Raw genomic sequence first — 55,988 nt, 5'->3', positions numbered from 1 at the left:
ACCCCCGAGACCTGGCGGGAAGTGCTTGCTGTGGTCGAGGCCGCAGCGCCTTCACGGCCCAGCCTTAGGGGGAGAATCCCATGCAGAGTCTTAAGCGCCCTGGTCGAACTGTGCCCAAGCGGCAGCAGCCGGTCGTCGAGCCCCAGCCGGAGGGCGTCGAACCCGACGCCCTCGACGACATCGACGACATCGACGGCGAAGAACTCGACGCGTACGACACCTTCGAGATGTACCGGGTGATCTGCCCGGACTGCGCGCAGCCCATCGCCCTGCTGGCGGACGAGGAGGCCCTGCCGGAGCACGCCCGGTGCGCCTCGCCGTGGAACCCGTTCGGACTCACGGTCTGTGCCGGTACGGGCCGCCGCGCCACCGAGGCCCGGCCCGCTGACGAGTCCTTCCGGCCCCAGGAGCAGGACACCGCGCTGCTGTTGACGCTCCCTCAGGGGCTGGACTGGCGGAAGCAGCCCTTCTCGCACGTCGGCGGCCCGGGCTCGCGCCCGATGCGGGTGCCGGTGATGCGCCGCGACGCCGCCTGAGCGGTCCCGCCCCCGGTCGGCGCCGACGGGGGCCGCCCCGCCCCCGTGAGCGGTACGCCCCTGAACACACGGCCGATTCCGTATGGCGGTGACCTGAGCGCCCGTCGCCGCGTTGGCGGGGTATGGCTCCCTCGTACACGGCGACCGGGCGTCAGCGCCTCATCTTCGTGCCGCCGCCCACAGAATCGGTGCCGCCCGCAGAATCGGTTCCGCCGGTGCCGCCGCAGCCGCAGGATCCGCCGATCTATCGCGATCTGGTCCGCACGTGGGCCGACCGCGGCCGTACCCTGCCGGGGCGCGACGACCCGGAGTGGGTCCGGCTGGCGGCGCCTCCGGCGGGCCTCGAATCGGTCAGCGGGTCTCCGGACCCGCCAGATGACGGGCAATGACCATCCGCTGGATCTGGTTGGTGCCCTCGACGATCTGCAGGACCTTGGCCTCGCGCATGTACCGCTCGGCGGGGAAGTCCGCCGTGTAGCCGTACCCGCCGAGCACCTGGACGGCGTCCGTGGTGACCTGCATGGCGGTGTCCGTGCAGAACAGCTTGGCCATGGCCGCCTGCCGGGCGAACGGCCGGCCCGCGTCGCGCAGCCGTGCCGCCGCCAGATACAGCGCGCGGCCGGCCTCGATCCGGGTCGCCATGTCGGCGAGCATGAAGCGCAGACCCTGGAAGTCGGCGATGGGCCGCCCGAACTGCTGCCGCCCCGCGGCGTAGCCGACCGCCTCGTCCAGCGCGGCCTGGGCGAGGCCGATCGCGCAGGCCGCGATGCCGAGCCGCCCGGAGTCGAGCGCGGACAGGGCGATGGCGAAGCCCTGGCCCTCCTCGCCGATCCGCCGCCCGTCGGAGACACGCACCCCGTCGAGGTGGATCTGCGCGGTCGGAGAGCCCTTGAGCCCCATCTTCCTCTCCGGCGCCGCGGCGCTCAGGCCCTCGGCGTCACCGGGCACCAGGAAGGCGGTGATGCCGCGCGGGCCGTCCTCGCCGGTGCGCGCCATAACCGTGTAGAAGTCGGCGACCCCGCCGTGCGTGATCCAGGACTTGGTACCCGTGATCACCCAGTGGTCGCCGTCGCGGACCGCCCGGGTGCGCAGGGAGGCGGCGTCCGAGCCGGAGGACGGCTCGGAGAGGGCGTACGCGCCGAGCAGCCCGCCGCCGAGCATGGCGGGCAGGTGCTCGACCTGCTGCTGCTTGGTGCCGAAGGCGGCGAGCCCGTAGGCGGCGAGGGTGTGCACGCTCAGGCCCAGGCCGACGGTGAGCCGGACGGCGGCGAGCTCTTCGAGCACCTGGAGGTAGACCTCGTAGGGCTGGTCGCCTCCGCCGTACTCGGAGTCGTACGGCAGGCCGAGCAGGCCGGACTCCGACAGCAGGGCGAAGACCTCGCGGGGAAAGCGCCCGGCGTCCTCCTCCTCGGCCGCCTTCGGGGCGATCTCACGCTGCGCGATGTCGCGGACGAGCGAGATCAGATCCCGGGCCTCGTCCGTGGGCAGTTGCCGGTCCACCGGCTGCGGGGCGCGGTCGGGCATGGCGACGCTCTCCTCCCTCTCGGGCACATCGGCGGACGTGCGCCTTGGGTGGGGGCGGCTCCGCCGGGTCGTTCTCGAAGGCCGGCCGGTGCGCGCACTCCCGGGTCACGGAAGCTGCTGACCAGCGGCTGTGCGCTGTGAGTATGCCCGATCGGCGGCACGGAGTCACCGGTTAACGACCGCTTACTTCAAGAAAGGGTCCGCGACCTCCGACCGACCGGCCCGGGCCGTTGACCCGACCGGGCCGGCCCACGCACCGCTCGCCCTCAGCCCTCCCGGCACGCGGGCGCGGGGGCCGGGTAGGACGGGTCCAGCTCCTCGACCGCCCGCAGCGCGCCGCCCAGCGTCCTCACCAGCAGGTCGCGCATGGTGTCCCGGGTCAGGTCGGGGCGGTCGATCCAGTCGAGGGTGGCGCCCTCGACGCCGCACACCCAGCTCAGCAGGCCCATCCGGGCCGCCGGTGCGACGGCGGCGCGCCCGTAGGCGCCCTCGGCGATGGTCGCCACGATCGCCTCGCGCACCCCGTCCCGGATGGCGTGCACCTGGGCGTCGAAGCCGACGCCGCCGCTGACGATGGTGCGGAAGGCGGCCTGGTTGTGCTCGGCGTAGCGCAGATAGCACTCGATGGTGCGGTGCACCCGGTCCACGGGCGGCAGTTCGCGGCCGCTCCCCGCGAAGGCGACCAGGTCCTCGACCGAGTCCTCGATGATCGCCAGGTAGTAGCCCCGCTTGGACCGGAAGTAGTAGTAGATCAGCCCCTTGGCGACATGGGCCTGCCGGGCGATGTCGTCCATCGAGAGGGCGTCGTAGGAGGTGTCGGCGAACAACCGCCGCCCGATGGCGATGAGTTCGGCACGACGGGCAACGGAGCGCTCGGTGCCGCGGGGCCGGGGCGGGGTGGTCTCCGCGGGAACGGAGTGGCGGGCCTCCGGGAGGACGGCGTCACGCTCTTGGCTCATATGCACTTCAGGCCCCGGGTCTCCGGCTGGCGGTGGGACCCGCAGTATGGCAGGTCGGCCCGGGCTCAGGTCACAGCAGGCCGAGCCGGGTCACGAGCATCGCGATCACCACGACCAGGATCCAGCCCAGGACGTGTTCGAGGGTCTCGGACCCGTCGCGCCGGGGGCCTCCGGTGCGGGCGCGGGCGGTGGTCGCCGACTGTGCGGTCATGGGCTCTCGCAGTGCTCGGACGTGCTCGGTGGTCCCCCCGCCCGATCCACCTTGCCACTCCCGGCCGCCGGTGCGGCGGAGAGCTTGGTCACAGCGATGGCCCCGGACCACCGGGGCCGGGGCCATCGCCCGCGGGCGCCTCCGTCAGCGCACGCCGACCGCCGCGAGCGCCATGCGCTGGTGGGCCGTGGGCCGGGCGGGGAAGTACAGGTAGCAGACGCCGCCGGTGCCGGAGACGACCTTGCCGGAGGCGTTGTACCGCTTGGTCCGCAGCCAGATGTTCTCGAACTCGCGGCGCCGGTACACGCGCCGGACCGCCGCGTCGTCCGGCGAGGCCGGGTCGTTGGCGATCACGTCGCCGTCGGCGGTGAAGCCGATGACCGTCATCAGATGGCCGGAGGTGCCGTAACCGGCGCCGGTCAGTTCGGTCTTGAGGAACGACTGGGACGTTATGGCCGGGATGCCGGCCGCGATCAGCGTCTCCAGATCGGTGAGCGAGGCGAGCCGGGTCACCACGCCCCGCAGATCGGGGAAGGTGGCCGCGTAGGCGGCGTTGAAGGGCCAGTTGCCGCAGCCGGCGTACTGGTAGTCGTAGGTGTAACGGGCCGCGTGGCAGACCTGCGGGTCGGCGTAGGCGGGGTCGACCCAGGCAAGTTGCGCGGCGGTGAGGCGCCCGCCCCAGTACTCGACGATCATCTGCGAGGAGGTGGGACTGCACCAGGCCTCGCCGCCGTTGTCGTACTCCGGGTACTGACCGCTGTGGATCTCCTGCGAGTAGCGCGGGACCGCCAGCTCCTTGGCCACACCCGGAGTGGAGGCGGGGACGGTGAAGCGGTCCGGCACGTCGGAGCCCATGGCGCCGACCCGCCACACGGTGGGTGTGAGCGCGGTGCCGGGCCTGCGGTGGAGGGTGAGGCGGAGCCGGTACGACGCCAGGCGCAGCCCGGAGGCCGGGTCGTCGACGGAGAAGGTGTCGGTCCAGATCGTGCTCCGGCCGTCGCGCTGGCCGTCGACGGAGGTCCGCCGGATGTCCTGGTCGCCGGCCGCCCAGCGGCCCATCACGTACCAGGGGGTGTCCGTGCCGTCGGAGTACGTGCCCTTCAGCTCCACCTGGAGCCAGGTTCCGGCGGGGGTGCTCGCGTTCCAGGAGGCGACCGCCTCGGTGGCGGGGACGGCGAGCGGGTGGACCGGCGAGGTCCAGGTGGCGTACTCCCAGGACGCCGTCCTGCCCTTGTGCGGGTCGGTGTAGTCGGTGGTGCCCGCGGCGGCGGCGATGCGCAGGCCGGGGCGGAGGCCCGCGACCGCCTCGGTGCCGTGGGCCTCTCCGCCGAGCCAGTCGGCGTACGTGGTCCAGGCGCGGTAGTCGACCGGGCGGGCCGGGGCGCGGCCGATGGGAGCGGCGGGGCCGGTCCCGACGGCCGGGCCGGCGCCGGCGGCCAGCGCCGGGGCCGCGCCGGCGGCCGTGGCGGTCGCCGCGGCGGCGGCCACCGCGGCGGTCAGGACGGATCTGCGGGACGGCTGTTCGGCTCTGCTCATGGGTGGAAGACCCCCAGGTGTCCGAGTCGGGGCGGGTCCGTGCACGACAGTGCGCCCACTATGGCCGCGGCGACCGCCCGCGGCCAGCACTTCGCCCCACGCCACGCCCACCAATATTGGTCTCCACCACTGGCGTGACCTGGGCGGGGGCGGCCCCGGCCGCGCGGCGCGCGCCGGACCGGGGCCGTCCGCTCAGACCAGGTCCATCGCGGCGACCTCGTCGGGACGGCCGTAGCTGACCGGGCCCCGGAAGCGGCGGCGGGCGGTGGCGAACCACCACACCGTGGCCACGAGCAGGACGACGGCCAGGGCGATCGGGGCGTAGTTGAAGGAGTCGACGGTGATCGGCGAGGCCTGCGGCAGCATGAACAGCACGCTGCTGAGCACGATCCAGGTCACGGCCACCAGGCCGACCGGCCGCCCCCAGCGGCCCAGATGCCAGGGCCCCGGCCGGAAGTCGTCGCCGAGCCGCAGCCGGAGCAGGATCGGCACGGCGTAGGCGAGGAACAGCCCTACGACGTTGACGCTGACGATGGCGGTGAAGGCGGTGTGCGACCACCAGCCGGGCAGCACCAGGGCCAGCGAGCAGGCCACCGCCAGCCAGACCGCCTTGACCGGGGTGCGGGTGCGCGGCGAGACCGAGTGCCACCAGCGGGAGCCCGGCATGGCGCCGTCCCGGGAGAAGGCGAAGATCTGCCGGGTGTTGCTGGTCAGGTTGGCCAGTCCGCAGAAGAGCATGGCCCCGATCACGATCAGCAGCAGCGCCTTGGCGGTGCCGAGTCCGAGGGCGTCGATGAGGATCTGGACGGGCGGTGCGGCGGAGGCCGCCACCCGGTCGTAGTCGCGGATGCTGACCACTAGGGCGAGCATCAGGACCAGTCCGGTGAGCGCCGACCAGCCGATGGCGCGGGTGATCCCCTTGGGCGCGTTCACGGTCGCCCGGACGGTTTCCTCCGACATGTGGAAGCTGCCGTCGAATCCGGTGAACGTCCAGCTGGTGACCAGCAGGCCGAGCATCCCGCCGTAAAGCCCGTTGGTGAAACCGGTGTTGTTCGCGAATTGGGTGACGAAGGAGGCCGGACGGTGGTGGTCGGGGACGGCGGCCAGGGCGGTCACGATCACGACGAGCCCGATCAGCAGCCACCACACGGAGATCCGGTTCAGGACGGCGACCAGCTGGACCGTGTAGGTGTTGGCGAGCCCCTGAAGCACGATGATCAGCGCGGTGAGGAGCACCGTCTGGTGCATGGTCGGCCGGTAGGAGGACCACTGGAGGGCGAGGAGGGCCTGGACGAAGGTGGCGGCGGCGTAGCCGGTGGCGGCGGTGCCGCCGATCTGGCCGACGAAGTTCAGCCAGCCGGTGAACCAGGACCAGGCGCCCTTGTGCCGTCGGGCGAGTTTCCCGGCGGAGAAATACAGCGCCCCGCTCGTCGGGTAGGCCGAGGCGACTTCGGCCATGGCCGCACCGACGAACAGCACCATGACCGAGACGCCGATCCAGCCGAAAACGAGAATGCGGGGGCCGCCCGCGTTCATCCCGAATCCGAAGGACGAGAAAATTCCGGAGATGATGTTGATGATGGTGAAGGATATGGCGAAATTGTCGAAGGCCTGAAAGCGCCGGGTGAGTTTTCTGGGATAACCCATCGCGTGCAGGGTCGCGTCGTCGTCGAGCGCGGCCGGGTCCCCGGCGCCGCCGGCTCCGGTGTGCGGGGCCGATATCCGTTCGGACACAGATCGACCTTCCTCTCGGTGGGGGGTGGGAGGTGGGGCTGGGACGAGGGTCAGGGGCCGCCGGGCACCGGCAGGCCGCAGGCCCGCCGCGCCCGGGAGAGCTGCTCGGCGGGGTCGCCGAAGGCGCACCACGGCATCCGTGAGGCGTAGGGGCCCATGGCGAGGAGGACCGCACGGGCCTCGGACGGGCGCCGGGCCATGACCAGCGCGTGGGCGAGATAGGCGAGGTCGAGCACCGGGGTGAACGGTCCGCCGGCGACCGTGGGCAGCCAGTTCCGGTGGAGCGCGAGGGCGGTGGAGCGCCACGGCGGCTCCTCCCAGACCCGGTCGGCGAGCCGTCGGGCGGGGTTGTGGCCCTCCACCAGCGCGACCAGCGGCAGCAGCCGCAGCGCGGAGTCGGCGGGCGCCCGCTGGCCCAGGAAGGCGGCGACGTCCCAGGCCGCGCCGACCGAGCCGCCGTGGCGGGCGAAGAAGCAGGCCAGGAAGCGGTGGTGGGCCTCGCGGTGCCAGGGGTCGAGGGAGAGGATGTGCGCGAACAGCCGCCAGGGGCCGGACGGGGCGGTGAGCAGGCCCTGGGGCGCCGGGTCGCGCAGCCGGTGCAGCCGGGCCATGGCGAGCCTCGCCACCCACGGGGTGGGGTCCGCGGGGTCGAGGCCGGAGGCACGGTCGCAGGCGGACAGGGCGATCCGCTCCAGGGCGCCGGCCCGCTCGTCGCGCGCGTCGGCGGCGCGCAGCGCCCGGAGCACGGCCACCCGCGCCCACAGCAGCGCGGCCTCGGGTTCGGGCTCCTCGGCCAGCCAGCGTTCCGCGAGGTCGGAGTCGGCCGCCTCCGACGCGAGGACCAGGGAGCGGTGGGCCCGCAGACCGAAGGCGCCGCGCGTCTCGGCCAGGGCCTCGCGCGCGCTGCCCCAGCGTCCGGCCCGGACGTCCACGCACACGGTCGCCAGAACCCGGTCGTCGGCCGCCGGATGCCACACGTACTGCCCCTCGAAAAGCCCAGCGGCCATCGTCCCCGTCCGTCCCCGTTCGCTGCCACGCGGGTGCGCAGGGGGCACTTTACTCACCCCGGAGCACAACCGGAACGCAGTTTTCGATCTACCCGGAGGCGGATTAGCGGGCCAATAACGGCGTGCGCGGGCCGCGGCCCCGATAGTTCAATGGGACACCAACTTTCGGCCCGCGGGCCGGGCCATGGAAACGCCCCGGCTAGAATGTTCCGCGGAAATATGCCATCGCCTGAGCCCCCGCCCGATCGGACCCCGGGAACCGTCATTCACGCCCTCGCCTCCCGCCTGCGGCTCCTGCCGCCCTCGTGCGGCCCCGTGCGCCTCGTCGGCGTCGACGGGCACGCCGGGTCCGGCAAGTCCACCTTCGCCGGCCGGCTGGCGGCGGCCCTGGACGGGGCCCCCGTGCTGCACCTGGACGACGTCGCCAGCCACGAGAAGCTGTTCTCGTGGGACCGGCGGCTGCTGGCCCACGTGGTCGAGCCGCTCGCCCGGGGCCGGACGGCGCACTACGCCCCCTACGACTGGCACGCCCGGGACTTCGGCCCCGCCCGGGCACTGCCGCCCGCGCCGGTGATCCTCGTCGAGGGCGTGGGCGCCGGCCGCCGGGCCCTGCGCCCGCACCTGGCCCAGTTGCTGTGGATGGAACTGCCGCGCGAGGAGTCCTGGACGCGGGGCCGGTCCCGGGACGGCGAGGAGCAGCGGGAGTTCTGGGCCGGGTGGGTCGAAGCGGAGCGGCGGCACTTCGCCGCGGACCCCTCCCGGCCGTACGCCGACCTTCTGGTACGGCAGGTGGAGCAGGGGTACGAGGTGCTGCCGGGGCAGTAAAAGACGGTTGAACCGCACCTGAGCGTCACTCACCGTCACGGGCCATCGGCAGTGTGCTGAAGCTGTGAAAACCCGTCCGGGCGAACTTCGCCGAGTGCCTCAACTCGGCTTGACCGGCGGGACGTACAGGTCTTACGTTCTCAATATGCGGTCTGTCGAGACCGCCCCCCAGACGCGAAGCCCCCGGTTGTTCCCCCGTGATCGGGGGCTTCGTTCTGCCCGTGTCCCGCTTTCCGGACGCCGCGTGACGCCATCCGGTCACCCTCGGTCACCGCACTGTCCGCGCCCCGCCCGCCCCCACCCCGTCGAACGGGCCGTGCGGCACCCTTCGGCGGGCACCGGTCCCGCAGGTACGATGCCCTGGGTGCGACCTTCGAACGGCTGCTTCGCGCACCGGCAACTCCGGTCCGCGGCACAGCCGTTCGACCAAGGCAGCCGCCGACGACGGTCGGGCGGTGAACCTACGGGGGCACGGTCTGTGGGGGACGTGATGGACTTCGGCACGCGGGGCCCCGAGGCGCCGGCCGACCTGGCCTGGCTGCGAGGCGTGGACGCCTACACCATGGGCGCGTATCCGCAGGCGGAGGAGGAGTTCCGCACCGCGGTGCGGATGGATCCTGGGATGGCCGACGGCTGGCTCGGGCTGCACGCGCTGCGCGTGGACACGACGACCGCGCTGCTCAGGATGTTCCGGCACCGGGACCGCTTCGGCGAGCAGCGCGCCCGGCACCGCCGCGCCCTCAACTCCTGGTACTGGCTGGGCTGGTGGGTGCAGCCCGTGCTGGAGAGCCCCCGGGACCTGCTGCTGGCGCACGCCTCGCACTGGCTGGACGGCCGGCACGTCCCCGAGCTGGACCGCGCGCTGGCCGGACTGCCGCCCGTGGACACCGACGCCCAGGTCCGCTTCCTGCACGCCTGCCGTGCCTATCTGGTCAAGGACTGGGAGCAGCTCGTCCGGCACACCGACTCCCTGCTCGACGACCCCATGCTCGGCATCGAGGCCGGCCTGTTCGGCGGCATGGCGCGGGTCCGGCTGGAGATGTACGGGCAGGCCGAGCCGCTGCTGTCGGCCGCGCTGATGCGGTGCCGCAGCGAGCAGCCGCAGCGCAAGGAGCTGCGGTACTGGCTGGCGCGGGCGCACGAGGGCACCGGGCGCAGCGCCGCCGCGCTCCCCCTGTACCGGGCGGTGCACCGGGTGGACCCGGCGTTCATGGACACCTCGGCCCGGCTCGCGGCGATCGCCGAGGGCGACGGGTACGACGACGCGGCCGGCCTGGCGGCGATCACGCTCACCGGTCTCGGGCAGGACGCCGTGGACGGTCCGGACGTCCTGGACCCGCTCTTCGGTGTCGAGGGCCGCGACCTGAGGCTCCCCGAGTCCGAGCTGCCGGCGTCCGGGCCGCTGCCGTCGGCCGCCGACCCGGCGGTGCGGCAGCGGACCGCGGTCCCCGCGCAACCGCTGCCCACCGGGCCGACCGACCCGGGCCTACTCGAGGAGGCGCTTGCCGAGCTCGAGCGCATGGTGGGCCTGGAGCCGGTGAAACGCCAGGTCAAGGCGCTGTCGGCACAGCTCAACATGGCCCGGCTGCGGGCCGGGCAGGGCCTGCCCGTGCAGCCGCCGAAACGCCACTTCGTCTTCTCCGGCCCCTCGGGCACCGGCAAGACCACGGTCGCCCGCATCCTCGGCCGCGTCTTCTACGCGCTCGGCCTGCTCGGCGGCGACCATCTGGTGGAGGCCCAGCGCGCCGACCTGGTCGGCGAGTACCTCGGCCAGACCGCCGTCAAGGCCAACGAACTGATCGACTCCGCGATCGGCGGAGTGCTCTTCGTGGACGAGGCCTACTCCCTGTCCAACTCCGGATACGGCAAGGGCGACGCGTACGGCGACGAGGCCCTGCAGGTGCTGCTGAAGCGGGCGGAGGACAACCGCGACCACCTCGTGGTGATCCTCGCCGGCTACCCCGAGGGCATGGACCGCCTGCTCGCCGCCAACCCCGGGCTGTCCTCCCGCTTCACCACCCGCGTCGACTTCCCCTCCTACCGGCCCCTGGAGCTGACCGAGATCGGCAAGGTGCTCGCCGCGGAGAACGGCGACCGGTGGGACGAGGAGGCCCTGGACGAGCTGCGCTCCATCGCTGGGCACGTGGTCGACCAGGGATGGATCGACGAACTCGGCAACGGGCGGTTCCTGCGGACGCTGTACGAGAAGAGCTGCGCGTACCGGGACCTGCGCCTGTCGGCGTATCCCGGCACGCTGTCGCGGGACGATCTGGCCACGCTGCGGCTGCCGGACCTGATGCAGGCGTACGGGGAGGTGCTGTCGGGGCGGGGGCCGCAGGACCCCTCGGCTCTCTGAGGAGCCCGCGGCCACCGCGCCCGGTGGCGCCCGCTCGGGCCGGCCACCCCGCGTGCGCGGGGTGGCCGGCCCGAGCGGGTCCTAGGAGGCCAGTACCTCTTCCTGCTCCCCGCTGCTCCGCGGCTCCGTCAGCCTGACCTCCGGGGGCACCCGGTGCGCGGGGTCGCGCACCTCGCCGACCAGCAGCTCCAGCACGTCCTCCAGCGCGACCAGGCCGAGCACCCTGCCCTTGGCGTCGGCGACCTGGGCCAGGTGGGTCGCCGCCCGCCGCATGACGGTCAGCGCGTCGTCCAGCGGCAGCTCCGACCTGAGCGTGGTCATCGGCCGCCAGATCCGCTGCGGCACGGCCCGCTCGGACTCCTCCAGGTCCAGGACGTCCTTGACGTGCAGGTAGCCCATGAAGGCTCCGGACTCCGCGGCGACCGGGAAACGGGAGTAGCCGGTGCGGGCGGTCAGCGCGACGATCTCGCCCGGGGTGACCGAGGGACTGACGGTCACCAGGGCCTCCCGCCTGAGCAGCACGTCGGTCACCGGGCGGGAGCCCAGCTCCAGCGCGTCCTCCAGCCGCTCCTGCTCCTCGGGGTCGAGGAGGCCGGCCTGTCCGGAGTCCTCCACCAGCCGGTTGAGCTGCTCGCTGGTGAAGACCGCCTCGACCTCGTCCTTGGGCTCGACGCGGAACAGCCGCAGGATGCCCCGGGCGCAGGCGCCGAGGGCCACGGTGATGGGCCGGCAGAGCCGGGCGAAGGCGACCAGGCCCGGGCTGAGCCACAGTGCGGCCTTCTCCGGCGCGGCCATCGCGAGGTTCTTCGGCACCATCTCGCCGATGACGAGGTGGAAGAAGACCACGGCCGCCAGCGCGATGACGTAGCCGAGCGGGTGGATCACCCCGTCAGGCAGGTGGATCCACTCGAAGAGCGGCTCCAGCAGGTGGGCCACCGTCGGCTCGGCGACCGCGCCGAGGGTCAGCGAGCACACGGTGATGCCGAACTGGGCGGCGGCCATCATCTGCGGCAGCCGCTCCAGGCCGTACAGGACCTGGCGGGCCCGGGCGGTGCCGAGCGGTTCGATCTGGCTGCGGCGGACCGACACGAGCGCGAACTCGGCGCCCACGAAGAAGCCGTTGGTCAGCACCAGCAGAGCGGCGAAGAAGAGTTGCAGGACGCTCATCGGGCGGCCTCCGCACGGGCGGCGGACTCCGTCGCGACGGCCGTCCGCACCAGGCGGACGCGCTCGGCGCGGTAGTGCCCGACCTGGCGCACGGACAGCCCCCAGCCGGGCAGCTCGGCGCGGTCGCCGGGGGCCGGGATACGGCCGAGCAGGTCGGCGACCAGGCCGGCGACGGTCTCGTACGGCCCCTCGGGCACGTCGAGGCCGATGCGGCCCAGGAGGTCGACCCGGCAGCTTCCGTCGGCGTCCCACGCGGGCCGGCCGTCCTCCGGTGGGACCGGGGCCAGTTCGGGCAGGTCCTTGGCGTCGTGCTCGTCGCGGACCTCGCCGACGATCTCCTCGACGATGTCCTCCAGCGTCACGACGCCCGCCGTGCCGCCGTACTCGTCGACGACGACCGCGATGGGCTGCTCGCTGCGCAGCTGCGCCAGCAGGGGCTGGACGGGCAGGGTCTCGGGGACGAGCAGCGCCCGGCGCGCGATGCGGCCGACCGGGGTGCGCAGCCGCTCGTGGGACGGTACCGCCAGCGCGTCCTTGAGGTGGACCATGCCGACGACCTCGTCGATCCGCTCCTGGTAGACGGGGAAGCGGGACAGGCCGGTGGCGCGGGTCAGGTTCACCACGTCCTCCGCGGTCGCCGTGGACTGCAGGGCGCTGACCTTCACGCGCGGGGTCATGACGTGCTGCGCGGTCAGGTCGCCCAGGGACAGGGTCCGCACGAACAGGTCGGCGGTGTCCTGCTCCAGCGCGCCGGCCTGCGCCGAGTGGCGGGCCAGGGACACGAGCTCGCCGGGGGTGCGGGCGGAGGCCAGCTCCTCGGCCGGTTCGACGCCGAGGGCGCGGACGAGCCGGTTGGCCACGGCGTTCAGCGCGGCGATCACGGGGCGGAACAGCCGCGAGAACAGGTGCTGCGGGCCGGCCACGAACCGTGCGACCTGCAGCGGCCGGGACACGGCCCAGTTCTTGGGCACGAGCTCGCCGATCACCATCTGGATGGCCGAGGCGAGCAGCATGCCGACGACGACGGCGACCCCGGACACGGCGCCCTCGGGGACACCGATCGCGGTGAACGGGCCGTGCAGGAGCGCGGCCAGCGCCGGTTCGGCGAGCATGCCGACGACGAGTGAGGTGATGGTGATGCCGAGCTGGGTGCCGGAGAGCTGGAAGGACAGCTCCTTGAGCGACTCGACGACCGTGCGGGCGCGTCGGTCGCCCTCGGCGGCGGCCTTCTCGGCCTCCGGCCGCTCCACGGTCACCAGGCCGAATTCGGCCGCCACGAAGAAGCCGTTGGCCAGAATCAGCAGGAAAGCCGCTCCGAGGAGCAGCAGGGGGATGGTCATGATGCCGCCGCCTCCGCGTGCGCGCGGACCTTGAGGTTCCGGTCCGCGCTATGTCGGCAGGGGGCGGCGCAGGTACTGCAGGACGGTCCGTCCATCGCCGGGGGGAGTCACTCCTCGGGTAGCAGGAACCCCTGGCGCCGGTCGGAGCACAGGGGCGGAGGCACAGCGAAAAACGCCTCCGTCACCAGATTAATCAAGACCCCGGCCGATGCGGCAGGGTGGACGTCACCCGGTCAGCTCTGAGCTTCCCCGGAGGAGTGCTCGGGATCCTGGATGGAACGCGCCTCGACCAGTGCGCGCAGGGTCCGCGCGTCGGCGACGGCGCGCTGCCTGGCGATGCCCGGCTGGATGCCGAGTGCGGGCAGGCTGGTGCCGTCGCTGAGATTGAGGAAGACCCAGGGGTCGCCCTGGCGCAGGTTCACCTGAAGGATCTCCGCCCATTCCAGGTGCCGCCGGGAGACGATGTTGACGACGGTGACGCCGGTCTCGTCGGCGACCACCTTCGGCCGGGCGAGCCTCAGCAGCACGCCCGACAGGAGCGCGCCGGTGAGGACGAAGCTGAGGCGCTCGCCGGGGCCGAGCCGCTCCAGCAGCAGCGCGACGGCCGTGATGACCGCGAAGATCGCGACTGCCGCGGTGAGCAGCACCGCGCGGGTGCGGCCCGGCCGGAAGGTGACCGGGAGTGCGGGCAGATCGGACATCTCTGTGTGCCCCCTCAGAGGCGGCAGGCGTGAATCGCCGTGGTCAGGATGGCCCGGGCGCCGATCGCGTACAGGTCGTCCATGATCCGCTGGGCCTCCTTGGCCGGGACCATGGCGCGCACGGCGACCCAGCCCTCGTTGTGCAGCGGGGAGACGGTCGGGGACTCCAGGCCGGGGGTCAGCGCGACGGCCTTCTCCAGCTGCTCGACCCGGCAGTCGTAGTCCATCATCACGTAGGTCCGGGCCACCAGGACACCCTGGAGGCGGCGCAGGAACTGCTGGACCTTGGGCTCCCCGGCGTCCGCGCCGGTGCGGCGGACGACGATCGCCTCGGACTTCATGATCGGCTCGCCGAAGACCTCCAGGCCCGCGTTGCGCAGCGAGGTGCCGGTCTCCACGACGTCCGCGATGATCTCGGCGACGCCGAGCTCGATGGCGGTCTCGACGGCGCCGTCGAGGTGGACGACGGAGGCGTCGATGCCGCTGTCGGCGAGGTGCTTGGCGACGATGCCCTCGTAGGAGGTGGCGACCGTCTTGCCGTTGAGGTCCGTCACTCCGTCGGCCGTGCCGGGCTTGGAGGCGTAGCGGAAGGTCGAGCGGGCGAAGCCGAGGGGCAGGATCTCCTCGGCGTTGGCGCCGGAGTCGATCAGCAGGTCGCGGCCGGTGATGCCGATGTCGAGGCGGCCGGAGGAGACGTAGATCGCGATGTCGCGGGGGCGGAGGTAGAAGAACTCCACCTCGTTCCCCGGGTCGACGATGCGCAGTTCCTTGGACTCGCGGCGCTGCTGGTAGCCGGCCTCATGCAGCATCTCCGCCGCAGGGCCGGAGAGTGAACCCTTGTTGGGGACGGCGATGCGCAGCATGAGGTCGGCTTCCTTTGCGTGGTGTGCGTACGGCGGTGTGCGGGATGGTGCTCAGAGGTGGGCGTAGACGTCGTCCAGGGAGATGCCCCGGGCGACCATCATGACCTGGACGTGGTAGAGGAGCTGCGAGATCTCCTCGGCGGCCGCCTCCTTGCCCTCGTACTCGGCGGCCATCCAGACCTCTGCGGCCTCTTCGACGACCTTCTTGCCGATGGCATGGACCCCCTTGCCGACCAGTTCGGCGGTGCGGGAGGAGGCGGGGTCGCCGTGTGCGGCCTTGTGCTGGAGCTCGGTGAAGAGCTCCTCGAACGTCTTCTTGGACATGGTGGTCCCCACCCTACGCGGTCCGGGCGACTCCTCAGCGCCAGGGTTCGGATACCGAACGCAGTGTGGCGGCCGTCGCCACCGCCGCCGTCACCGCCTCGTGGCCCTTGTCCTCGCGGGAGCCCTCGATCCCGGCCCGGTCCAGGGCCTGCTCCTCGGTGTCGCAGGTGAGCACGCCGAAGCCGACGGGGACGCCGGTCTCCACCGACACCTGGGTCAGGCCCTGGGTGACGCCCTGGCACACGTAGTCGAAGTGGGGGGTGCCGCCGCGGATGACGACGCCGAGGGCGACGATCGCGTCGTAGCCGCGGCCCGCGAGGACCTTGGCGACCACCGGCAGCTCGAAGCTGCCGGGCACCCTGAGCAGGGTCGGCTCGTCGATCCCCAGCTCGTGCAGGGCGCGCAGCGCGCCGTCCACCAGCCCGTCCATCACCTTCTCGTGCCACTGTGCCGCGACGACGGCGACCCTGAGGTCCCCGACGTTCCGTACGGACAGTTCCGGTGCGCCCTTGCCGCTCACGTGTCTCCTCGGTGCTCTCTGCTTACTGGTTGCCGCAGCTGGACACGGCCGTCGTGTCCAGCCAGGGCAGGTCGTGCCCCATCCGGTCCCGCTTGGTGCGCAGGTAGCGGAGGTTGTGCTCGCCCACCTGGACGGGCATCGGCTCGCGTCCGGTGACCTGCAGGCCGTGGCGGACGAGCGCGTCGCTCTTGTCGGGGTTGTTGGTCATCAGGCGGACGCTGCGCACCCCGAGGTCCTGCAGGATCTGCGCGCCGGCGCCGTAGTCGCGGGCGTCGGCGGGCAGACCGAGTTCCAGGTTGGCGTCGAGGGTGTCCCGGCCGCGCTCCTGGAGCTCGTAGGCGCGCAGCTTGGACATCAGGCCGATGCCGCGCCCCTCGTGGCCGCGCAGGTAGACCACCACTCCCCGGCCCTCGCTCTGGATGCGCTCCAGGGAGGCGTCGAGCTGGGGGCCGCAGTCGCAGCGCTGGGATCCGAAGACGTCGCCGGTGAGGCACTCGGAGTGGATCCGGACCAGGACGTCCTCGCCGTCGCCGATGTCGCCGTGCACCAGGGCGACATGCTCGACGCCGTCGACCGTGGACCGGTAGCCGTGGGCCGTGAAGGTGCCGTGGGCGGTGGGCAGGTGGACCTCGGCCTCACGGCGGACCGTGGGCTCGCTGGAGCGCCGGTAGGCGATCAGGTCCTCGATGGAGATGATCGTCAGGCCGTGCTTGCGGGCGAAGGGGATCAGCTCGGGCAGGCGCAGCATCCGGCCGTCCTCGCCGGCGATCTCCACGATCGCGCCGGCCGGGCGCAGTCCGGCGAGCCGGGCCAGGTCGACGGCGGCCTCGGTGTGGCCGTTGCGGACCAGGACGCCGCCGGGCCTGGCGCGCAGCGGGAAGACGTGGCCCGGGCGGACGAGGTCGGTGGGCTCGGCCGTGCCGCTCGCCAGCAGCTGGAGCGTGGTGGCGCGGTCGGAGGCGGAGATGCCGGTGGTGACGCCGTGCGCGGCGGAGGCGTCGACGGAGACGGTGAAGGCGGTCTTCATCGACTCGGTGTTGTCGTCGACCATCTGCGGCAGCTTCAGCCGGTCGAGCTCCGGGCCCTCCATCGGGGCGCAGATCAGGCCGCGGCACTCGCTCATCATGAAGGCGACGATCTCCTCGGTCGCCTTCTCTGCGGCGATGACGAGGTCGCCCTCGTTCTCGCGGTCCTCGTCGTCGACGACCACGACCGGGCGGCCGGCCGCGATGTCCGCGACGGCCTGCTCGATCGGGTCGAGCGCGAAGTCCTCGATGCCGTCCGTGCTGTACAGGATCGGTGGGATCTGAGAGGCGGCGCGAGGGGGGTCCCCCCAGGCCTTCTGCTCTGGGGGAGCCTCGGTTGGGGTGGTGGTGGGAGACGGGTGGGCGGTCATGCCGGCGCTCCTTCCAGGACGGGCCGCGCTTCCCTGCGGGAGCGCAGCCACCAGTCGCGCATGCCCCACAGGACGAGTGCGCCGTAGATGACGTAGACGAAGCCGGAGAAGGCGAAGCCGTTGGTGAAGTTCAGCGGGACGCCGACGACGTCGACGAGCAGCCAGGCGAACCAGAACTCGACCATGCCGCGCGCCTGGGCGTACATGGCGACGACGGTGCCGACGAAGATGTACGCGTCCGGCCAGGGGTCCCAGGACAGCGACGGGTACGCCTGGAACAGGCTCGCGACCGCGACCGTGCCGACGGCGGCGGCGGCGAGCAGGGCGGCCCGCTCCCGCCAGGTGGCGAACCGTACGGCGATGTGGCCGTCCGCCGCCCGGTCCTTGCCGCGGTTCCACTGCCACCAGCCGTAGACCGCGACCGCCATGACGACGATCTGCTTGCCCGCGCTGCCCGAGAGGTGGGCGGTGGCGAAGGCGGCGAAGAGGACGAGGCCGGAGAGGAACTGGGTGGGCCAGCTCCACAGGGAGCGCCGCCAGCCGAACGCCAGGGCGATCAGGCCGATGACGTTGCCGATCATGTCCGACCACTTGATGTGCTGGCCGAGGAGGGTGAAGGCCTCCGAGTTGAGCCAGTTCACTTGGTGGCCCCCTGATGGGCGAGCAGCCGCTCGACGTACTTGGCGACGACGTCCACCTCGAGGTTGACCGGGTCGCCGCTCTGCTTGAGGCCGAGAGTGGTCAGGGCGAGGGTGGTGGGGATGAGGCTCACGGTGAAGTAGTCGGGGCCGGCCTCGACGACGGTGAGGCTGATGCCGTCGACGGTGATGGAGCCCTTCTCGACGACGTAGCGCGCGAGGTCCGCGGGGAGCGAGATCCTGACGATCTCCCAGTGCTCGGAGGGGGTGCGCTCCAGGATCGTGCCGGTGCCGTCGACGTGTCCCTGCACGATGTGGCCGCCCAGGCGCGCGCCGACGGCGGTGGGGCGTTCGAGGTTGACGCGGGAGCCGACGGCCAGGACGCCCAGGCTGGAGCGCTTCAGGGTCTCCGCCATGACGTCGGCGGTGAACTCCTCGCCCTCGTGCTCGACGACGGTGAGACAGACCCCGTTCACGGCGATGGAGTCGCCGTGCCGCGCGCCTTCGGTCACGACAGGGCCGCGGAGCCGGAAGCGGGCGGCGTCGCCGAGGTCCTCCACGGCGGTGACTTCGCCCAGCTCTTCGACGATTCCGGTGAACACTTCCCGGGTCCTCCTGCCTCTTCGGGCACGGACTCCGGGGCTGTCGATGACGACAGAAGGTACGAGCGAGGACACCGGGTACGACGCCGGACGGGATCCGCCCGCGAGGGCGAGCCCGTAGTCGGCGGCGCGCACGTGTGCGTGCTCGCTCGCCGCGCACTGCCTCCCATCCGGACTTTAACCGTCGGTCCAGGAATTTCACCTGGTCAACCGGCCGCTGGAAGCGACCGGGTCGCGGACTGTAACCGCCGGTTCGGACTTTCACCGACCCCGGAGTGCGCTGCTACTGGTACAGGGCCAGTGTGCCACGCCTGATCGAGGTCCCGACAGACGATCGGTGTGCAGTGCCTCACAGACCGTGGCGCCCGCCCCTCGCGGGCCGGCGGCCCGGCGGCGGGCAAGGGCCGTCGTCACCGCCGCCGGACCGGTCTGCGCGGGCGCCCGGACCCGGGCCGGCCGGACTCGACCCTAAGAGGACTAGACCAGAACGGTCAACAGGTACGGACCAGCCGGGGTCCCGTCCTGGTACGACCCGTCTGACAGGGTGAACTCATGACGACCGCCGAGGAGTTCGAGCAGCACCGGACGCGCCTGTTCGGCCTGGCCTACCGGATGCTCGGGTCCGCCCACGAGGCCGAGGACACGGTCCAGGACGCCTGTCTGCGCTACCTCGGCGCCGACCGGCCGGCGGTGGAGCACCCGGCGGCCTGGCTCGCCAAGGTCGTCACCAACCTCTGCCTCAACCGGCTGGCTTCGGCCAGGGCCCGGCGCGAGCGCTACGCCGGGCCCTGGCTGCCGGAGCCCGTGCTCACCTCCGACGGCGCGCTCGGCCCCCTGGAGTCGGCCGAGCAGCGTGACGCGGTGTCCATGGCCGTGCTGGTGCTGCTGGAGCGGCTCACCCCGGCCGAGCGGGCGGTGTACGTGCTCCGGGAGGCGTTCGCCTACCCGCACCGGGAGATCGCCGGGGTGCTGGGACTGACCGAGGTCAACTGCCGTCAGCTGTACCGGCGGGCGGTGCGGCGGGTGGGCGATCCGGGCGCCCGCTTCCAGCCCGCTCCCGAGCGGCAGGAGGAGCTGCTCGCCTCGTTCCTCGCGGCGGCCCGCGGCGGTGACCTGGCCGGTCTGGAGAAGCTGCTCGCGGCCGAAGTGACGTGGTGGGGCGACGGCGGCGGCGGGGTGTCCGCGGCGCGGCGGCCGATCGAGGGGCGCGAGAAGGTCGTCCGCCTGCTGACCGGCGGCGGGCGGTTCGCGGCGGGGCTGGACTTCACGGTGGCCGAGGTCAACGGCGCGCCAGGGCTCGCGGCGTGGGCGGGCGAGACCCTGGCCGGGGTCGTCTCCTTCACGCTGCGGGACGGGCTCGTCGCGCAGGTGCGGGCCGTGGTGAACCCGGACAAGCTGGACTTCGTACGACGTCAGCCGGCGCGCTGACGTCGGGCTGTCACACGGCGCGGGGCTGCCCGGTCTCAGTGGGCGGTGGGCGCTCCGTCCGGGGGGCGCCGGCACGCGAAGGGACAGAACAGCATGACCACGATCCTGGTGACCGGCGGCACCGGCACGCTCGGCCGGCTCGTCGTCGAGCGGCTGCGCGCGGACGGGCACGAGGTGCGGGTGCTCAGCCGGCACACCCCGCCGTACGCCGTCGACCTGCGCGCGGGCGGGCCCGCGCTGGACACGGCCGTCGCGGGCGTGGACACGGTCGTGCACTGCGCGAGCTCGCCACGGGGCGGCGACGAGGAGGCGGCCGGGCATCTGATCGCGGCGGCGCGGAAGGCGGGGGTGGGGCATCTCGTCTACATCTCCATCGTGGGCGTCGACCGGGTGCCGTACGGCTACTACCGGTCCAAGCTCGCCGTGGAGAAGCTGATCGAGGAGTCGGGGCTGGGCTGGACGGTGCTGCGCGCCACCCAGTTCCACGATCTGCTGGTGACGCTGTTCGGGGTGCTGGCCAAGCCGCCGGTCGTGCTGCTTCCGGCGGGGGTGCGCGACCAGCCGGTCGAGGCGGCGGAGGTCGCGGAACGGCTGGCCGAACTGGCGGTGGGGGCGCCGGCGGGGCGGGTGGCGGACCTGGGCGGGCCCGAGGTGCGCTCCTTCGAGTCGCTGGCCCGGGCATACCTGAAGGCCACGGGGCGGCGGCGCCGGGTCCTGAACGTGCCACTGCCGGGCCGCACGTACCGGGGCTTCCGCGGCGGCGGCCATCTGACCCCGGGCAACGCGGTCGGCAAGCGCACGTTCGAGGAACACCTCGTGGAGCGCTTCGGGGGCGGGCGCGGGGCCTGAACGGGTGGTGGTGGCGTGACGGGCGCCGGCGGGTGGTGGCCTTGCGGCGGCCCGTACGCGACTGGCCGAACCGGCCGCCCGCGCGCGGTGAGGCGACGGCCGCCCGCATGTGGGCCGCGCCGGGGCGGGCCGTGCCCGGCGTCAGCGGTCCGGCGGGGTGAAGAGGTCGTCCTGGGCGTGGTCCCGGGCGGTCAGCAGGGCCCCGCGCAGTACGGCGCCTCCGCCCAGAACGGCGGGCCGTACCTCGGTCGGCAGGGGGGACATCCGGCGCAGCCGTTCCGCCACGCGCGCGGCGAGCACCTCCCCGCCGGCCTGCCCCACCTCACCGCCCAGGACCACGCATCCGGGGTCCAGCAGGGCCACGACCGACGCGGCCCCGATCGCCAGCCGGTCGGCGAGCGCGTCGAGAAAGCGGTCGGCCCGGGCCGCCAGGTCCAGGTCGCCGGGGTCCGGCGAGGAACCGGCGGGACCGGCCGCGCGGGCAGCCGGGCCCTCCGGGCCGGCACTCCGGGCGGACGGGCCGGCGCCCCGGACGGACGGATCGGCAGCCGGCGCAGACGGGGCGACACCCGGGGCGGACAGCCCGGGACGCAAGACGGACGTGGTGACATCCGGGGCAGACGGTCCGGCTCCCAAGGCGGTCGGGCCGGCGCCCGGGGCGGACCGGCCGGATCCGCTCGCGGCCGCCTCCGCGGCAACCGCCGCGACCGCCCCGCGCACCACCTCCGCGGCGACCGGCTCCGGCCCGAATCCGGAGGCGGCTCCCGCTCCCGACACGGCTTCGGCCCCGTCCCTGCCGGCCCCGGTTCCGGTGACAGGCCCGTCCCCGGCCGCATCAGGGCCGGACTCCGCCGTCCGCAGGGACTCCGCAGACCCGGGCTCGGCCCGCCCGGGCACGGCCACCCCCGACTCCGCCCCTCCGAGTCCCGGCGCCCCGAGTCCCAGCGCCGCCGGCTCCATCTGCCCGGAGTTGCGCCCCCGTCCGGGCTGAGCCGGCCCGGGCTCACCCACCAGTCCGAACCGCGCCGCCAGTTCCACGACCGCCGCCGAGCCCGCCAACGAGTGGAAGCCGCCCCCGCAGTCCGTCGCGGACGGCAGGGTGGCCGTGCCCGGTACCGGGAGGAAGCCGATCTCGCCGGTGCCGCCGGAGGCGCCGCGGCGCAGCGCGCCGTCCAGGACGACGGCCGCGCCCGTGCCGTGGCCGAGCCAGAGCAGGACGAAGGTGTCCCGGTCCCGGGCGGCCCCTTCGCGCTGCTCGGCCACGGCGGCGAGGTTGGTCTCGTTCTCGACGATGACGCGGGCCCGCGGAAGCCTCTCCTGCAGCGCGGCCACCAGCCGGCGGTGCCATTCGGGCAGGCCGGTGGAGTCCCGGAGTTCGCCGGACACCGGGTCGATCAGGCCCGGCGCGCCGATGCCGACCGTGTGCAGGCTCCCCCGCCCCGGACCGGACTCCCCCGGTGGCACTCCCGCCACACCGGCCTCCGCGGCCGTACGCTCCACCAGGACCACCGCCCGCTGCACCGCGGCACCCGTGCCCGTGTCCCCGCCGATCGGTACGGACGCCTCGGCGAGCACCCGGCCGAGCAGGTCGGACACGGTCACGGAGACGCTCTCGGTGCGGACGTCCAGCGCGGCCAGGTGGGCTCGGTCGGCGACGATCCCGTACAGGCGAGCGTTCGGGCCCCGCCGCTGTTCTCCCGACTCGCCGACGACGGTGACCAGGCCGGAGGCCGTGAGGCGTTCGACGAGGTCGGCGACGGTCGGCCGGGACAGGCCGGTGAGCTGCTTCAACTGCCCTGCCGTCAACGGCCCTTCCCGCTGCATCAGCCGCAGGGCGAGCCGGTCGTTGATGGCCCGGGCGGTGCTCGGGGATGCGGGCATGCCGGGAATCCTCCCAGATCTGCGGGGCCGCGCCGCCGGCGGACGGACGGCCGTAGGCGCCCTATCTATCAGGCAGGGTCCCTGATAGTTTACGGCGGCACAGTGGGGAGACAGAGCCAGCCGGGGAGGGGCCCGAGAATGAGCGCAGTGGTCTACGGACAACGCCAGGTGAGGCGCGCCCGGTACGCCGTGGGGGCCGTCTTCGCCGTGCACGGTGCCGTCACCGGTTCGTTCGCCACCCGCGTGCCGTGGATCCAGGACCACGCCGGGGTCGGCGCGGGCCAGCTGGGCCTCGCGCTGGCGTTCCCCGCGCTCGGCGCGTCGCTCGCGATGCCGCTCGCGGGCGGGATCAGCCACCGCTTCGGCGCCCGCAACGCCCTGCGCGGGCTGATCGCCCTGTGGACGCTCGCCCTGGTCCTGCCGTCCCTCGCCCCGAACCTCCTCACTCTGTGCCTGGCCCTGTTCGTCTTCGGCGGCACGGCGGGAATGGCCGACGTCGCGATGAACGCCCTCGGCGTGGAGGTCGAGAACCGGCTCGGCCGGTCGATCATGTCCGGGCTGCACGGCATGTGGAGCACGGGCGCGCTGATCGGCTCCGCGGCCGGCACGCTGGCCGCGCACCTCGGCGCGGACGCCCGGCTGCACCACGTCCTGGCGGCCGTCGTGCTGACCGTGGTGGGCGTGGGAGCCTGCGCCTGGGTGCTCGACCTGCAGCCGGCCGAGGACGAGGAGCCGCCGCCGCGGTTCGCGCTGCCGCCGAGGTCGGCACTGCTGATCGGGGCGATCGGGTTCTGCGCGGTGTTCGCGGAGGGCGCCAGCCTGGACTGGTCGGCGGTGTTTCTGCGGGACCGGCTGGGGACCTCCGCCGGCCTCGCGGCGGCGTGCACCACGGGCTTCACGCTGACCATGGCCGTCGCCCGGATCGCGGGCGACCGCGTGGTGGACCGCTTCGGCTCGGTGCGCACGGTGCGCGCGAGCGGTGTGCTGGCCGTCCTCGGCGGCCTGCTGATCGTCGCCGGTGGCCGTCCGGCGGTGGCGATGACCGGGTTCGCGCTGATGGGCCTCGGCATCGCGGTGGTCGTGCCGCTGTGCTTCGCGGCGGCGGGCCGCAGCGGGCCGAATCCCAGCCAGGCGATCGCCGGTGTGGCGACCATCACGTACACCTCCGGACTGGTCGCGCCGAGCGCGATCGGTGGCCTGGCCCAGGCCACCAGCCTGGTGGTGTCGTTCGGTCTGGTGACCGTGCTGGCCTGCGGGCTCGCGGCCTTCGCCGGGGTGCTGCGGGCGGGCGACCGGGACCGGCCGAAGGTCAGTCCGCAGCCCGCAGCAGTTCCCGACCCGCGGTCCTGAACGTCTCGCTCCACGGCGCGGGCCGCAGGGTCTTCGCGTCCAGCCGGACCAGGACCCGAGTGCCGTGCGCGTAGGTCACCGCGCCGTCCGCCGAGCAGAAGCGGAAGCTGTACGTCAGCCCGGTCGTGCCGAGCCGCTCCAGCCACAGATGGACGGCGTACGCGCCCGGCCGGGTCACCGGAGCCTCGTAGGTGATCCGCAGTTCCTTGACCGCGTTGCAGGCGTCACCGGCGGCCACCCAGTCGCCCTCGAAGTGGAAGCCGTGCTCCCGCCACAGCTCGGCCCAGGCCCGCTCGACCATCAGGGGGTAGCGGGCGTTGTGCAGCAGTCCGAGGGCGTCCAGGTCGTCGAAGTGGACGGCGACCGGGACGAGCCGGCCGTACGACGGGGCGGGGGCGGTCGGGGCTTCGGCGGTCACGGCGGGACTCCAGGGACATCGCGGTCGAGCGGTGGGACGGCTCCATCCTAAGCGGACGCTCAGCGCCCCTTCCCGCGCGGGACCCCTGCCCCGGCCGGGCCGGCGGATCGCATCCGTGAACACGGTCCACAGGGAGGACCTCGGGTGCGGAGGACTGCCAGGTACCCCTGACAATGGACCGGACAGTCTTCAGGTACAGAGAAAGCGAAACCCCACCATGGACCTCGGCGTGCGCTGGAAGCTGCACGGTGACGGGCGGACGCCCGCACCCGGAGCGGTGGTGCGGCCCGACGAACGGCTCTCCTGGCCCCGCACGGTCGGACTCGGCGCCCAGCACGTCGTGGCCATGTTCGGCGCGTCCTTCGTCGCCCCCGTGCTCATGGGCCTGGACCCCAACCTCGCGATCATGATGTCCGGCGTGGCGACCGTGATCTTCCTGCTCGCCACCCGCGGCCGGGTGCCCAGCTACCTGGGCTGCTCGCTGTCCTTCGTCGGCGTCGCGGCGGTCATCCGGGCGCAGGGCGGCACGAGCGCGACCGTGACCGGCGCGGTCCTCGTCGTCGGCGTCGCGCTGTTCCTGGTGGGCCTCGCCGTGCAGCGGTTCGGGGCGCGGATCATCCATGCCGCGATGCCGCCGATCGTCACCGGCGCGGTCGTGATGCTGATCGGCTTCAACCTCGCCCCGGTGACCGCCTCGACCTACTGGCCGCAGGACCAGTGGACGGCCCTGCTGGTGATGCTGTTCACCGGGCTGGCCATCGTCGGCCTGCGCGGCTTCTGGTCCCGGATCGCGATCTTCCTCGGCCTGGCCTTCGGCTACGGCATCTCCTGGGTCTTCGACCGCGTCCTCGGCAAGATCCACTCAGTGGACGCGAGCGGCAAGCTCACCGACCACTGGCGTCTGGACCTCTCCGGCGTCGGCAAGGCCGACTGGATCGGGCTGCCCTCCTTCCACGGGCCGTCCTTCCAGTGGTCGGCGGTCCTGGTGGCGCTGCCCGTGGTCATCGCCCTGGTCGCGGAGAACGCCGGCCACGTCAAGGCGGTCGGCGAGATGACCGGCGAGAAGCTCGACGACAAGCTGGGCACCGCCATCTCGGCGGACGGCGTCGCCTCGGTGCTGTCCACGGCCGTGGGCGGCCCGCCCAACACCACGTACTCGGAGAACATCGGTGTGATGGCCGCGACCCGCGTCTACTCGACCGCCGCCTACTGGGCCGCAGCCGCCTTCGCGCTGCTGTTCGGCGTCTGCCCCAAGTTCGGCGCGGTGGTGGCCGCGATCCCCGGCGGTGTGCTCGGCGGGATCACCGTGATCCTCTACGGCATGATCGGCCTGCTCGGCGCGCAGATCTGGACCAACGCCCGGGTGGACCTGCGCAACCCGCTGAACCTGGTGCCGGCCGCGGCGGGCATCATCATCGGCGTCGGCAACGTCACCATGAAGTTCACCGACACCTTCTCGCTCAGTGGCATCGCGCTCGGCACTCTGGTCGTCATCACCGGCTACCACGCGCTGCGGGCGTTCGCTCCGGCCCACCTCAAGCCGCAGGAGCCGCTGCTGGACGAGGGCACGTCCTCCTACGACGAGGCGGCCGAGGCCGCCGGGGCGACCGAGACGACCGGGGCCGACACCGACGCCGGGCACCGCCCCCGCTGACCACCGCCCGGCGCACGTGGACCGGGCACGTGATCCGGGCACGCTGCCGCTCCCCCCTGCTTCACGGCCCGTTCCCCTCCGGGCCGGACGTTCACTCGCCCGCGTGACGGCGGCGTTCCCCCGATCTGGGGAAGCGCCGGGCCCGTCGGCCCCCGGACCGGGCCGGGACTGGGACCCTGCCCCCATGGGGCAATCGGCACAACTCACCCATGACGTGGACACCGTGGACGCGGTCGTCGCCCGGATGCGCGCCCTGGACGCCGCTCTCCCGGAGCGAGACGGGCTCGCGGTGTTCAACCGCGTCTACCTCGCCGTGACCGAGGAGGTCGGACGGCGCCTGGCCGCGGGGCGGTTCGCCGACGCGCGGGCGGCGGCCACGCTGGACGTCCGGTTCGCGCGGCGGTACCTCGCCGCCGTGGACGCGGCGGACGGCGAGGGCCGCCCGCCGGCCTGCTGGCGTCCGCTGTTCCAGTTCCGCCGGCATCCGGGCGTACGGCCGCTGCAGTTCGCACTGGCCGGCATCAACGCGCACATCGGCCACGACCTGGCGCTCGCCGTCGTCGACGCCTGCCGCGCGCTCGGCTGCGAACCGGCCGCCCTGGAGGACGACTTCGACCGGGTGGGCGACCTCCTCGTCTCCCTGGAGGAACGCGTCCGCGAGGATCTGATGCCGGGCCCCGACCTGCTCCAGATCGCCGACCCGCTCACTCACCTGCTCGGCGCGTGGAGCCTGGAGAAGGCCCGGGAGGCCACCTGGTCGGCGGCGCGAGCCCTGTGGGCGCTGCGCCGGCTCCCCGATGTGGCCGGGGAGTTCACCGAACGGCTGGACGCGGCGGTGGGCCTCGCCGGACGCATGCTGCTCACGCCCCTGCCGGACTGATCCGGACACATCCGGGCGGTCCACCCGGAACCTCCCCTCGCCCGGGTTGTGTTGGCCGCCCGGACACCGGCGATCGCGAAGGAGCACACCGTCATGGCGACCCGTCTGGGACTCGGTCTTCCCCAGAACCGGCAGTACGACCTCGGCCGGGACGTGCCGGACGTGGCCCGGACCGCGGAGCGGATCGGCTACGACAGCCTGTGGGTGTACGAGCGGGCCCTGTTCCCCGAGCCGGCCGCCCAGGGGCTGTACGGCGTCGAGGGCCTCCCCTGGCCGGAGTCCTACCGCCACGTGGCCGACCCGCTGGTCACGCTGACCCTCGCCGCCGCGGTCACCGAGCGGGTCCGGCTGGGCAGCAGCGTGCTGGTGGCGCCCCTGCACATGCCCTTCCAGCTCGCCAAGGCCCTCGCCTCGCTGGACGCGGCGAGCGGCGGCCGGGTGATCGCGGGCCTGGGCACCGGCTGGTCCCTCGACGAGTACGCGGCCTCGGGAATCCGGCCGATCGAGGAGCGCGGCCGGGTGCTGGACGAGGTGATCGACGTCTGCCGCGCCGTGTGGGGTCCGGACCCGGTGCGGCACGTCGGCCCGCTCACGCGGATCGACTCGGCGGCGGTCGGCCCCAAGCCCGCCCGGCCGATCCCCATTCTGCTGGCGGCGAGCACGCCGAGGGCGTGGCGCCGGCTCGTGGACCGCGCCGACGGCTGGCTGCCGCTCGGCATGGGTGTCGAGCAGGTCGCCTCCCAGTGGCGGGCGTTGCGCGACCTCGCCGCCGAGCGCGGCCGCCGTGAGCCGATCCGGACGGTCCTCCGGGTGAACGCGGCGCACACGGCCAAGCCCTACGACGGCCCCGGCCGGCGCCCCTTCCAGGGCAGCGCCGACCAGATCGTCGGGGATCTCGTCGCGTACGCCGGGATCGGCCTGGAGGAGATCCTGGTCGACCTGCAGAGCTCCGCGCGCGACGCCGGGGAGTTGAAGGACGTCGCCGCGGAGGTCTACGAGACGGCGCGGGCGGCCGGAGTGTGACCCGGCCCCTGGGAACGGGGCTCAGTCCTCGGGAAGTTCGACGGGCGCGATCTCGTCGTAGACGTCGCCCGGGCCGGGGTTGCCCGGGTCGGTCTCGCCGCCGAACTGGTGCATGACGCCCCAGACCGCGTTCAGCGCGGTCTGGACGGCTCCCTCGGCCCAGCCCGCCGTCCAGGAGATGTCGTCGCCGGCGAGGAAGACGCCCCGCTTGTCCTCGGGCAGCCGGTCCTGCACGAAGTGCGTGAACAGGCGCCGCTGGTAGCGGTAGTGGCCGGGCAGGTTGGCCTTGAACGCGCCCATGAAGTAGGGCTCGTTCTCCCAGGAGACGGTCACCGGGTTGCCGATGACGTGCTTCCTGATGTCGACCTTCGGGTAGATCTCGCCGAGCGACTTCAGCATGACCTCCATCCGCTCGTTCGCGGACAGCGGCAGCCACTTCAGGCTGTCGTCGCACCAGGTGTAGGAGAGGCAGATGACGGCGGGCCTGTCCGGGCCGTCGTCGAGGAGGTAGGTGCCGCGGGTCATGCGGTCGGTGAGCGTCATCGACATGACGTCCCGGCCCGTGGGATTGCCCCTGTCGTCGACGGCCTTGTCGAGCCAGAAAGGCCGGTCGACCGGCACGAAGAGCTTGCTGGACTCCATGTAGTGGGTCCGCTCGATGGCCGTCCAGTGGTCGATCGGGAAGAGCGAGTCGTCACAGTCGATCTTCGACAGCAGCATCCACGACTGGGCGGTGAAGATCACCGCCGGGTAGGTGCGGACGTCGCCGTTCGCGTCCGTCACGGTGATCCGGTTGCCCGCGGTGCGGTGCAGCCGGGTCACGGCCGGGCGGGGCTCGCCGTTCACGTGCAGCGACTTCAGCGAGGTGCCGTAGGGCCAGTGGACGACCTTCTCCGGCTCGCGCTCCCACAGCCGGAGCGGCAGCTGCTGGGAACCGCCGACGATGCCGCGGTGGTGGTCGTCGGCCTCGGTGTAGACGACGCGCAGGATCTCCAGGATGGAGTTGGGGAAGTCGGTGTCCCAGCCGCCGGTGCCGAAGCCGACCTGGCCGAAGATCTCGCGGTGCCGGAAGGACGTGAAGGCCTCGGAGTCGCAGAGGAAGCCGTAGAAGGTCTGGTTGTCGAGCTTCTCGACCAGCTTCGACCAGATCTCGCGGATGCGCGGGACGTCCCGCTCCCGCATGGCGCGGTTCATGTCGGAGAAGTCCGCGCCCTCCTCCAGGCACCGGTTCCAGGCGGCCGCCACGTCCCGGTAGACCTGCGGCAGGTCGTCGATCGTCTCGGCGTAGTGGGTCTCGCCCTTGAGGTCGACGACCGTCGACGGGGTCGTCTCGGCGAGGGGGTTGGGGAAGGGCCGCGTCTGAAGCCCGACCAGGTCGATGTAGTGCTGCAGGGCCGTGGAGGACGGCGGGAAGCGCATGGCGCCCATCTCGGCGGTCATGGAGGGGTCGCAGCCCTCGAAGCCGACGGTGCGCAGCCGGCCGCCGATCCGGTCGGCCTCGTAGACGACGGGCTTGAGGCCCATCTTCATCAGCTCGTAGGCGGCGACGATGCCGGACAGGCCGCCGCCGACGACCGCCACCTCGGTGCCGTGCTCGGTCGCCGGGATCTGGCCGAGGCCCGCGGGGTGGGCGAGGAAGTCGTCATAGGCGTAGGGGAAGTCCGGGCCGAACATCGTGATCGGCGGCTGCTGCCCGTCGGCGTGCTCGACGGCGTTGGGCACGGTGGACGTCATGGGGCACGGACTCCTTGCGCGAAAGGGTGTTCTGGGGGGGGTGGGAGGAGGTCGGGGAAGGCCGACGGGCCGCGGGGCCGCGGGGTCAGATCAGCGAGCCGTAGAGGCCGGGGCGGCGGTCCTTCAGGTACGGGTTGGCCTCGCGGGAGGCGGCGAGGAAGGCCGGGTCGGCGTCGGCGAGGACGAGCTGCTCGGCGCGGCCCGCGCGGGTCCGGGCGACGCCGTCGGGTCCGGCGAGGGTGGACAGGCCGACGAACTCGAACTCGCCCTCCGTGCCGGCCCGGTTGACGTACGCGACGTACATCTGGTTCTCGAAGGCGCGCACCGGGACGACGGACTCGGCGACGAACTGGAACGGGTGCATCTGGGCCGTCGGGACCAGGAGGAGGTCGGTGCCGGCCAGGGCGTGCGCGCGGACGTTCTCCGGGAACTCCACGTCGTAGCAGATCATCAGGCCCACGGTCAGGCCGCCGATTTCGGCCTGTACGACCGGCCGGTCGCCCGGTGCGAAGTGGGCGCGCTCGAAGCCGCCGAAGAGGTGGGTCTTGCGGTAGTTCGCAAGCCGGGTGCCGTCGGCGGAGATCAGCTGGGCGGAGTTGAAGACGGCCTCGCCGTCGCGCTCCGGGTAGCCGTAGGCGACGGCGAGGCCGTGCCGGGAGGCGACCCACGCGACCGCGTCCGCGGATTCGCCGTCGGCGGGCTCGGCAAGGCGGCCGACGCCTTCCCCGATGGCGTACCCGGTCAGGAACATCTCCGGCGCGACCAGCAGCCCGGCGCCCGCGGCGGCGGCGCGGCCCGCGGCCTCGTCGAGGACCTTGAGGTTCTCGACGACGGAGCCGGGGCGGCCGGAGCTCTGCAACAGGGCGGTGCGCATGCGTGGTCCTCACCGGTGACGGAGGGGTTCGGGGGTCGGTTAGACCGTACGGTCGGCGGGCTGGGGCCGACAAGCGGGAGCCGTTGCACGCCGGTGAGCGGATCGTTGCGTCCCACCGGGACCCGGCGGCGATTCGTTGCGCACCCTCGCCGACGGCCCCCTCCCCCGCTCCGGCCTCCCCGGGAACCCCCTCGCCCGCGTCGCCCGCTGATCGGTGCCGGCCCGTCCTTCCCTCCCCGGTCCGCCGCCCCGGCGGGCCCGAGGGGACGGTCCACGCGAGCGGCCGGGGCCCGCGCGGGTCACCCCCGGCGGTCCCCGCTCACGCGGGGCCGGGCACGGCGAAGGTGGTGATCACGGCCGCGTGGTCCGAGGGCCAGTCGTTGGCGGCGACGTCCGGCCAGGGGCGCGGGACGCCGCTGACGAACGTCCGCGCGTCACGCACCGTCAGGCCGCGGTGCAGGACGTAGTCGATGCGGTCCTGCGGTTCGGGGCGCCCGCTGCCGTCCTCGTGCACCGGGTGGACGGGCGACCAGGTGTGGCCCGGGTCGGCCATCGGGTCCGGGTGGGCCTCCCGGTAGGAGTCGCGCAGGCCCGCCTCCTCGGCGGCCCGCGTCACCGGCCATGCCACGTCGGGCCGGTCGAGGTGCGAGGGGCAGTTGAAGTCGCCGGCCAGGACGACCGGCACGGCGGGGTCCCCCTCGCCGGCGATGCGCCGCAGCGTGTCCCGCATCTGGGCGAGCCGTACCTCCTCGTGGGCGATCAGCTCGGCCGCCGGGAGCCCGTCGAAGGCGGCCTCGTAGGGACCGTAGGGCGTGTAGTGCAGGTGGGCCGTCCAGATGTCGACCTCGCGGCCCGGGGCGACGGCGACACGGACCCCGGCGGCGCCGTAGAAGCCGACGTCCGGGTCGCCGAGGCGGGCGGTGACCGGGTGGCGGCTGATGACTCCGAGGTTCTCGCCGGCCCGGTGGTGGTACCAGCCGAGGGCCTCGGCCAGTTCCCCGGCCGCGGTGCCGCCGGTCTCCTGCAGGCCGACGACGTCGGCGCCGCTCTCCAGGATCGCCTTGAGCTGCTTGGCCCGGTGGTCGTCCACCTCGGCGCCGCCGAGCCACAGGTTCCAGCTCATGACGCGCAGTTCGACGGGGACCAGCGCGCTCAGCTTCTCCGGGGTGACCCCGGCCAGGCTCGGGCGCACGGTCCGGCCGGGTGCCGCCTCGATCGGGGCGAGGGAGGGCACGGCCAGCACCGCGCACCCGGCCGCCTCGGCGGAGCGGACGCCGGTCCGGGTGTCCTCGACGGCCACGCAGGCCGCCGGGTCCACGCCGAGGGCACGGCACGCGGCGAGGTAGGGGTCGGGGGCGGGCTTGGTGCGTTCGGTGTCGTCGGCGGTGACGGAGGCCGCGAACCGGCCGGGGCCGAGGGCTTCGAGCACGGTGTCGGCGACGGCGCGCGGGGACGCGGTCACCAGGGCGAGGGGGACGCCGTCGTGGGCGAGGGCGTCGAGCAGGGCGAGGGCGCCGGGGCGCGGCACGACGCCGGTGCGGACGCGGGAGACGAACTCCCGGTGCAGTTCCCGCGCGAGGGGGCCGGCCGGGGCGCCCGTGGCCGCGCCGAGCCACCGCGCCGTGTCCTCGACGGCCCGGCCGAGCACCTCCGGCTGGTCCGCCTCGGTCAGCGGGCGCCCGGCGACGTGCTCCACCGCCTCCCACCACAGTCGCTCGGTGTCGACGAGCGTGCCGTCCATGTCGAACAGCACGGCCTGGAGCGGGAGCCGGGGGTGGGGGGTCACGTCTCTCTCTTTCCGGAGTCGGGGGTCACGGCCGGTCCGCGGTCACGGCCGGGGGGTGCGTTCCGCCACCAGGACGGGCCGGTCCGGCAGCGACACGTGCACCGGGGCGCCGGCGGCGAGCCCGGCGGCCTCGTGGGCGGGCAGGTCCGCCTTCACCTCGGAGCCGTCGGCGAGCCGGACGGTGATCCGGACGGCCGCGCCGAGGAAGGCGGTGGCGACGACCCGTGCCTCGCCGTCCTCGTCCGCCCGTACCCGGACCGACTCGGGCCGTACGAGCACGTCCACCTCGCCGGCCTCCGGCGCCGGGCCGTCGACCGGCAGCCGGCGGCCGAGCACCTCGACGGTGTCCCCCGCCCGCCGGCCCGGGATCCGGCTCATGGTGCCGACGAACTCGGCGACGAAGGGGGTGGCGGGCCGGCCGTACAACTCGGCGGGGGCGGCGCACTGTTCGAGCCGGCCGGCGCGCATGACGGCGACCCGGTCGGCGACCGACAGCGCCTCCTCCTGGTCGTGGGTCACGAACAGGGTGGTGATGCCGAGCTCCTGCTGGAGCCTGCGGATCTCCTCGCGCAGGTTCAGCCGGACCTTGGCGTCGAGGGCGGACAGCGGCTCGTCGAGCAGCAGGACGCGCGGACGCAGGGCGAGCGCCCGGGCCAGCGCGATGCGCTGCTGCTGGCCGCCGGAGAGCTGGTGCGGGTAGCGGTCGCCCTTCTCGGCGAGCCCGACCAGGTCCAGCAACTCCGCCGCGCGGGCGCGCCGTTCGGTGGTGCGGACCTTGCGCATCCGCAGCCCGAAGGCGACGTTGTCCAGGGCGCTCAGATGCGGGAAGAGGCTGTACGACTGGAAGACCATCCCGGCGTCGCGTCGGTGGGCCGGGACGCGGGTGACGTCCGCGCCGTCCACCAGCACCTCGCCGGAGTCGGGGTGTTCGAACCCGGCGAGCATCCGCAGCGCGGTGGTCTTGCCGCAGCCGGAGGGGCCGAGCAGCGCGAGGAACTCCCCCGGCCGCACGGTCAGGTCGAGCCCGTCGAGGGCGACGGTGGAGCCGAACTCCCGGCGCAGGCCGCGGAACTCGACGGTGGCGGCCTGGGTCTCGGCGGCCTTCTCAAGGGCAGTGGCGGTCATGATCATCCCCGGGACGGAGCGGTTCGGGTACGGCCGCCGGCACCGGCGAGCGCGAGGAGCAGTGCCCAGGTGACGAGCAGGCTGAGCACGGAGACGGCGACGGACAGCTGGGCCTGCGAGCCGCCGATGCCGTAGATCCACACGGCGAAGGGCCTGAAGCCCAGCAGCTGGGCCACGGTGAACTCGCCGAGCACCAGCGCGAGGGTGAGGAAGGCGGCGTTGAGCAGGGCGCCGCGCAGGTTGGGCAGCACGGCGCGCAGGAGGGCCTGCGGCCAGCCGGCCCCGCAGCTGCGGGCCGCCTCCACCAGCGTGCGCACGTCGATGGCGCGCAGCCCGGCGTCGAGGGCCCGGTACACGAACGGCAGCGCCATCACGACGTAGGCGAGGACGAGCACGAACGGGAAGTCCGGGTTCTGGACGGCCACGAAGGTCTGGAACAGCGGAGTGCGGGAGAGGTGGTCGGGGCCCCACTTGAGCACGGTCGCGATGCCGGCGACGTAGGCGATCGGGGGCACGACCAGCGGCAGTGAGCACACCACCTCGACGACGGGCCGCAGCCGGGGGGCGCCGAGCCGGAGCGCGACCACGGCGGGCACCATCAGCAGCAGCACCAGGGCGATGGTGGCGGCGGCCAGCTCCAGCGACAGCAGCAGGCTGGAGCCGAAGCCGTCGGTGGAGAGGATCTGGGAGTAGGCGTCGAAGGTGACGCCCCGGCCGGGGACCTCCACGGTGAAGACCACGGACGCGGCCAGCGGGACCAGGAAGTACAGCGCGGCGAGGCCGAGCACGGTCCCTCGCCACGGATTCAGGCGAGCCATCGCGCGCTCCGTCGTTGCAGGGGCAGGTACACGGCCATGACCAGGCCCGCGACCAGGACCATGTCGAGGCTGAGGGCGAGCGCCACGTTCTCCTGGCCGACCAGCACGTTGCCGGAGATGGCGTCGGCGATCTGCAGGGTGACCAGCGGGACCGAGCTGCCGACCATGGCGGCGGCGGTGGCGTACGCGGCGAAGGCGCTGCCGAAGAGGAGGACCAGGCCTCCGAGCAGGGACGGCGCGAGGACCGGCAGGGCGACGTGCCGCCAGTACTGGGCGGCGCCGGCGCCGTTGTTCTGGGCGGCCTCCCGCCACTGGGAGCGCAGGCCCTCCAGGGCCGGGGTGATGGTGAGGACCATCAGCGGGACCAGGAAGTACAGGTAGACGATCACCAGGCCCCAGAAGCTGTAGAGGTCCCAGCCCTTCCCGGTCAGACCCAGGTGCCGCGTCAGCACGCCCGCGTTGCCGAGGGTGGCGACGAAGGCGAAGGCCAGCGGGACGCCGCCGAAGTTGGCGAGCACCCCGGAGGCGGTGAGCACGGCCTCGCGCAGCGCCCGGGAACGGGAGGTCACCACGGCCTGCGCGAGCGGCAGGCCGAACGCGGCGCCGAGGGCGGCGGAGATCGCGGACAGCTTGACGCTGCCGAGCAGGGAGGTCAGGTAGGCGCCGTGCAGCGAGGTCGTCAGGTTGGCGGTGCTGTAGGTGGTGGCACCGGTGGCCTGGTCCTCGACGGTGAAGGCGCCGTTCAGCATGGCCAGGGCGGGCAGCCCGAAGGCGATCGCGGTGAAGGCGAGCAGCGGGAGGACGGCGAGGGCGCCCGGGGCGCGGCGCCGCCGCTTCGCCGAAGCGGCGGGCGCCACGTCCACCCGGGTGAGGGCGGTGGTCATCCGGAGACGGCCTTCCCCCAGCCCTGCGCGATGACCGTCTTGGCCTTGCTCTGCTGGGTCTCGGCCGGGAAGACGGGCGTGCCGGAGACCTTGGGGAGCTTGGCGGCGGCCGCGGTGTCGAGGGTGCCGTCCTTCTGCAGGGCGGCCATCAGGGCCGGGCGCGCGTAGCCCTTGAGCCACAGGTTCTGGCCCTCGGCGCTGTAGAGGTACTCCTGCCACAGGCGGGCGGCCGCCGGGTGCGGGGCGTCCTTGGTGATGGCCTGGGAGTAGTACTGGGCGTACTTGCCGTCGGTGGGGACGGTGACCTTCCAGTCCACGCCCTTGGACTTGAACTCGTCGGCGTAGCCGGCGTTCAGGTAGTCCCAGTCGATGCTGATCGGGGTCTCGCCCTTCTCGACGGTGGCCGGGGTGGACTCGACGGGCGTGTAGTTGCCGTTCTTCTTCAGCTTGGCGAAGAAGTCCAGGCCGGGCCGGACGTCGTCGAAGGAGCCGCCGTTGGCCAGCGCGGCCGCGTAGACGCCGCCGAAGGCCGAGCCGGACTTGGTGGGGTTGCCGTTGAGGGCGACCTGGCCCTTGTACTGCGGCTTCAGCAGGTCCTTGAAGGTGGTGGGGCACTGCTTGACGCGCTTGGCGTCGCAGCCGATGGAGACGTAGCCGCCGTAGTCGTTGTACCAGCGCGCCCGCGGGTCCTTCTGCGCGGCCGGGATGCCGGCGTACCCGGTCACCTTGTACGGCGCGAGCAGGTCCTGCTGGGCGGCGCTGAGCGCGAAGGAGCTGCCGAGGTCCAGCACGTCGGGGGCGCGGTCCTGGCCCTTGCGGGAGGTGACGGCGTTGATCTCGTCCTGGCTGGAGCCGTCGGGGTTCTCCACCTCGACCTTGATGCCGTACTTCTTCTGGAAGCCGTCGATGAGGGCTCCGTAGTTGGCCCAGTCGCGGGGCAGCGCGATGGCGTGCAGCGTGCCCTCCTTCTTGGCTGCCTTAACCAGCGCGTCCATACCGCCGAACGCGGTGGCGGAGGCGGCGGTGGCGGCGCTCTTGCCGTCGGCGGTGGTCGACGCGTTGTCGGGGGCGGCACCGCAGGCGCTCAGGGCGAGCGCGGCGACGACGGCGAGGGAACCGCCCAGGACGGCGGTTCTCGGCAGGGACACGGTCACGGGACTCTCCTGGGATGCACACGGGGGTTTGAGGCAGTGCGGAGAACTTGTCTGAACAAGTCGACCCCAGTACGCCCGCCCTCGGTGTCCGGTTCGTGAACTGCCGCGAAACCCCGGCCGCCTTCGGCTTGCACACTTCGGACGGCCCCCGGGCATCTCCGGATCTGGTTTAGGCTGCTCACGCTGCGCACAGTCGCCGACTCGGAGGGGGAACATGCCGGCGCGACACGAGGAGATCGCGGACGCCCTGCGGCGGGCGATCGGCCGTGAGGAGTACACCGTCGGGAGCCGGCTGCCGCCGGAGACGGAGCTCGCCGCGCAGTACGGCGTCTCGCGCGGCACGGTCCGCCAGGCGGTCGCGGCCCTCACCACCGAGGGGCTGATCGGGTCCCGCCAGGGCGCCCGCCGGGTGGTGCTGGCCAGCCGCCGCAGCCAGAGCTTCGCCGAACTGCGCAGCTTCGCCCAGTGGGCCCGGGCCATGGGCCGCCGGGCGACGGGCCGGGTGGTGGCGCAGGGGTACCGCCCGGCGGGCGAGGAGGACGCCGTGCGGCTGCACCTGCCCGAGGGGACACCGGTGCTGCACGTCCTGCGGGTGCGCGGCCTGGACGGGGAGCCGGTGCTGCTGGAGCGGACCGTGTACGCGGACTGGATCTCCCACGCGGTCGAGTCGATCCCGCCGGACTGCCCGTCCGTCACCCAGCGGCTCTACGAGGACACCGGCCTGGTCTTCGCCTACGGCGAGCACGTCATCGACGCGGTGGCGGCGGGCGCCCGGGACGCCGAACTGCTCGGGGTGCGCCGCACGAGTCCGCTGCTGCGCGTGCGCAGGGTGACGACCACCCGGGAAGGGCGGCCGGTGGAGTGGTCCGACGACCGCTACCGCTCCGACGCCGTCAGCTTCAGCGTGCACAACTCGACGGGGAACAACACGCTGGCCCGCAAGACCGCGGAATAGTGTGGGCGGGCGCGCGGCCTCGCCTCGGCCCCCGGGTCTACGTCGGCGCCCCGGACGAGAACCTGCGCAGCAGCGGGGAGAGCACCAGGACGGACTTGGTCCGCTCCACGAACGGTTCCCCCGCGATGCGCTCCAGGACCCGTTCGAAGTGCCGCATGTCGGCGGCGAAGACCTGGGCCACCGCGTCCGCGTCCCCGGTGACGGTGGACGCGGACACCACCTCCTGGTAGCGCTCCAGGCCGCGCTGGATGGTCTCCGGGGAGGTGTTGCGCCGGCAGTAGATCTCGACGTACCCCTCGGTCTTCCAGCCGAGCGCCGCCGGGTCGACCCGGACGGTGAAGCCGGTGATGGCACCGGTGGCGCGCAGCCGGTCCACGCGCCGCTTCACGGCGGGGGCGGACAGGCCGACCAGCTGCCCGATGTCCGCGTAGGAGCGGCGGGCGTCCTCGGCGAGGGCGTGCACGATGCGTTCGTCGAGATCGTTGAGCACGGGGTGTGGATCACTTCTTCGGTTCGGTCACTTCTCCGCCGTCGTGGGGCCGCCGGCGGTCACGGCACCGCCGGCCGCCGCGGGGCGGGACGGCGGTCGCCGTATACGAAGTAGAACACGAGCCCGACCGCCCTCCGGCCCTCCGCTCGCCGAGCGGAAAACCCTCCCGGGGCACGGGGTCGGGGGCGGGGCGGCGCCGGTCAGCTCCAGCTGGCGTGCAGGGGCTTGCCCTCGGCGTAGCCGGCCGCGCTCTGGATGCCGACGATGGCCTTCTCGGCGAACTCCTCCAGGGAGGCGGCACCGGCGTAGGTGCAGGAGGAGCGGACGCCCGCGATGATCGAGTCGATCAGGTCCTCCACGCCCGGGCGCGCCGGGTCAAGGAACATGCGGGAGGTGGAGATGCCCTCCTCGAACAGCGCCTTGCGGGCGCGGTCGTAGGCCGACTCCTCCGAGGTGCGGTTGCGCACCGCACGGGCCGAGGCCATGCCGAACGACTCCTTGTAGAGCCGGCCGTTCGCGTCCTGCTGGAGGTCGCCCGGCGACTCGTAGGTGCCCGCGAACCACGAGCCGACCATGACGTTGGACGCGCCGGCGGCGAGCGCCATCGCCACGTCCCGCGGGTGGCGGACACCGCCGTCGGCCCACACGTGCTTGCCGTACTTGCGCGCCTCGGCCGCGCACTCCAGCACGGCGGAGAACTGCGGCCGTCCGACGCCGGTCATCATGCGGGTGGTGCACATGGCGCCCGGGCCCACGCCGACCTTGATGATGTCCGCGCCCGCGTCGACCAGGTCCCTGACGCCCTCGGCGGAGACGATGTTGCCCGCGACGAGCGGCACCCGCGGGTCGAGGTCGCGGACCACCTTGACGGCGCTGACCATCGACTCCTGGTGGCCGTGCGCGGTGTCGATGACGAGCGTGTCGACGCCCGCGTCCAGCAGCTGCTTCGCCTTGCCCGCGACATCGCCGTTGATGCCGACGGCGGCGGCGACGCGGAGCCTGCCGTCCGCGTCGACGGCCGGCGCGTACAGCGTCGCGCGCAGCGCGCCCTTGCGGGTCAGGATGCCGGCCAGCCTGCCGTCCCGGTCGACGGCCGGGGCGTAGCGCCGGTTGGCCGCGTCGAGGGTGTTGAAGGCCTCGCGCGGGTCGATCCCGGCGTCGAGCAGCAGCAGGTCCCGGGACATGACCACTTCGAGCTGGGTGAAGCGGTCGACGCCGCTGAGGTCGCGGTCGGTGACGACGCCGACCGGCCGGTGGTTCTCGTCGACGACCACGCCCGCGTTGTGCGCCCGCTTGGGCAGCAGGGACAGGGCGTCGGCGACGGTCTGGTGCGGCGCCAGCACGATCGGGGTGTCCAGGACGTGGTGGCGGCTCTTCACCCAGGAGATCACTTCGGTGACCACGTCGATCGGGATGTCCTGCGGAATGACCACCAGGCCGCCGCGGCGCGCCACCGTCTCGGCCATGCGGCGGCCGGCGATGGCGGTCATGTTGGCGACGACGAGCGGGATGGTGGTGCCCGTGCCGTCCGGGGAACTGAGGTCCACGCCCTGACGCGAACCGACCGCGGAGCGGCTCGGCACCATGAAGACGTCGTCGTACGTCAGGTCGTAGGCGGGCCGGATGTCATTGAGGAAACGCACGTGCTGCACATCCCAGTCGATCTCAAGGCGGCCCCCCGACAGGTCAGCCAGGGGGGAAGAGCACGTACTTCATTGTCCCATGGAGTCCGGATCGTCATCCCCGGTCGAAACGTCCAGGCTGGTCAGCGGGCCTTTCGGAGGAACGTCCAAGGGCGCGCACCACCCGGAGCGCGGGCGTCGTGTCCATGGCCTGGGAGAACACTCGTCATCTCGGCACCGCCCGGGAGGAGAGGGGACCGACGGGGACGGGCCGCGGCGGCACGCTGCTGCCGCGGCCCCTCCCCGCACGACGTGTCGCCGGAGGCGTCCGGCGCCCGTCAGACGCCGTCGGGGTCCGCCCGGTTCAGGGCCGGCTTCGGGGTCGGGCCCGCCGTCATCAGGTAGTCCGCGGCCGAGGTGTCCGTGACCAGGCTGGTGACCAGCCCGGACCGCAGCACCGCGTCGATCGCCGCCGCCTTGCGCTGGCCGCCGGCGATCGCGACGACCTCCGGGATACGGCGCAGCTGGTCGGCCTTGACCGTGATGCACCGCTCCCCCAGGTCCCGCCCGATCCGGCGCCCCTCGGCGTCGAACAGGTGGGCCGCCATCTCGGCGGCGACACCCAGCGAGGCGTAGTGCGCGCGCTCCTCGTCGCTGAGCATGTCGTGCACCGTCGAGATGCCCGGCTCCCAGGAGCCGATGGACACACAGGCGACCGTGACCTTGTCGAAGTACTCGAAGGCCCGCGCGATCCCCGTCTGGTGGCGCAGCGCCCCCGCGGTGGCCGCGTCCGGCAGCAGCATCGGCGCGTAGATGGGGTGGGCGTCGCCGCCGGACACCTGCGCGGCGCGGCGCACGGCCTCCACCGAGCCGCGCTCGGAGGTCCCGGCGTCGTACACGCCCGTCAGCTGCACCACCGTGCACGGCGGCAGCCGGTCGAGGGCCGCGGCCATGTGGATGGTGGACCTGCCCCAGGCCAGGCCGAGGACGTCCCCCTCGTCGACCAGCTCGCCGAGCAGGTCCGCGGCGACCTCGCCGAGGTTCTCCGGGTCGGGCGTCTCCTCGGCCTCGGCCGGGGACTCCACCACGACGGCGTGCCTGAGGCCGTAGCGGGCGCGGAGCGCGTCGGAGCGCTCGGCGTCCAGCTCGGCCGGGACACGGATCTCGATGCGCACGAGATCCCGTTCGAGGGCGGTCTCCAGGACCCGGGCCACCTTGAAGCGGCTGACGCCGAACTCCTCCGCGATCTGGATCTTGGACTTGCCCTCGAGGTAGAAGCGGCGGGCCATGGCCGCCGCCTGCACCAGCTCAGCGGGTCCCATCCGCATGGCTGACCGGCCCGCCGACATACCCGACACGGCGATCTCCTCACTGCTGTTCACACTCTGGATTCGCCGTTCATCCTCGCAGATCCGGCGCACTCGATCAGCCCTGATGGGAGCCGTTCACGTACCTGTGGCTCAGTGGTCGCACGCCCATGACGCCCGGGCGATGGCCGTTTCCGCCTGGGTGCGCAATGCACGTACCGCGTCCGAGGGGTCCTTGGCCCCGTAGACCGCGGAGCCGGCGACGAACACGTCCGCGCCGGCGTCCGCGCACTGTTCGATCGTAGAGGCCGAAACGCCGCCGTCGACCTGGAGCCACAGTTCGAGACCGTGCTTGCTGATCAGCTCACGGGTGCGGCGGATCTTCGGCAGCATGATGTCGAGGAACGCCTGACCGCCGAAGCCCGGCTCCACCGTCATGATCAGCAGCATGTCGAGCTCGGGGAGCAGGTCCTCGTACGGCTCGATGGGCGTGGCGGGCTTGAGCGCCATCGAGGCCCGGGCGCCCTTGGCGCGGATCTCGCGCGCGAGCCGGACGGGGGCGGCGGCGGCCTCGACGTGGAAGGTGACCGAGGAGGCACCGGCTTCGACGTACTGCGGGGCCCAGCGGTCCACGTCCTCGATCATCAGGTGGCAGTCCAGCGGGGTGTCCGTCGCCCGGGCCAGGGACTCAACGATCGGCACGCCGAGGGTCAGGTTCGGGACGAAGTGGTTGTCCATGACGTCCACGTGGAGCCAGTCGGCGCCGTCGACCGCCTTCGCCTCGTCGGCGAGGCGCGCGAAGTCGGCGGACAGGATGCTGGGGTTGATCTGCACGGCCATGACCCAAGACTGCCATGCCCGGGCACGGTTGTTCGCCCCGGTACCCGGCTGAAGCGCGCGGGGCCCGTCCGGCGGCGCCCCGGCCGACTCGAACGCCGGTCGCCCCGTGCGCGTCGGACCGGAAAAGCGCGCCGCCGTGGGACGGCCGTTCTATCGTCGACCGGCAGACGACCCGCGGGGGGACCACGGGAGGTGTTGCGGTGCCGAGGGCCCGGCCAGAGACGAGAGGAAGCAATCTGCCCATCGTCCTCGGGCTCTCCCTGGCCTTCACGGTCACGGTCCTCGACCCACTGCTGCTCAGCCTGAACCTGGCCGAGGTGAGCCGGGCCCTCCACGTGCCGCAGGACCTGGTCGGGCTGCTGGGCGGCGCGGCGACGCTGGTGGTGGCCGCCGCCGTCCTCGCGGCGGGCGGCGTGGGGGACGCGTTCGGGCTCAAGCGGCTGCTCATGGTGGGACTGGTGATCGTCACGATCGCCAATCTGCTCTCGACGCTCTCCACCGGCTACCGCTTCCTGCTGGCGATGCGCTTCCTGGACGGCGTGGGTCTGACCGCGCTGCTGGGTGTCTCCATGGCCCTGCTGAAGGCCTCGGTGCCGTCGGAGAAGCGGCCAGCCGCCCTCGGCGTGTTCATGGCCATCGAGATGTTCGTGGTCGGGGTGACCCCGGCGATCGCGGGCTGGCTGGTGGACCAGGTCGGCTGGCGGTCGCTGTTCCTGATCTCCCCGCTGCTGTGCCTGTTCTCGTTCTGGCTGACCGCCCGGCGCGTCCCCGAGCCGCCCGCCCACGAACGGCGCCCGCTCGACGTGGCCGCCGTCCTGCTGGTCGGTGTGGCCCTGCTGTCCCTCGTCGTCGGCATGGCCGCGGCACAGAACGGCGTCGCCCGGCCCGAGACCTGGGTGCCCCTGCTCATCAGCGTGCTCGCCGCCGTGCTGTTCGTGCTCCACGAGCGCCGTACCCCCGAACCCGCCGTGGATCTGGCGCTGTTCCGGGTCCCCGCGTTCAACGTGGCCCTGGTGGGGGCCCTTACGCTGAACTTCCTGGGCGCCGGATTCAGCTTCTCCCTGGGGCAGTTCGGCGACGCGGTGCTGTCGCTGCCGCCGGAGACCATCGGTCTGCTGTTCCTGCCCGGCACCGGGCTGATCGCCGGGACCGCGATCCTGGCCGGGCGCCTCATGGGCAGGTACACCCCGCGACCCGTGATGGTGACCGGCCTGCTGGTGCTGACGGCCAGTGGCCTGGTGATGGCGGGCTCCGCCGGCCCCCAGATGGCGCTGTGGCTGCTTCTGCTGGCCACCTGGCTGTGCAACCTCGGCATCACGATGACCTCCACCTCGGTGTCCGAGACGGTCCTCTCCCACGCACCCTCCGGGCGCACCGGCACGGTGGCCTCCGTGCAGTCGGCCGCCTCCATGACCGGCAACGCGTTCGGGCCCACCGTCTACCTGTTGCTGCTGAACTTCTTCTTCCAGCACGAGTGGCTGGCGGACGCCCGTACGCGCGGGCTCTCCGAGTCCCAGGCGGAGCAGGCCGTGAACGCGGTACGCAGCCAGCTGGCGGTGAGCCCCCCGGGCACCGCCGTGTACGACCCGAACCTGCTCCGGCAGTCGGCCGGGCTGAACCTCGGGCTGGACTTCAGCAACGGGCTGCGGCTCACCATGCTGACCGTCAGCTTCCTGCCGTTCGGGCTGGCGCTGGTCGCCCACTACGTGATGCCGGGCGGCTGGCGGATGAAGCGGCGGAGGCGGGAGACCGTGCCGGAGTCCGGGGGCTGAGCGACGGTCAGGCGGTCCGGCGGACGAGGGCCAGGTACATCGCGTCGGTGCCGTGCAGGTGCGGCCACAGCTGGACGTCCGGTCCGTCCCCGAGGGCGGGGACACCCGGCAGCAGGGGCCGGGCGTCGATCAGCTCGGCCCCGGGGAACTGCTTCAGCACGTCGTTGACCACGGCACGGGTCTCGGCGAGGTGGGGCGAGCAGGTGGCGTAGCCGACGACGCCGCCGACGCGCACGGACTCCAGCGCGGTGCGCAGCAGCCCGCGCTGGAGCGGGGCGAAACCGTCCAGGTCCTCCGGACGGCGCCGCCACCGCGCCTCGGGCCGCCGGCGCAGCGCGCCGAGCCCGGTGCACGGCACGTCCACGAGCACCCGGTCGAAACTGCCGGTCCGCCAGGCCGGCCGGGTCCCGTCCGCGGCGATCACCTGGTACGGCCCGGGGTTCCCGGCGAGCGCCTTGGCCACCAGCCCGGCCCGGTGGGGCTGCTTCTCGGAGGCGAGCAGCGCCGCCCCGCGCTCGGCGGCGAGTGCGGCCAGCAGGGCCGCCTTGCCGCCGGGCCCGGCGCAGCCGTCGAGCCACTTCTCGTCCGGTCCCTCCAGCGGGGCGCTGGCCAGGGCGAGGGCGACCAGCTGGCTACCCTCGTCCTGCACTCCCGCGCGGCCCTCCCGGACGGCGTCCACGGCCCCCGGCTCGCCGCCCTCGGTGAGGCGCACGGCGTACGGGGACCAGCGTCCCGGAACCGCGGCGTCCTCGCGCAGCAGTTCGTCGGTGGTGGCGCGGCCCGGCCGGGCGACCAGGGTGACCTCGGGCCGCTCGTTGTCGGCCTCCAGCAGGTCCTCGATCCCGGCGCGTGGGCCGCCGAGCGAGTCCCACAGGGCGGAGACGACCCAGCGGGGGTGGGAGTGCACGACGGCGAGGTGGTCCTCGGGGTCCTCGTCGTAGGGCGGCGCGACCTTCTCCAGCCACGCGTCGAGGTCGTGCCGGGCGACCTTGCGCAGCACGGCGTTGACGAACTTGGCGCGCCCGTCGCCGAGCACGACCCGGGCCAGCTCGACGGTGGCGGACACGGCCGCGTGCGAGGGGATCCGCGTCCCGAGGAGCTGGTGGGCGCCCAGGCTGAGCACGTCGAGCACCGGCGGGTCGACCTCTCGCAGCGGCCGGTCGACGCAGGACGCGAGGATCGCGTCGTAGGTCCCCTGCCGGCGCAGCGTGCCGTACACCAGCTCGGTCGCGAGCGCCGCGTCGCGGCCGTCGAAGTCGCCCTTCTCCCGCGCCTTGCGCAGCAGCGGCGGCAGGACGAGGTTGGCGTACGCGTCCCGCTCGTCCACGGCGCGCAGCGCCTCGAAGGCGAGGACGCGGACGGGGTCCTTCTGGGGACGGCGGTACGGCTTGGCGGGCTTGCGGGGCCGACGGGTGGTGTCGCTCACGAAAAAGGTGCTCCGGAAGTCTGGGTGCGCTGTGCACCTACCCTACGTCCCGCTCCGCGCGCCCCGCGCCGGGTGTCACCCCCCGAGGATCTCGCCGTCCGCGATGCGCACCCCGCGCGCCCAGTCCGCGGCCCGCATCGGCTTCTTGCCCTGGGCCTGCACCCACAGCAGTTCGACCGCGTAGGAACCGGTGCCCGCGTACACGTTGTTCTTGCCGACGGACAGGGCGCCGGGGGCGAGGTCCGTCCGCTCGGGGACGGGGACGACGTGCATCAGCTTGAGCCGCTCGCCGCGGAACGTGGTCCAGGCGCCGGGGGCCGGGGTGCAGCCGCGCACCACGCGGTCGACGCGCAGGGCCGGGGTCGTCCACTCGACCCGGGCGTCCTCGACCGTGATCTTCGGCGCGAGGGTGACGCCCTCGGCCGGCTGCGGTACGGCCTTCAGCGTGCCGTCCTCGATGCCGTCCATGGTCGCGGCGAGCAGGCCGGCGCCCGCGAAGGCGAGCCGGGTGAGCAGGTCGCCGCTGGTGTCGGTGGGGCGGACCTCCTCGGTGATGGTGCCGTAGACCGGTCCGGAGTCGAGGCCCTCCTCGATGAGGAAGGTCGAGGCACCGGTGATCTCGTCCCCGGCCATGACGGCGCGCTGCACGGGCGCGGCGCCACGCCAGGCGGGCAGCAGCGAGAAGTGCAGGTTGACCCAGCCGTGCGCCGGGATGTCGAGGGCGGCCCGGGGCAGCAGGGCGCCGTAGGCGACGACGGGGCAGCAGTCCGGGGCGATCTCCGCGAGCCGCGCCAGGAAGTCGGGGTCGCGCGGCTTGAGGGGCTTGAGCACCTCGATGCCGGCCTCTTCCGCCCGCTCGGCGACGGGGCTCGCGATCAGCCTGCGCCCGCGGCCGGCCGGCGCGTCGGGCCGCGTGACGACGGCGGCCACCTCGTGCCGTCCGGAGGCGATCAGGGCGTCCAGAGCGGGAACGGCGACCTCGGGGGTACCGGCGAAGACGAGCTTCATGGGCGGAGTTGGGCCTCTCGGGCGGGGTGGACGGCGGGCAGCGCACCAGTCTATGGCCATGGCCGCGGCGCCGCCGCCGACGGGCGACGGCCGACGCGGGTCGGCGGCGGTCCGGTGATGTCCGGCGATGGGGCACCCCGCAGCGCACGCCCTTCCACGGGGGCGTACGCGGATGCTCTTACGCCCCAGAGCGTGACCAGCGGAGGGTGAGCGCGTTGGTCAAGGAAGAGTTGACCACAACCGGCCGCCCGCGCGGCCCGGTTCCCTTCAACGCCGGTTCGAGAGGCTTTTTCATGGCCGACCACGCAACCCACGACGCCCAGGCCCGGGCCAGCCTGCACCTGCTGGTGCGGGACATCGAGCGGGTCCGCCGGCAGGTGGACGCACTGCGCACGCTCACCGCCCAGCTGGGGAACGTCTACCGCCCGCGCCGCTCCGGTCCCTCCACGGGCTTCGTCGTCTACGGACGCGCCCCCGCCCCGACGGTCCGTCTCGCGCAGGAGCTGCGGGACAGTGTCGAGACCCTGGTCACGGCCGCCGTGGACTTCGACCGCTCGCTGGGCTTCTCGTGGGACGCCGTGGGCTCGGCCCTCGGCGTCACCAAGCAGGCGGTGCACCGCCGTTACGGCGCGCGCCGCGCCGCGGCCCAGACGGCCGCCGAGCCCGAGCGGGCCCCGGAGCCGACGGACAGCCGCGCGGTCAACGTCGGCGGCCCGATCCCCGCGGTACCGACGGTCCCCGCGGCCCGCTCCATGCCGACCCAGCCGACGGCGGGCAGCCCGTCCCTGCGCGAGGACATCCGGCCGACGCCCTTCCCCGGTCCCCGCAACGGCTGACCACCCCCGCCTCGCCCTCCCGGGACGTCCGGGAGGGCGGCGGTGTCTCCGGGCCCCGCGGGCCCATGACCGGGAGCCGGGCACGCCGCCCACGAAGGCTGGTGGGTCACCTCACCCGATGTCCGGCGGATCGACGCGCACCCGAACGGCGTCGGCGCCGCCGCGTGCCGTCCGGGCCGCCTGTGCGGCCTTCAGCGCGGCGGCCAGCGCGGCTCCGCTGCCGGGCGGCACCCGGACCAGCGCCCGGTCCCAGTGCTCACCGGGCGGCGGATCCCCCGACCGGCGGGGCCGCCCCGGCGGCGTGACCGGGAACGGCACGGGACCGAGCACCTCGGCCTCGGGAGGCAGCCGGGCCGCGCGGAGGAACTCCGCGACCGCCTCCGCCGGACCCGACACGGCCGCCATCCGGGACACCGGCGGGAAACCCAGTTCGGCCCGCTCGGCCAGCTCCCGCACCGCGTGTCCCACGGGGTCCCAGCGCACCAGCGCCTGCACCGGCCGCAGCGTCGGCTCGGCGACGACGACCACGGTCCCGCCCGCCTCCTGCGGCCGGACGAGCGCTGCGGCGCCGATCCACCGCCGCAGCGCGTCCTCACCGGCCCGCAGGTCGGGGCGGCCCAGCATGGCCCAGCCGTCCAGCAGCAGGGCCGCCGCGTAGCCGCCCTCGGCGACCGGTTCGGCGCCGGGGGTGCTCACCACCAGCGCGGGTGTCCCCGGCACCGTGTCGAGCACGTGCTCGCGTCCCGACGTCCGTACCGGCACGGCGGGAAAGGCGCGCCCCAGCTCCTCCGCGGTCCGCCGGGCCCCGACGACCTGGGCCCGCAGCCGGAAGGATCCGCACTCCGGACAGTGCCAGGCGGACTCCTCACGCCCGCACCAGTCGCAGCGCGGCACTCCGGCGTCCTGTCCCTGCAGGGGGCCCGCGCAGTGCCGGCAGCGCGCGGGCGTGCGGCACTGCGCGCAGGCCATCCGCGGCACGTACCCCCGCCGGGGCACCTGCACCAGGACGGGCCCGTGCCGCAGCCCCTCCCGGGCCGCCTGCCAGGCGAGCGAGGGGAGCCGGGCGGCCCGGGCGGCCTCGTCGCGAGCGAGGTCCCCGTCCCCCACGGTCCGGACGAGCGGGGCGGTCCGCCGCACCTGCTCCCGCGCGGCCACGACGGGCCGGGCCCAGCCGCTCTCCACGAGCTGCGCGGCCTCCACGGTGCAGCTCCAACTGCCGAGCAGGAAGGCGCACTTGTCCTGCGCCGCGCGCAGCAGCAGCACCTCGCGGGCGTGTGGCTGCGGCGCGTGCTGCTCGCTGTGGCTGTCGTCCCCGTCGTCCCAGAGCGCGACGAGCCCGAGGTCCCGCACCGGCGCGAACATGGCGGCCCGGGTCCCGACGACGGCCCGGACGGAGCCCCGGGACACCGCGAGCCACTGGCGGTACCGCTTCTCGGGCCCGGCGTCTGCGGTGAGCAGTACATGCCGGCCCTCGCCCAGCAGGGCGGTCAGCGCGGCGTCCACCCGGGCGGCGGTCCTCCCGTCCGGTACGACGACCAGCGCGCCGCGCCCGGAGGCGAGCGTCGCCGCGACGGCCCGGGCCAGTTCCTCGCTCCACTCGGGGCCGGGCAGCGCGTTCCACACCGCGCGCGGCGTGCCGCCCGCGGCCAGCGCCGCCAGGAAGGCGGGCCCCCGCTCGTAGCGCGCCCAGGAGCCCGGCTCGGGCGCGGCGGGCGGCGGCAGCGGCGCGGGCGAGGGCCGCCGCTCGGCGCGCGCGCTGCGCGGCGGCACGGCGAGCTGCAGCACGTCGGCGAGGCTGCCCGCGTACCGGTCGGCGACGGCGCGCGCCAGGCCCAGCAGCTCCGGGCCGAGCACGGGCTCGGGCGAGACGACCTGGGCGAGGGCGGCGAGCGGGCCGGAGTAGTCGGACTCGGCGCGCCGCTCGATCAGGAACCCGTCGATGAGCCCGCCGCCCTCGCGGCGCCCCTCCCGGACCCGGTGCCGTCCGGCCCCGAACCGCACGCGCACCCGCACGCCGGGCTGCGCGTCGGCGTCCAGTTCCGCGGGCACCGCGTAGTCGAAGGAGCGGTCGAGGTGGAGCACGCCCTTGTCGACCAGCACCCGGGCCACCGGCAGCTCCCCCGCGAGCGCGGCGCCGCGCCAGGTGCGGGGCTTGGCGCGGGGCTCCTTGGCCTTGCGCACGCTCTCCCGGATGAGCGCAAGCTGCTCCGGCGGGGCCTGACCGGCCTCGCCGTCCCCCGGCCCGTTCTCGCTGCTCACGCTTGCATTCTTACCAAACGGGACCGACAACCGGGGGCGCCGGACAGGGCCGAGGCCCGGCCCCCGAAGGGAACCGGGCCTCGTGTGCCTCTCACGCACCCCTGGGAACCGCGGCCCCCGGGGTGAGAACGGCGACTAGACGCCCACCGCGGCGCGCAGGGCGTCCACGCGGTCGGTGCGCTCCCAGGTGAAGTCCGGCAGCTCGCGGCCGAAGTGACCGTACGCCGCGGTCTCGGCGTAGATCGGACGCAGCAGGTCCAGGGCGCGGATGATGGCGGCCGGACGGAGGTCGAAGACCTCCTCGATCGCCTTCTCGATCTTCTCGGTCTCGACCTTGTTGGTGCCGAAGGTCTCCACGAACAGGCCCACGGGCTCGGCCTTGCCGATCGCGTAGGCGACCTGGACCTCGCAGCGGGCGGCCAGACCCGCCGCCACGACGTTCTTCGCGACCCAGCGCATCGCGTACGCCGCCGAGCGGTCCACCTTGGACGGGTCCTTGCCGGAGAACGCGCCGCCGCCGTGCCGGGCCATGCCGCCGTAGGTGTCGATGATGATCTTGCGGCCGGTCAGGCCCGCGTCGCCCATCGGGCCGCCGATCTCGAAACGGCCGGTCGGGTTCACCAGCAGACGGTAGCCCTCGGTGTCCAGCTTGATGCCGTCCTCCAGGAGCGCCTTCAGCTCCGCCTCCACGACGAACTCGCGGATGTCGGGCGCCAGCAGCGACTCCAGGTCGATGTCGGACGCGTGCTGGGAGGAGACCACGACGGTGTCCAGGCGGACCGCCTTGTCGCCGTCGTACTCGATGGTGACCTGCGTCTTGCCGTCCGGGCGCAGGTAGGGGATCGTGCCGTTCTTGCGCACGTCCGACAGCCGCTTCGACAGGCGGTGCGCCAGGAAGATCGGCAGCGGCATCAGCGTCGGCGTCTCGTCCGTCGCGTACCCGAACATCAGGCCCTGGTCGCCCGCGCCCTGCCGGTCCAGCTCGTCGTCGTCGCCCTCGACCCGGGACTCGTAGGCGGTGTCGACGCCCTGCGCGATGTCCGGGGACTGCGAGCCGATCGACACCGACACGCCGCAGGAGGCGCCGTCGAAGCCCTTCTTGGAGGAGTCGTAGCCGATCTCGAGGATCTTGTTGCGGACCAGCGTCGCGATGTCCGCGTAGGCCTTGGTCGTGACCTCGCCGGCCACGTGCACCAGGCCGGTGGTGATCAGCGTCTCCACGGCGACCCGGGAGGTCGGGTCCTCCCGCAGAAGCGCGTCGAGAATGGTGTCGCTGATCTGGTCAGCGATCTTGTCGGGGTGACCTTCGGTCACGGACTCCGAGGTGAACAGGCGACGGGACACAACGCTCCCTGGGGTTGCAGCGGCTGCTGGCTGATCATGGGCGGACGGCACGGGGCTGCGCCCGGTCGTCCGAGAACAGTTTATCGGTCGCTCTCCGCCGTGGGCCTACCCGTCTCGTCTCTCGGGAACGCTGTGACCTGCGGCACGGGCATTCTGCCCAATGCCCGGCGGGCTTGGCCAGAGTCGCCACGCGCCGAAGTCCGGGCTCGAGCGATCGTCGAGCCGAATGAAACATTCAGCCGAGCCGGGCCGTCACCAGGTCCCACACGGTTTCGGCCAGGGCCTCCTTCGGTCCGTACGGCACCGGGGTCTCGGTGCCGTCGGCGCCCAGCACCACGGCCTCGTTCTCCTCCGAGCCGAAGGTCTTGAGCTCGCCCACCTCGTTCACCACGAGCAGGTCGCAGCCCTTGCGGGCCAGTTTCGTCCGCCCGTTGGCGAGGACGTCGTCGGTCTCCGCGGCGAAGCCCACGATCACCTGTCCGGGCCGCGCCCGGTCGGCCGACATCTCCGCGAGGATGTCCGGATTCCGCACCAGAGCGATGGGTTCCGGTTCCTGGTCGTCCTTCTTCTTGATCTTCCCGGCCGCGTACGCCACAGGGCGGAAGTCCGCGACCGCGGCGGCCATGACCACCGCGTCGGCGTCAGCGGCCGCCTTCAGCACCGCCTCGCGCATCTGCACGGCCGTCCCCACCTGGACGACGTCGACGCCCGCCGGGTCCGGCAGGCCGGTGTTCGCGGCGATCAGGGTGACGCGGGCTCCCCGGGCCGCCGCGGTCCGCGCCAGGGCGTAGCCCTGCTTGCCGGAGGAGCGGTTGCCGAGGAAGCGGACGGGGTCGAGGGGTTCGCGGGTGCCGCCGGCGCTGACGACGACGTGCCGCCCCTTCAGGTCGGGCTCGGTGACCCCGCGGGCGAGCACCCGGCGGCAGACCTCGAAGATCTCGGCCGGGTCGGGCAGCCGGCCCTTGCCGGTGTCGACGCCCGTCAGTCGGCCGACGGCCGGTTCGACGACGACGGCGCCCCGGCCGCGCAGTGTCGCCACGTTCTCCTGGGTGGCCGGGTGCTCCCACATCTCGGTGTGCATGGCCGGGGCGAAGACCACCGGGCAGCGGGCGGTGAGCAGGGTGTTGGTCAGCAGGTCGTCCGCGAGGCCGTGGGCCGCCTTCGCCAGCATGTCGGCCGTGGCCGGGGCGACGACGACCAGGTCGGCGTGCTGCCCGATGCGGACGTGCGGGACCTCGTGCACGTCGTCCCAGACCTCGGTGGAGACGGGGTTGCCCGACAGCGCCGACCAGGTGGCGGCGCCGACGAAGTGGAGCGCGGAGGCCGTGGGGACCACGCGGACGTCGTGGCCCGACTCCGTGAGTCGGCGCAGCAGCTCACAGGCCTTGTATGCGGCGATGCCGCCGCTGACCCCCAGAACGACCTTCGGCTTGTCCACCGTCTCTCCCGGACTCGGCTCGCGTGCGCCAGGGACGGGCGCACGGGTCTATGACACACCACAGGCCCGACAGTCGCGCTGCCGGGCCTGTGGAAAAAACCGCTGCGGTCTGCGGATATGACAATCCGCACACGACCTACTGCGCCGGGCCCTCGATGGCCTCGGACGTCAGCAGACCCGCGTTGATCTCGCGCAGGGAAATGGAGAGCGGCTTCTCGTGGACGTGCGTGTCGACGAGCGGACCGACGTACTCCAGGAGGCCCTCGCCGAGCTGCGAGTAGTACGCGTTGATCTGGCGGGCCCGCTTGGCCGCGTAGATCACGAGGCTGTACTTCGAGTCGGTGGCCTCGAGGAGCTCGTCGATCGGCGGGTTGATGATGCCCTCGGGCGCAGAAATGGAAGAGGACACGCTCTACCTTCCGATGGATGGGAAAGAATCAGTCAGTGTGACCGTCACGATCACACAACGTCCATCAAGGCTAGCAGCTCGCGCGCCACGTCCTCGACGGAGGTGTTGACCAGGGTCTCGTCGAACTCCGGCTCGGCCGCCAGCTCGATCTTCGCGGCCACCAGGCGGCGCTCGATCACCTCGGGCGGCTCGGTGCCCCGGCCGGTGAGCCGGCGCACCAGCTCCTCCCAGGAGGGAGGGGCCAGGAACACGAGCCGACCCTCGGGCATGGACTCGCGGACCTGCCGCGCGCCCTGGAGGTCGATCTCGAGGAGGACCGGCACTCCGGACTCCAGGTGCTCCAGCACGGCGGCGCGCGGCGTGCCGTAGCGGTTGCCGGCGAACTCCGCCCACTCCAGCAGCTCGCCGTTGGCGATCAGCTTGTCCATCTCGTCGTCGGTGACGAAGAAGTAGTGGACTCCGTGCTGCTCGCCGGGGCGGGGCTTGCGGGTCGTCGCCGACACCGAGAGCCAGACCTCGGGGTGCTTCTTGCGCATATGAGCGACGACCGTGCTCTTGCCGACCCCGGAGGGGCCGGAGAGCACGGTCAGCCGCGGACGTGCGTCCGGGGGCTCGGGGGTCGTCCCCCGGGGTGTTACAGCCATGCAGCGATTATTCCAGCAATCCCGGGGTTCCCGGGACTCAGGATGCGGTGCTGCCGAACTCGCGCTCCAGGGAGGCGATCTGGTTGGAACCGAGGCCGCGCACGCGGCGGCTCTCGGAGATGCCGAGCCGCTCCATGATCTGCTTGGCGCGGACCTTGCCCACGCCCGGCAGGGACTCGAGCAGGGCGGAAACCTTCATCTTGCCGATGACGTCGTTTTCCTGGCCCTGCTTGATGACCTCGTGCAGGGAGGCGCCGGAGTGCTTGAGTCGATTCTTGACCTCGGCCCGCTCCCGGCGAGCCGCGGCGGCCTTTTCGAGCGCGGCTGCGCGCTGTTCAGGGGTAAGGGGCGGAAGAGCCACGCCTACGTCACCTCGGATGTCGAACTGTCGGATACGGACCGGTGAGGAACCTAGTCGCCCCACACCTGGGGAGCCGCGAGCAACACGCTTGCCCGCTCTCCCCCACTGCCTGGGAGGGCGTGGGAGGCGCCCCCACTCGACGGAGACTAGCGGTCAAGTCCGCCAGAGTCAGCGAGAACAGCGGAAAAGTCCTGGTCAGCCTCCGCCAGGGCGGATATTTAGGACATACTGCCCTGGATTTGAGCATGTATCCAGACTCAAGAGGCCCCCGGCCCCTTCCCCGGAGACTCAGCCGGTGACCACCGCGACCCTGATCTCCTCCGCGAATCGTTCCGCCGCGTCACGCAGCGCGACGACGTCGGGACCGTGACGAAGAACACCCCGGCTCACGTTCGGCACCACGTTGCGCACCGCGGACCCGAACACCCGCGGGAGATCGGCCGGGGTGGCGCCCTGGGCGCCGATCCCGGGCGCGAGGAGCGGCCCGTGGATGTCGAGGTCGTACGACGACAGGTCGCCGAGCGTGGCACCCACGACCGCGCCGAAGGACCCCAGGGGCTCCTCCCCCGCGTTCTCCGCGGCGAGGTGGGCGAGCATCGTCGCCCCCACGCTGCGGCCGTCGGACCGCACGGCGTGCTGGACCTCGCCGCCCTCCGGGTTGGAGGTCAGCGCCAGCACGAACAGGCCCGTGCCGCTCTCCCGGGCCAGCTCGACCGCGGGCCGCAGCGAACCGAAGCCGAGGTACGGCGAGACGGTCAGCGCGTCCGAGAACAGCGGGGCGTCCTTGCGCAGGAAGGACTCGGCGTAGGCGGCCATGGTGGAGCCGATGTCGCCGCGCTTGGCGTCCATCAGGACCAGCGCGCCGGCCGCCCGCGCCTCCTCCACCGACTTCTCCAGGACGGCCAGGCCCCGGGAGCCGAAGCGCTCGAAGAAGGCGATCTGCGGCTTCAGGACGGCGACCCGGTCGGCCAGGGACTCGACCACGGTGCGGCTGAACCGCTCCAGGCCGGCCACGTCGTCGTTCAGTCCCCACTCGGTGAGCAGGGAGGCGTGCGGGTCGATGCCGACGCACAGCGGTCCGCGCTCGTCCATGGCGCGGCGCAGGCGTGCGCCGAAGGGGTCCAGCGGGCTCATGCCGTCTTCTCCGTCTTCCTGACGTCGGCGCCGACCGCGTCGGCGAGGGTGGGGTACGGGCTGGTGCGCAGGCGGGCGGCGAGCCCCTTGTGGACGGCCCGGCCCCAGAAGGGCCCCTGGTAGATGAAGGCGCTGTATCCCTGGATCAGGGTGGCGCCGGCCAGGATGCGCTGCCAGGCGTCCTCGGCGTCCTCGATGCCGCCCACGCCTACGAGCGTGATGCGGTCCCCCACGCGCGCGTAGAGACGGCGCAGCACCTGGAGGGAGCGCGCCTTCAGCGGCGCTCCGGACAGACCGCCCGTCTCCTTCACCAGCGCCGGGTCGGACCTCAGGCCGAGGCCCTCGCGCGCGATGGTGGTGTTGGTGGCGATGATGCCGTCCAGGCCCAGTTCCACGGCGAGGTCGGCGACCGCGTCGACGTCCTCGTCTGCCAGGTCGGGCGCGATCTTCACCAGCAGCGGCACCCGGCGGCCGGGCACCGCGCGGTCGGCGGCCTCGCGCACCGCGCTCAGCAGCGGGCGCAGGGCCTCGGTGGCCTGAAGGTTGCGCAGCCCCGGGGTGTTCGGGGAGGAGACGTTGACGACCAGGTAGTCGGCGTGCGGGGCCAGCCGCTCGGCCGATTTCACGTAGTCGCCGATCGCCTCCTCCTCCGGGACGACCTTGGTCTTGCCGATGTTGACGCCCACGACGGTCCGGAAGACGGGCGTGCGCGAGGCCAGGCGCGCCGCGACGGCGAGGGAGCCCTCGTTGTTGAAGCCCATGCGGTTGATCAGCGCCCGGTCCGCGACCAGGCGGAACAGCCGCTTCCTGGGGTTGCCGGGCTGCGGCTCGCCGGTCACGGTGCCGATCTCGACGTGGTCGAAGCCGAGCATGGCCATGCCGTCGATGCCGACCGCGTCCTTGTCGAAGCCGGCGGCGAGCCCGAACGGCCCGTGCATCCGCAGCCCGAGGGCCTCGGTGCGCAGTTCCTTGTACCGGGGCGCCAGGACGGCCGCGGCGAACGTGCGCAGCACGGGGATCCGGGCGGCCAGGCGGATCCAGCGGAAGGCCAGGTGGTGGGCCGCTTCGGGGTCCATCCGCCGGAAGAGCAGACGGAAGAAGAGCTGGTACATGTAGGTGTCCTCGTGGAGAGCCTCATGAAGTGGAGAGCCTCATGAAGAGGGGGACACCGTTTCCGGTGTCCCCCTCGGGGCTGCTAGTCGCGGGCCGCGGTCAGGAGTTCCGCGTGTTCCTGGAGGGAGCGCACGCCGACGTCGCCGTGGTTGAGGGCGTCGATGCCCTGGACCGCGGCGGCGAGCGCCTGGACCGTCGTCAGGCAGGGCACGGAGCGCGCCACCGCCGCCGTACGGATCTCGTAGCCGTCGAGGCGGCCGCCGGTGCCGTACGGGGTGTTGACGATCAGGTCGACCTCGCCGTCGTGGATCAGCTGGACGATGGTCCGCTCGCCGTTCGGGCCGGTGCCCTCGGACTGCTTGCGCACGACCGTGGCGTTGATGCCGTTGCGCTTGAGGACCTCGGCGGTGCCGGAGGTGGCGAGCAGCTCGAAGCCGTGGGCGACGAGTTCGCGGGCCGGGAAGATCATCGAGCGCTTGTCCCGGTTGGCGACCGAGATGAAGGCGCGGCCCTTGGTGGGCAGCGGGCCGTACGCCCCCGCCTGCGACTTGGCGTAGGCCGTGCCGAAGACGGAGTCGATGCCCATGACCTCGCCGGTGGAGCGCATCTCCGGGCCGAGGACCGTGTCGACGCCGCGCCCCTGGATGTCCCGGAAGCGGGACCACGGCATGACCGCCTCCTTGACGGAGATCGGCGCGTCCATGGGCATGGTGCCGCCGTCGCCGTTCCTCGGCAGCAGGCCCTCCTCGCGCAGCTCGGCGACGGTCGCGCCCAGCGAGATCCGGGCGGCGGCCTTCGCCAGCGGCACCGCGGTCGCCTTCGAGGTGAAGGGGACGGTGCGGGAGGCGCGCGGGTTGGCCTCGAGGACGTAGAGGATGTCGCCGACCAGTGCGAACTGGATGTTGATCAGGCCGCGCACGCCGACGCCCTTGG

General features: G+C 73.2%; 50 protein-coding genes, 2 pseudogenes and 1 riboswitch (1 of these 53 cut by a window edge). Of the genes and pseudogenes, 12 read left to right on the top strand and 40 right to left on the bottom strand.

The genetic code is table 11. The features are described 5' to 3' along the window. Window positions 1–80 precede the first annotated feature (80 nt). Window positions 81–536 (top strand): hypothetical protein, encoded by a 456-nt coding sequence (locus ACIQ9G_RS27935; protein WP_403614731.1) that lies wholly within the window; start codon window positions 81–83, stop codon window positions 534–536. A gap of 351 nt (window positions 537–887) precedes the next feature. On the opposite strand, the gene ACIQ9G_RS27930 is transcribed toward ACIQ9G_RS27935, so the two are convergent. From ACIQ9G_RS27930 to ACIQ9G_RS27905, 6 genes are all read right to left on the bottom strand, one after another. Next, window positions 888–2,060: an acyl-CoA dehydrogenase family protein gene (locus ACIQ9G_RS27930; RefSeq protein ID WP_403614728.1), complete on the bottom strand. Its 1,173-nt coding sequence runs from the start codon at window positions 2,058–2,060 to the stop codon at window positions 888–890. Between the two features lie 266 nt (window positions 2,061–2,326). Beyond that, window positions 2,327–3,019, bottom strand: coding sequence for a TetR/AcrR family transcriptional regulator (locus ACIQ9G_RS27925; protein WP_403614726.1), 693 nt, complete (start codon window positions 3,017–3,019; stop codon window positions 2,327–2,329). Between the two features lie 70 nt (window positions 3,020–3,089). Next, a complete protein-coding gene (locus ACIQ9G_RS27920) occupies window positions 3,090–3,230 on the bottom strand; it encodes an SCO1431 family membrane protein (protein ID WP_403614723.1) in 141 nt (46 codons plus the stop codon). Window positions 3,231–3,374: 144 nt separating this feature from the next. After that, the gene (locus ACIQ9G_RS27915; protein WP_403614720.1) at window positions 3,375–4,766 is read right to left on the bottom strand and encodes a peptidase C39 family protein; all 1,392 of its coding nucleotides are present in this window, start codon (window positions 4,764–4,766) and stop codon (window positions 3,375–3,377) included. A gap of 192 nt (window positions 4,767–4,958) precedes the next feature. Continuing rightward, window positions 4,959–6,500: an amino acid permease gene (locus tag ACIQ9G_RS27910; protein WP_403614718.1), complete on the bottom strand. Its 1,542-nt coding sequence runs from the start codon at window positions 6,498–6,500 to the stop codon at window positions 4,959–4,961. Between the two features lie 50 nt (window positions 6,501–6,550). Next, a complete protein-coding gene (locus tag ACIQ9G_RS27905; protein ID WP_403614715.1) occupies window positions 6,551–7,507 on the bottom strand; it encodes a hypothetical protein in 957 nt (318 codons plus the stop codon). Between the two features lie 219 nt (window positions 7,508–7,726). On the opposite strand from ACIQ9G_RS27905, the gene ACIQ9G_RS27900 reads away from it, so the two are divergent. Both ACIQ9G_RS27900 and ACIQ9G_RS27895 read left to right on the top strand, forming a co-directional pair. Beyond that, a complete protein-coding gene (locus tag ACIQ9G_RS27900; RefSeq protein ID WP_403614712.1) occupies window positions 7,727–8,332 on the top strand; it encodes a uridine kinase in 606 nt (201 codons plus the stop codon). Window positions 8,333–8,822: 490 nt separating this feature from the next. Next, window positions 8,823–10,688 (top strand): AAA family ATPase, encoded by a 1,866-nt coding sequence (locus tag ACIQ9G_RS27895; RefSeq protein WP_403614709.1) that lies wholly within the window; start codon window positions 8,823–8,825, stop codon window positions 10,686–10,688. Window positions 10,689–10,769: 81 nt separating this feature from the next. Here ACIQ9G_RS27895 and ACIQ9G_RS27890 read toward each other — a convergent pair whose 3' ends face one another. The 9 genes from ACIQ9G_RS27890 to ACIQ9G_RS27850 all read right to left on the bottom strand — a co-directional run bounded on the left by ACIQ9G_RS27890 (window position 10,770) and on the right by ACIQ9G_RS27850 (window position 18,239). Continuing rightward, the gene (locus ACIQ9G_RS27890; RefSeq protein WP_403614707.1) at window positions 10,770–11,855 is read right to left on the bottom strand and encodes a hemolysin family protein; all 1,086 of its coding nucleotides are present in this window, start codon (window positions 11,853–11,855) and stop codon (window positions 10,770–10,772) included. Beyond that, entirely contained in the window at window positions 11,852–13,195 is a 1,344-nt protein-coding gene (locus ACIQ9G_RS27885; protein ID WP_403614704.1) for a hemolysin family protein, read from the bottom strand. The genes ACIQ9G_RS27890 and ACIQ9G_RS27885 overlap by 4 nt, the downstream gene beginning before the upstream one ends. A gap of 233 nt (window positions 13,196–13,428) precedes the next feature. Continuing rightward, window positions 13,429–13,896: a PH domain-containing protein gene (locus ACIQ9G_RS27880; RefSeq protein ID WP_403614702.1), complete on the bottom strand. Its 468-nt coding sequence runs from the start codon at window positions 13,894–13,896 to the stop codon at window positions 13,429–13,431. 14 nt (window positions 13,897–13,910) lie between these two features. Further along, window positions 13,911–14,759 carry an ATP phosphoribosyltransferase gene (gene hisG, locus ACIQ9G_RS27875; RefSeq protein ID WP_403614699.1) on the bottom strand — a complete coding sequence of 283 codons (849 nt, stop codon included), beginning with the start codon at window positions 14,757–14,759 and terminating at the stop codon, window positions 13,911–13,913. A gap of 51 nt (window positions 14,760–14,810) precedes the next feature. After that, the gene (locus tag ACIQ9G_RS27870) at window positions 14,811–15,083 is read right to left on the bottom strand and encodes a phosphoribosyl-ATP diphosphatase (protein ID WP_028423093.1); all 273 of its coding nucleotides are present in this window, start codon (window positions 15,081–15,083) and stop codon (window positions 14,811–14,813) included. A 34-nt stretch (window positions 15,084–15,117) separates the two neighbouring features. Next, window positions 15,118–15,603, bottom strand: a complete 486-nt coding sequence (gene ribH, locus ACIQ9G_RS27865; protein ID WP_402433127.1) for a 6,7-dimethyl-8-ribityllumazine synthase — start codon at window positions 15,601–15,603, stop codon at window positions 15,118–15,120. Window positions 15,604–15,625: 22 nt separating this feature from the next. Beyond that, window positions 15,626–16,999: a bifunctional 3,4-dihydroxy-2-butanone-4-phosphate synthase/GTP cyclohydrolase II gene (locus ACIQ9G_RS27860; protein ID WP_403614696.1), complete on the bottom strand. Its 1,374-nt coding sequence runs from the start codon at window positions 16,997–16,999 to the stop codon at window positions 15,626–15,628. Next, window positions 16,996–17,640: a nicotinamide riboside transporter PnuC gene (gene pnuC / locus ACIQ9G_RS27855; protein ID WP_403614693.1), complete on the bottom strand. Its 645-nt coding sequence runs from the start codon at window positions 17,638–17,640 to the stop codon at window positions 16,996–16,998. Before pnuC ends, ACIQ9G_RS27860 begins: the two co-directional genes overlap by 4 nt. Further along, window positions 17,637–18,239, bottom strand: a complete 603-nt coding sequence (locus ACIQ9G_RS27850) for a riboflavin synthase (protein ID WP_403614691.1) — start codon at window positions 18,237–18,239, stop codon at window positions 17,637–17,639. Before ACIQ9G_RS27850 ends, pnuC begins: the two co-directional genes overlap by 4 nt. 152 nt (window positions 18,240–18,391) lie before the next feature. After that, window positions 18,392–18,522, bottom strand: a riboswitch (FMN riboswitch). Window positions 18,523–18,791: 269 nt separating this feature from the next. Between ACIQ9G_RS27850 and ACIQ9G_RS27845 the strand changes: the two genes are divergently transcribed. Further along, entirely contained in the window at window positions 18,792–19,667 is an 876-nt protein-coding gene (locus ACIQ9G_RS27845) for an RNA polymerase sigma-70 factor (RefSeq protein WP_403614688.1), read from the top strand. Between the two features lie 93 nt (window positions 19,668–19,760). Then, window positions 19,761–20,516, top strand: a complete 756-nt coding sequence (locus ACIQ9G_RS27840) for an SDR family oxidoreductase (protein ID WP_403614685.1) — start codon at window positions 19,761–19,763, stop codon at window positions 20,514–20,516. A gap of 141 nt (window positions 20,517–20,657) precedes the next feature. On the opposite strand, the pseudogene ACIQ9G_RS27835 reads toward ACIQ9G_RS27840, so the two are convergent. Then, window positions 20,658–20,927, bottom strand: a pseudogene (locus ACIQ9G_RS27835) (ROK family protein); the annotation flags it as partial. A gap of 594 nt (window positions 20,928–21,521) precedes the next feature. After that, window positions 21,522–22,397, bottom strand: a pseudogene (locus ACIQ9G_RS27830) (ROK family transcriptional regulator); the annotation flags it as partial. Between the two features lie 138 nt (window positions 22,398–22,535). On the opposite strand from ACIQ9G_RS27830, the gene ACIQ9G_RS27825 reads away from it, so the two are divergent. After that, window positions 22,536–23,747 (top strand): MFS transporter, encoded by a 1,212-nt coding sequence (locus tag ACIQ9G_RS27825; RefSeq protein WP_403614683.1) that lies wholly within the window; start codon window positions 22,536–22,538, stop codon window positions 23,745–23,747. Here ACIQ9G_RS27825 and ACIQ9G_RS27820 read toward each other — a convergent pair. Continuing rightward, a complete protein-coding gene (locus tag ACIQ9G_RS27820; protein WP_403614681.1) occupies window positions 23,707–24,165 on the bottom strand; it encodes an acyl-CoA thioesterase in 459 nt (152 codons plus the stop codon). The genes ACIQ9G_RS27825 and ACIQ9G_RS27820 overlap by 41 nt on opposite strands. Before the next feature lie 217 nt (window positions 24,166–24,382). Here ACIQ9G_RS27820 and ACIQ9G_RS27815 point away from each other — a divergent pair, with 217 nt between their 5' ends. From ACIQ9G_RS27815 to ACIQ9G_RS27805, 3 genes are all read left to right on the top strand, one after another. Further along, window positions 24,383–25,819 carry a uracil-xanthine permease family protein gene (locus ACIQ9G_RS27815; protein ID WP_403614679.1) on the top strand — a complete coding sequence of 479 codons (1,437 nt, stop codon included), beginning with the start codon at window positions 24,383–24,385 and terminating at the stop codon, window positions 25,817–25,819. Window positions 25,820–26,003: 184 nt separating this feature from the next. Next, a complete protein-coding gene (locus ACIQ9G_RS27810; RefSeq protein ID WP_403614677.1) occupies window positions 26,004–26,699 on the top strand; it encodes a DUF5995 family protein in 696 nt (231 codons plus the stop codon). Between the two features lie 93 nt (window positions 26,700–26,792). Beyond that, window positions 26,793–27,722 carry an LLM class F420-dependent oxidoreductase gene (locus tag ACIQ9G_RS27805; RefSeq protein ID WP_403614675.1) on the top strand — a complete coding sequence of 310 codons (930 nt, stop codon included), beginning with the start codon at window positions 26,793–26,795 and terminating at the stop codon, window positions 27,720–27,722. A gap of 21 nt (window positions 27,723–27,743) precedes the next feature. Here ACIQ9G_RS27805 and ACIQ9G_RS27800 read toward each other — a convergent pair whose 3' ends face one another. The 7 genes from ACIQ9G_RS27800 to ACIQ9G_RS27770 form a co-directional block, all read right to left on the bottom strand. Further along, the gene (locus ACIQ9G_RS27800) at window positions 27,744–29,456 is read right to left on the bottom strand and encodes a flavin monoamine oxidase family protein (RefSeq protein ID WP_403614672.1); all 1,713 of its coding nucleotides are present in this window, start codon (window positions 29,454–29,456) and stop codon (window positions 27,744–27,746) included. 85 nt (window positions 29,457–29,541) lie between these two features. Further along, window positions 29,542–30,330 carry a carbon-nitrogen hydrolase family protein gene (locus ACIQ9G_RS27795; RefSeq protein ID WP_403614669.1) on the bottom strand — a complete coding sequence of 263 codons (789 nt, stop codon included), beginning with the start codon at window positions 30,328–30,330 and terminating at the stop codon, window positions 29,542–29,544. Between the two features lie 319 nt (window positions 30,331–30,649). Then, window positions 30,650–32,116 (bottom strand): HAD-IA family hydrolase, encoded by a 1,467-nt coding sequence (locus tag ACIQ9G_RS27790; protein ID WP_403614666.1) that lies wholly within the window; start codon window positions 32,114–32,116, stop codon window positions 30,650–30,652. A 42-nt stretch (window positions 32,117–32,158) separates the two neighbouring features. Further along, entirely contained in the window at window positions 32,159–33,241 is a 1,083-nt protein-coding gene (locus ACIQ9G_RS27785; protein ID WP_403614664.1) for an ABC transporter ATP-binding protein, read from the bottom strand. A gap of 2 nt (window positions 33,242–33,243) precedes the next feature. Beyond that, window positions 33,244–34,059: an ABC transporter permease gene (locus ACIQ9G_RS27780; RefSeq protein WP_403614661.1), complete on the bottom strand. Its 816-nt coding sequence runs from the start codon at window positions 34,057–34,059 to the stop codon at window positions 33,244–33,246. Continuing rightward, a complete protein-coding gene (locus ACIQ9G_RS27775) occupies window positions 34,047–34,943 on the bottom strand; it encodes an ABC transporter permease (RefSeq protein ID WP_403614659.1) in 897 nt (298 codons plus the stop codon). Before ACIQ9G_RS27775 ends, ACIQ9G_RS27780 begins: the two co-directional genes overlap by 13 nt. Further along, window positions 34,940–36,097 carry an ABC transporter substrate-binding protein gene (locus tag ACIQ9G_RS27770; RefSeq protein WP_403614656.1) on the bottom strand — a complete coding sequence of 386 codons (1,158 nt, stop codon included), beginning with the start codon at window positions 36,095–36,097 and terminating at the stop codon, window positions 34,940–34,942. The genes ACIQ9G_RS27775 and ACIQ9G_RS27770 overlap by 4 nt, the downstream gene beginning before the upstream one ends. Window positions 36,098–36,311: 214 nt before the next feature. On the opposite strand from ACIQ9G_RS27770, the gene ACIQ9G_RS27765 reads away from it, so the two are divergent. Continuing rightward, window positions 36,312–37,052 carry a GntR family transcriptional regulator gene (locus tag ACIQ9G_RS27765; RefSeq protein WP_403614652.1) on the top strand — a complete coding sequence of 247 codons (741 nt, stop codon included), beginning with the start codon at window positions 36,312–36,314 and terminating at the stop codon, window positions 37,050–37,052. 37 nt (window positions 37,053–37,089) lie between these two features. Here ACIQ9G_RS27765 and ACIQ9G_RS27760 read toward each other — a convergent pair whose 3' ends face one another. The 4 genes from ACIQ9G_RS27760 to rpe form a co-directional block, all read right to left on the bottom strand. Beyond that, complete coding sequence (locus ACIQ9G_RS27760) at window positions 37,090–37,542, bottom strand: Lrp/AsnC family transcriptional regulator (RefSeq protein ID WP_356185153.1); 453 nt, start codon at window positions 37,540–37,542, stop codon at window positions 37,090–37,092. A 200-nt stretch (window positions 37,543–37,742) separates the two neighbouring features. After that, window positions 37,743–39,185, bottom strand: coding sequence for a GuaB1 family IMP dehydrogenase-related protein (locus ACIQ9G_RS27755; RefSeq protein ID WP_403614649.1), 1,443 nt, complete (start codon window positions 39,183–39,185; stop codon window positions 37,743–37,745). Window positions 39,186–39,502: 317 nt separating this feature from the next. After that, complete coding sequence (locus ACIQ9G_RS27750) at window positions 39,503–40,546, bottom strand: sugar-binding transcriptional regulator (RefSeq protein WP_403614647.1); 1,044 nt, start codon at window positions 40,544–40,546, stop codon at window positions 39,503–39,505. A 78-nt stretch (window positions 40,547–40,624) separates the two neighbouring features. After that, a complete protein-coding gene (gene rpe / locus ACIQ9G_RS27745) occupies window positions 40,625–41,311 on the bottom strand; it encodes a ribulose-phosphate 3-epimerase (RefSeq protein WP_403614644.1) in 687 nt (228 codons plus the stop codon). A 200-nt stretch (window positions 41,312–41,511) separates the two neighbouring features. Here rpe and ACIQ9G_RS27740 point away from each other — a divergent pair, with 200 nt between their 5' ends. Further along, window positions 41,512–43,083 carry an MFS transporter gene (locus ACIQ9G_RS27740; RefSeq protein WP_403614641.1) on the top strand — a complete coding sequence of 524 codons (1,572 nt, stop codon included), beginning with the start codon at window positions 41,512–41,514 and terminating at the stop codon, window positions 43,081–43,083. Between the two features lie 7 nt (window positions 43,084–43,090). Here the strand turns inward: ACIQ9G_RS27740 and ACIQ9G_RS27735 are convergent, their stop codons facing one another. Both ACIQ9G_RS27735 and fmt read right to left on the bottom strand, forming a co-directional pair. Then, a complete protein-coding gene (locus ACIQ9G_RS27735) occupies window positions 43,091–44,509 on the bottom strand; it encodes an RsmB/NOP family class I SAM-dependent RNA methyltransferase (protein WP_403614638.1) in 1,419 nt (472 codons plus the stop codon). A 75-nt stretch (window positions 44,510–44,584) separates the two neighbouring features. After that, window positions 44,585–45,517 (bottom strand): methionyl-tRNA formyltransferase, encoded by a 933-nt coding sequence (gene fmt / locus ACIQ9G_RS27730; RefSeq protein WP_403614636.1) that lies wholly within the window; start codon window positions 45,515–45,517, stop codon window positions 44,585–44,587. 293 nt (window positions 45,518–45,810) lie between these two features. On the opposite strand from fmt, the gene ACIQ9G_RS27725 reads away from it, so the two are divergent. Continuing rightward, window positions 45,811–46,353 (top strand): hypothetical protein, encoded by a 543-nt coding sequence (locus tag ACIQ9G_RS27725; protein WP_403614633.1) that lies wholly within the window; start codon window positions 45,811–45,813, stop codon window positions 46,351–46,353. Window positions 46,354–46,464: 111 nt separating this feature from the next. Here ACIQ9G_RS27725 and ACIQ9G_RS27720 read toward each other — a convergent pair whose 3' ends face one another. The 9 genes from ACIQ9G_RS27720 to carB all read right to left on the bottom strand — a co-directional run. Continuing rightward, window positions 46,465–48,612 (bottom strand): primosomal protein N', encoded by a 2,148-nt coding sequence (locus ACIQ9G_RS27720; protein ID WP_403614631.1) that lies wholly within the window; start codon window positions 48,610–48,612, stop codon window positions 46,465–46,467. A 135-nt stretch (window positions 48,613–48,747) separates the two neighbouring features. Beyond that, window positions 48,748–49,956 carry a methionine adenosyltransferase gene (gene metK, locus ACIQ9G_RS27715; RefSeq protein ID WP_403614629.1) on the bottom strand — a complete coding sequence of 403 codons (1,209 nt, stop codon included), beginning with the start codon at window positions 49,954–49,956 and terminating at the stop codon, window positions 48,748–48,750. Between the two features lie 235 nt (window positions 49,957–50,191). Next, a complete protein-coding gene (gene coaBC / locus ACIQ9G_RS27710) occupies window positions 50,192–51,394 on the bottom strand; it encodes a bifunctional phosphopantothenoylcysteine decarboxylase/phosphopantothenate--cysteine ligase CoaBC (protein ID WP_403614627.1) in 1,203 nt (400 codons plus the stop codon). A 136-nt stretch (window positions 51,395–51,530) separates the two neighbouring features. Then, complete coding sequence (gene rpoZ, locus ACIQ9G_RS27705; protein WP_067025681.1) at window positions 51,531–51,803, bottom strand: DNA-directed RNA polymerase subunit omega; 273 nt, start codon at window positions 51,801–51,803, stop codon at window positions 51,531–51,533. Window positions 51,804–51,853: 50 nt separating this feature from the next. Then, a complete protein-coding gene (gene gmk, locus ACIQ9G_RS27700; RefSeq protein WP_403614624.1) occupies window positions 51,854–52,447 on the bottom strand; it encodes a guanylate kinase in 594 nt (197 codons plus the stop codon). A gap of 37 nt (window positions 52,448–52,484) precedes the next feature. Beyond that, a complete protein-coding gene (locus ACIQ9G_RS27695) occupies window positions 52,485–52,808 on the bottom strand; it encodes an integration host factor (RefSeq protein WP_006607450.1) in 324 nt (107 codons plus the stop codon). A 288-nt stretch (window positions 52,809–53,096) separates the two neighbouring features. Further along, a complete protein-coding gene (pyrF, locus tag ACIQ9G_RS27690) occupies window positions 53,097–53,942 on the bottom strand; it encodes an orotidine-5'-phosphate decarboxylase (RefSeq protein ID WP_403614622.1) in 846 nt (281 codons plus the stop codon). Next, entirely contained in the window at window positions 53,939–55,054 is a 1,116-nt protein-coding gene (locus ACIQ9G_RS27685; protein WP_403614620.1) for a quinone-dependent dihydroorotate dehydrogenase, read from the bottom strand. Before ACIQ9G_RS27685 ends, pyrF begins: the two co-directional genes overlap by 4 nt. Window positions 55,055–55,137: 83 nt before the next feature. Continuing rightward, a protein-coding gene (gene carB, locus ACIQ9G_RS27680) for a carbamoyl-phosphate synthase large subunit (RefSeq protein ID WP_403614617.1) crosses the window boundary here: on the bottom strand, window positions 55,138–55,988 show its final stretch. 2,458 nt of this gene lie beyond the right edge of the window; 851 of the gene's 3,309 nt are visible here — the last part of the coding sequence; its start codon lies beyond the right edge, outside the window — the gene reads right to left on this strand; the stop codon is at window positions 55,138–55,140.

The organism is Streptomyces sp. NPDC096152 (assembly GCF_044763235.1).
In the GTDB taxonomy this organism is placed as follows: domain Bacteria; phylum Actinomycetota; class Actinomycetes; order Streptomycetales; family Streptomycetaceae; genus Streptomyces.
The sequence above is the reverse complement of the archived record's forward strand: the minus strand, read 5'-3'. Positions and strand labels throughout refer to the sequence as shown.

Excerpts from the sequence above, each read along its gene's own strand:
- ACIQ9G_RS27935 (WP_403614731.1), top strand. The coding sequence starts at position 81 with ATGCAGAGTCTTAAGCGCCCTGGTCGAACTGTGCCCAAGCGGCAGCAG.
- ACIQ9G_RS27930 (WP_403614728.1), bottom strand. The coding sequence starts at position 2,060 with ATGCCCGACCGCGCCCCGCAGCCGGTGGACCGGCAACTGCCCACGGAC.
- ACIQ9G_RS27925 (WP_403614726.1), bottom strand. The coding sequence starts at position 3,019 with ATGAGCCAAGAGCGTGACGCCGTCCTCCCGGAGGCCCGCCACTCCGTT.
- ACIQ9G_RS27920 (WP_403614723.1), bottom strand. The coding sequence starts at position 3,230 with ATGACCGCACAGTCGGCGACCACCGCCCGCGCCCGCACCGGAGGCCCC.
- ACIQ9G_RS27915 (WP_403614720.1), bottom strand. The coding sequence starts at position 4,766 with ATGAGCAGAGCCGAACAGCCGTCCCGCAGATCCGTCCTGACCGCCGCG.
- ACIQ9G_RS27905 (WP_403614715.1), bottom strand. The coding sequence starts at position 7,507 with ATGGCCGCTGGGCTTTTCGAGGGGCAGTACGTGTGGCATCCGGCGGCC.
- ACIQ9G_RS27900 (WP_403614712.1), top strand. The coding sequence starts at position 7,727 with ATGCCATCGCCTGAGCCCCCGCCCGATCGGACCCCGGGAACCGTCATT.
- ACIQ9G_RS27895 (WP_403614709.1), top strand. The coding sequence starts at position 8,823 with ATGGACTTCGGCACGCGGGGCCCCGAGGCGCCGGCCGACCTGGCCTGG.
- ACIQ9G_RS27890 (WP_403614707.1), bottom strand. The coding sequence starts at position 11,855 with ATGAGCGTCCTGCAACTCTTCTTCGCCGCTCTGCTGGTGCTGACCAAC.
- ACIQ9G_RS27885 (WP_403614704.1), bottom strand. The coding sequence starts at position 13,195 with ATGACCATCCCCCTGCTGCTCCTCGGAGCGGCTTTCCTGCTGATTCTG.
- ACIQ9G_RS27880 (WP_403614702.1), bottom strand. The coding sequence starts at position 13,896 with ATGTCCGATCTGCCCGCACTCCCGGTCACCTTCCGGCCGGGCCGCACC.
- hisG (WP_403614699.1), bottom strand. The coding sequence starts at position 14,759 with ATGCTGCGCATCGCCGTCCCCAACAAGGGTTCACTCTCCGGCCCTGCG.
- ACIQ9G_RS27870 (WP_028423093.1), bottom strand. The coding sequence starts at position 15,083 with ATGTCCAAGAAGACGTTCGAGGAGCTCTTCACCGAGCTCCAGCACAAG.
- ACIQ9G_RS27860 (WP_403614696.1), bottom strand. The coding sequence starts at position 16,999 with ATGACCGCCCACCCGTCTCCCACCACCACCCCAACCGAGGCTCCCCCA.
- ACIQ9G_RS27845 (WP_403614688.1), top strand. The coding sequence starts at position 18,792 with ATGACGACCGCCGAGGAGTTCGAGCAGCACCGGACGCGCCTGTTCGGC.
- ACIQ9G_RS27840 (WP_403614685.1), top strand. The coding sequence starts at position 19,761 with ATGACCACGATCCTGGTGACCGGCGGCACCGGCACGCTCGGCCGGCTC.
- ACIQ9G_RS27825 (WP_403614683.1), top strand. The coding sequence starts at position 22,536 with ATGAGCGCAGTGGTCTACGGACAACGCCAGGTGAGGCGCGCCCGGTAC.
- ACIQ9G_RS27815 (WP_403614679.1), top strand. The coding sequence starts at position 24,383 with ATGGACCTCGGCGTGCGCTGGAAGCTGCACGGTGACGGGCGGACGCCC.
- ACIQ9G_RS27810 (WP_403614677.1), top strand. The coding sequence starts at position 26,004 with ATGGGGCAATCGGCACAACTCACCCATGACGTGGACACCGTGGACGCG.
- ACIQ9G_RS27805 (WP_403614675.1), top strand. The coding sequence starts at position 26,793 with ATGGCGACCCGTCTGGGACTCGGTCTTCCCCAGAACCGGCAGTACGAC.
- ACIQ9G_RS27800 (WP_403614672.1), bottom strand. The coding sequence starts at position 29,456 with ATGACGTCCACCGTGCCCAACGCCGTCGAGCACGCCGACGGGCAGCAG.
- ACIQ9G_RS27795 (WP_403614669.1), bottom strand. The coding sequence starts at position 30,330 with ATGCGCACCGCCCTGTTGCAGAGCTCCGGCCGCCCCGGCTCCGTCGTC.
- ACIQ9G_RS27785 (WP_403614664.1), bottom strand. The coding sequence starts at position 33,241 with ATGACCGCCACTGCCCTTGAGAAGGCCGCCGAGACCCAGGCCGCCACC.
- ACIQ9G_RS27780 (WP_403614661.1), bottom strand. The coding sequence starts at position 34,059 with ATGGCTCGCCTGAATCCGTGGCGAGGGACCGTGCTCGGCCTCGCCGCG.
- ACIQ9G_RS27775 (WP_403614659.1), bottom strand. The coding sequence starts at position 34,943 with ATGACCACCGCCCTCACCCGGGTGGACGTGGCGCCCGCCGCTTCGGCG.
- ACIQ9G_RS27765 (WP_403614652.1), top strand. The coding sequence starts at position 36,312 with ATGCCGGCGCGACACGAGGAGATCGCGGACGCCCTGCGGCGGGCGATC.
- rpe (WP_403614644.1), bottom strand. The coding sequence starts at position 41,311 with ATGGCCGTGCAGATCAACCCCAGCATCCTGTCCGCCGACTTCGCGCGC.
- fmt (WP_403614636.1), bottom strand. The coding sequence starts at position 45,517 with ATGAAGCTCGTCTTCGCCGGTACCCCCGAGGTCGCCGTTCCCGCTCTG.
- ACIQ9G_RS27725 (WP_403614633.1), top strand. The coding sequence starts at position 45,811 with ATGGCCGACCACGCAACCCACGACGCCCAGGCCCGGGCCAGCCTGCAC.
- gmk (WP_403614624.1), bottom strand. The coding sequence starts at position 52,447 with ATGGCTGTAACACCCCGGGGGACGACCCCCGAGCCCCCGGACGCACGT.
- pyrF (WP_403614622.1), bottom strand. The coding sequence starts at position 53,942 with ATGAGCCCGCTGGACCCCTTCGGCGCACGCCTGCGCCGCGCCATGGAC.
- ACIQ9G_RS27685 (WP_403614620.1), bottom strand. The coding sequence starts at position 55,054 with ATGTACCAGCTCTTCTTCCGTCTGCTCTTCCGGCGGATGGACCCCGAA.